The organism is Pectobacterium jejuense (assembly GCF_026800125.1).
GTDB classification, from domain to species: domain Bacteria; phylum Pseudomonadota; class Gammaproteobacteria; order Enterobacterales; family Enterobacteriaceae; genus Pectobacterium; species Pectobacterium jejuense.
This window is the reverse complement of sequence record NZ_JAPQKX010000014.1, coordinates 1-56,715: the sequence shown is the minus strand read 5'-3', so window position 1 is coordinate 56,715 and position 56,715 is coordinate 1. Positions and strand designations below refer to the sequence as shown.

Annotated in this window: 57 protein-coding genes (1 of these 57 only partly in view); 30 read left to right on the top strand and 27 right to left on the bottom strand. The window is 53.5% G+C overall.

What is annotated here, in order from left to right; all coding sequences use genetic code 11:
- Both panF and NXT09_RS20455 read right to left on the bottom strand, forming a co-directional pair.
- Positions 1 to 866 carry the 5' portion of a sodium/pantothenate symporter gene (gene panF / locus NXT09_RS20460; protein ID WP_095701272.1) on the bottom strand. The gene continues 586 nt to the left of window position 1, outside the view, so only the first 866 of its 1,452 coding nucleotides appear in the window; it begins with the start codon at positions 864 to 866; the stop codon falls past the left edge of the window.
- Positions 856 to 1,098 carry a YhdT family protein gene (locus tag NXT09_RS20455; RefSeq protein WP_039482401.1) on the bottom strand — a complete coding sequence of 81 codons (243 nt, stop codon included), beginning with the start codon at positions 1,096 to 1,098 and terminating at the stop codon, positions 856 to 858. The genes panF and NXT09_RS20455 overlap by 11 nt, the downstream gene beginning before the upstream one ends.
- Before the next feature lie 561 nt (positions 1,099 to 1,659).
- On the opposite strand from NXT09_RS20455, the gene NXT09_RS20450 reads away from it, so the two are divergent.
- From NXT09_RS20450 to NXT09_RS20420, 7 genes are all read left to right on the top strand, one after another.
- Positions 1,660 to 2,088: a TOBE domain-containing protein gene (locus NXT09_RS20450; protein ID WP_010681543.1), complete on the top strand. Its 429-nt coding sequence runs from the start codon at positions 1,660 to 1,662 to the stop codon at positions 2,086 to 2,088.
- A 374-nt stretch (positions 2,089 to 2,462) separates the two neighbouring features.
- A complete protein-coding gene (locus NXT09_RS20445) occupies positions 2,463 to 3,500 on the top strand; it encodes an ABC transporter substrate-binding protein (protein ID WP_268581000.1) in 1,038 nt (345 codons plus the stop codon).
- Positions 3,497 to 4,492 (top strand): FecCD family ABC transporter permease, encoded by a 996-nt coding sequence (locus NXT09_RS20440; protein WP_268580999.1) that lies wholly within the window; start codon positions 3,497 to 3,499, stop codon positions 4,490 to 4,492. Before NXT09_RS20445 ends, NXT09_RS20440 begins: the two co-directional genes overlap by 4 nt.
- Positions 4,489 to 5,247: an ABC transporter ATP-binding protein gene (locus tag NXT09_RS20435; protein WP_268580998.1), complete on the top strand. Its 759-nt coding sequence runs from the start codon at positions 4,489 to 4,491 to the stop codon at positions 5,245 to 5,247. The genes NXT09_RS20440 and NXT09_RS20435 overlap by 4 nt, the downstream gene beginning before the upstream one ends.
- A gap of 55 nt (positions 5,248 to 5,302) precedes the next feature.
- Positions 5,303 to 6,124, top strand: a complete 822-nt coding sequence (locus tag NXT09_RS20430; RefSeq protein ID WP_268580997.1) for a class I SAM-dependent methyltransferase — start codon at positions 5,303 to 5,305, stop codon at positions 6,122 to 6,124.
- A complete protein-coding gene (modD, locus tag NXT09_RS20425) occupies positions 6,121 to 6,969 on the top strand; it encodes a ModD protein (RefSeq protein ID WP_268580996.1) in 849 nt (282 codons plus the stop codon). Before NXT09_RS20430 ends, modD begins: the two co-directional genes overlap by 4 nt.
- A gap of 96 nt (positions 6,970 to 7,065) precedes the next feature.
- Complete coding sequence (locus NXT09_RS20420) at positions 7,066 to 9,057, top strand: TonB-dependent receptor plug domain-containing protein (RefSeq protein ID WP_240584309.1); 1,992 nt, start codon at positions 7,066 to 7,068, stop codon at positions 9,055 to 9,057.
- Between the two features lie 87 nt (positions 9,058 to 9,144).
- Here the strand turns inward: NXT09_RS20420 and accC are convergent, their stop codons facing one another.
- The 6 genes from accC to acuI form a co-directional block, all read right to left on the bottom strand.
- The gene (gene accC, locus NXT09_RS20415) at positions 9,145 to 10,488 is read right to left on the bottom strand and encodes an acetyl-CoA carboxylase biotin carboxylase subunit (RefSeq protein ID WP_014913833.1); all 1,344 of its coding nucleotides are present in this window, start codon (positions 10,486 to 10,488) and stop codon (positions 9,145 to 9,147) included.
- A gap of 11 nt (positions 10,489 to 10,499) precedes the next feature.
- Positions 10,500 to 10,967 (bottom strand): acetyl-CoA carboxylase biotin carboxyl carrier protein, encoded by a 468-nt coding sequence (accB, locus tag NXT09_RS20410; RefSeq protein ID WP_010681551.1) that lies wholly within the window; start codon positions 10,965 to 10,967, stop codon positions 10,500 to 10,502.
- 24 nt (positions 10,968 to 10,991) lie between these two features.
- Complete coding sequence (aroQ, locus tag NXT09_RS20405; RefSeq protein WP_205554240.1) at positions 10,992 to 11,444, bottom strand: type II 3-dehydroquinate dehydratase; 453 nt, start codon at positions 11,442 to 11,444, stop codon at positions 10,992 to 10,994.
- Positions 11,445 to 11,698: 254 nt separating this feature from the next.
- Positions 11,699 to 12,298, bottom strand: coding sequence for a protein-methionine-sulfoxide reductase heme-binding subunit MsrQ (msrQ, locus tag NXT09_RS20400; RefSeq protein ID WP_268580995.1), 600 nt, complete (start codon positions 12,296 to 12,298; stop codon positions 11,699 to 11,701).
- A 58-nt stretch (positions 12,299 to 12,356) separates the two neighbouring features.
- Positions 12,357 to 13,358, bottom strand: coding sequence for a protein-methionine-sulfoxide reductase catalytic subunit MsrP (msrP, locus tag NXT09_RS20395; RefSeq protein ID WP_268580994.1), 1,002 nt, complete (start codon positions 13,356 to 13,358; stop codon positions 12,357 to 12,359).
- Positions 13,359 to 13,528: 170 nt separating this feature from the next.
- A complete protein-coding gene (acuI, locus tag NXT09_RS20390) occupies positions 13,529 to 14,506 on the bottom strand; it encodes an acrylyl-CoA reductase (NADPH) (RefSeq protein WP_174869209.1) in 978 nt (325 codons plus the stop codon).
- A 290-nt stretch (positions 14,507 to 14,796) separates the two neighbouring features.
- On the opposite strand from acuI, the gene csrD reads away from it, so the two are divergent.
- From csrD to tldD, 8 genes are all read left to right on the top strand, one after another.
- On the top strand, positions 14,797 to 16,734 hold the full coding sequence (gene csrD / locus NXT09_RS20385) for an RNase E specificity factor CsrD (RefSeq protein ID WP_205554223.1): 1,938 nt from the start codon (positions 14,797 to 14,799) through the stop codon (positions 16,732 to 16,734).
- 316 nt (positions 16,735 to 17,050) lie between these two features.
- Complete coding sequence (mreB, locus tag NXT09_RS20380; protein ID WP_010300322.1) at positions 17,051 to 18,094, top strand: rod shape-determining protein MreB; 1,044 nt, start codon at positions 17,051 to 17,053, stop codon at positions 18,092 to 18,094.
- Between the two features lie 173 nt (positions 18,095 to 18,267).
- Complete coding sequence (gene mreC, locus NXT09_RS20375; RefSeq protein ID WP_268580993.1) at positions 18,268 to 19,251, top strand: rod shape-determining protein MreC; 984 nt, start codon at positions 18,268 to 18,270, stop codon at positions 19,249 to 19,251.
- Positions 19,248 to 19,736 carry a rod shape-determining protein MreD gene (gene mreD, locus NXT09_RS20370; protein WP_205554219.1) on the top strand — a complete coding sequence of 163 codons (489 nt, stop codon included), beginning with the start codon at positions 19,248 to 19,250 and terminating at the stop codon, positions 19,734 to 19,736. The genes mreC and mreD overlap by 4 nt, the downstream gene beginning before the upstream one ends.
- An 8-nt stretch (positions 19,737 to 19,744) precedes the next feature.
- A complete protein-coding gene (locus NXT09_RS20365) occupies positions 19,745 to 20,338 on the top strand; it encodes a Maf family protein (protein WP_240584312.1) in 594 nt (197 codons plus the stop codon).
- On the top strand, positions 20,328 to 21,797 hold the full coding sequence (gene rng, locus NXT09_RS20360) for a ribonuclease G (RefSeq protein WP_205554214.1): 1,470 nt from the start codon (positions 20,328 to 20,330) through the stop codon (positions 21,795 to 21,797). The genes NXT09_RS20365 and rng overlap by 11 nt, the downstream gene beginning before the upstream one ends.
- Positions 21,798 to 21,838: 41 nt before the next feature.
- Complete coding sequence (gene yhdP, locus NXT09_RS20355) at positions 21,839 to 25,669, top strand: AsmA2 domain-containing protein YhdP (protein WP_268580992.1); 3,831 nt, start codon at positions 21,839 to 21,841, stop codon at positions 25,667 to 25,669.
- Positions 25,670 to 25,725: 56 nt separating this feature from the next.
- Positions 25,726 to 27,171: a metalloprotease TldD gene (gene tldD / locus NXT09_RS20350; protein WP_268580991.1), complete on the top strand. Its 1,446-nt coding sequence runs from the start codon at positions 25,726 to 25,728 to the stop codon at positions 27,169 to 27,171.
- A gap of 76 nt (positions 27,172 to 27,247) precedes the next feature.
- Here the strand turns inward: tldD and NXT09_RS20345 are convergent, their stop codons facing one another.
- The 3 genes from NXT09_RS20345 to aaeR all read right to left on the bottom strand — a co-directional run bounded on the left by NXT09_RS20345 (position 27,248) and on the right by aaeR (position 29,234).
- Complete coding sequence (locus NXT09_RS20345; RefSeq protein WP_268580990.1) at positions 27,248 to 27,841, bottom strand: hypothetical protein; 594 nt, start codon at positions 27,839 to 27,841, stop codon at positions 27,248 to 27,250.
- 9 nt (positions 27,842 to 27,850) lie between these two features.
- Complete coding sequence (locus tag NXT09_RS20340; RefSeq protein WP_268580989.1) at positions 27,851 to 28,147, bottom strand: hypothetical protein; 297 nt, start codon at positions 28,145 to 28,147, stop codon at positions 27,851 to 27,853.
- A gap of 151 nt (positions 28,148 to 28,298) precedes the next feature.
- A complete protein-coding gene (gene aaeR / locus NXT09_RS20335; protein ID WP_102117075.1) occupies positions 28,299 to 29,234 on the bottom strand; it encodes an HTH-type transcriptional activator AaeR in 936 nt (311 codons plus the stop codon).
- Between the two features lie 332 nt (positions 29,235 to 29,566).
- Between aaeR and aaeX the strand changes: the two genes are divergently transcribed.
- From aaeX to NXT09_RS20315, 4 genes are all read left to right on the top strand, one after another.
- Positions 29,567 to 29,770, top strand: coding sequence for a p-hydroxybenzoic acid efflux pump operon protein AaeX (gene aaeX / locus NXT09_RS20330; RefSeq protein ID WP_005975424.1), 204 nt, complete (start codon positions 29,567 to 29,569; stop codon positions 29,768 to 29,770).
- A gap of 7 nt (positions 29,771 to 29,777) precedes the next feature.
- On the top strand, positions 29,778 to 30,743 hold the full coding sequence (gene aaeA, locus NXT09_RS20325) for a p-hydroxybenzoic acid efflux pump subunit AaeA (RefSeq protein WP_205554334.1): 966 nt from the start codon (positions 29,778 to 29,780) through the stop codon (positions 30,741 to 30,743).
- 11 nt (positions 30,744 to 30,754) lie between these two features.
- Positions 30,755 to 32,743 (top strand): p-hydroxybenzoic acid efflux pump subunit AaeB, encoded by a 1,989-nt coding sequence (gene aaeB, locus NXT09_RS20320; protein ID WP_268581012.1) that lies wholly within the window; start codon positions 30,755 to 30,757, stop codon positions 32,741 to 32,743.
- 139 nt (positions 32,744 to 32,882) lie between these two features.
- Complete coding sequence (locus NXT09_RS20315) at positions 32,883 to 34,337, top strand: NAD-dependent succinate-semialdehyde dehydrogenase (protein WP_268580988.1); 1,455 nt, start codon at positions 32,883 to 32,885, stop codon at positions 34,335 to 34,337.
- 109 nt (positions 34,338 to 34,446) lie between these two features.
- Here NXT09_RS20315 and yjgA read toward each other — a convergent pair whose 3' ends face one another.
- On the bottom strand, positions 34,447 to 34,998 hold the full coding sequence (gene yjgA, locus NXT09_RS20310; RefSeq protein ID WP_205554199.1) for a ribosome biogenesis factor YjgA: 552 nt from the start codon (positions 34,996 to 34,998) through the stop codon (positions 34,447 to 34,449).
- A 295-nt stretch (positions 34,999 to 35,293) separates the two neighbouring features.
- Between yjgA and pmbA the strand changes: the two genes are divergently transcribed.
- A complete protein-coding gene (gene pmbA / locus NXT09_RS20305; protein WP_268580987.1) occupies positions 35,294 to 36,634 on the top strand; it encodes a metalloprotease PmbA in 1,341 nt (446 codons plus the stop codon).
- 85 nt (positions 36,635 to 36,719) lie between these two features.
- Here the strand turns inward: pmbA and rnk are convergent, their stop codons facing one another.
- The 12 genes from rnk to NXT09_RS20245 form a co-directional block, all read right to left on the bottom strand.
- Positions 36,720 to 37,130, bottom strand: a complete 411-nt coding sequence (rnk, locus tag NXT09_RS20300; RefSeq protein ID WP_014913850.1) for a nucleoside diphosphate kinase regulator — start codon at positions 37,128 to 37,130, stop codon at positions 36,720 to 36,722.
- Positions 37,131 to 37,305: 175 nt separating this feature from the next.
- Positions 37,306 to 37,578: a PTS phosphocarrier protein NPr gene (gene npr / locus NXT09_RS20295; protein ID WP_010296626.1), complete on the bottom strand. Its 273-nt coding sequence runs from the start codon at positions 37,576 to 37,578 to the stop codon at positions 37,306 to 37,308.
- A gap of 31 nt (positions 37,579 to 37,609) precedes the next feature.
- Positions 37,610 to 38,467: an RNase adapter RapZ gene (rapZ, locus tag NXT09_RS20290; protein ID WP_010296630.1), complete on the bottom strand. Its 858-nt coding sequence runs from the start codon at positions 38,465 to 38,467 to the stop codon at positions 37,610 to 37,612.
- A gap of 159 nt (positions 38,468 to 38,626) precedes the next feature.
- Entirely contained in the window at positions 38,627 to 39,100 is a 474-nt protein-coding gene (ptsN, locus tag NXT09_RS20285; protein ID WP_039279069.1) for a PTS IIA-like nitrogen regulatory protein PtsN, read from the bottom strand.
- Positions 39,101 to 39,195: 95 nt separating this feature from the next.
- Complete coding sequence (gene hpf / locus NXT09_RS20280) at positions 39,196 to 39,483, bottom strand: ribosome hibernation promoting factor (protein ID WP_010296634.1); 288 nt, start codon at positions 39,481 to 39,483, stop codon at positions 39,196 to 39,198.
- Positions 39,484 to 39,506: 23 nt separating this feature from the next.
- The gene (gene rpoN, locus NXT09_RS20275) at positions 39,507 to 40,940 is read right to left on the bottom strand and encodes an RNA polymerase factor sigma-54 (protein WP_240584315.1); all 1,434 of its coding nucleotides are present in this window, start codon (positions 40,938 to 40,940) and stop codon (positions 39,507 to 39,509) included.
- Between the two features lie 49 nt (positions 40,941 to 40,989).
- On the bottom strand, positions 40,990 to 41,715 hold the full coding sequence (gene lptB / locus NXT09_RS20270; RefSeq protein WP_010296638.1) for an LPS export ABC transporter ATP-binding protein: 726 nt from the start codon (positions 41,713 to 41,715) through the stop codon (positions 40,990 to 40,992).
- A gap of 3 nt (positions 41,716 to 41,718) precedes the next feature.
- Positions 41,719 to 42,291, bottom strand: coding sequence for a lipopolysaccharide ABC transporter substrate-binding protein LptA (gene lptA / locus NXT09_RS20265; protein WP_039535302.1), 573 nt, complete (start codon positions 42,289 to 42,291; stop codon positions 41,719 to 41,721).
- Positions 42,272 to 42,838, bottom strand: coding sequence for an LPS export ABC transporter periplasmic protein LptC (gene lptC, locus NXT09_RS20260; RefSeq protein WP_075277779.1), 567 nt, complete (start codon positions 42,836 to 42,838; stop codon positions 42,272 to 42,274). Before lptC ends, lptA begins: the two co-directional genes overlap by 20 nt.
- Positions 42,835 to 43,401: a 3-deoxy-manno-octulosonate-8-phosphatase KdsC gene (gene kdsC, locus NXT09_RS20255; RefSeq protein WP_010296644.1), complete on the bottom strand. Its 567-nt coding sequence runs from the start codon at positions 43,399 to 43,401 to the stop codon at positions 42,835 to 42,837. Before kdsC ends, lptC begins: the two co-directional genes overlap by 4 nt.
- Before the next feature lie 19 nt (positions 43,402 to 43,420).
- The gene (gene kdsD / locus NXT09_RS20250; RefSeq protein WP_268580986.1) at positions 43,421 to 44,530 is read right to left on the bottom strand and encodes an arabinose-5-phosphate isomerase KdsD; all 1,110 of its coding nucleotides are present in this window, start codon (positions 44,528 to 44,530) and stop codon (positions 43,421 to 43,423) included.
- A 55-nt stretch (positions 44,531 to 44,585) separates the two neighbouring features.
- Entirely contained in the window at positions 44,586 to 45,551 is a 966-nt protein-coding gene (locus NXT09_RS20245) for a calcium/sodium antiporter (RefSeq protein WP_268580985.1), read from the bottom strand.
- 289 nt (positions 45,552 to 45,840) lie between these two features.
- On the opposite strand from NXT09_RS20245, the gene mlaF reads away from it, so the two are divergent.
- From mlaF to murA, 7 genes are all read left to right on the top strand, one after another.
- Positions 45,841 to 46,653, top strand: coding sequence for a phospholipid ABC transporter ATP-binding protein MlaF (gene mlaF / locus NXT09_RS20240; protein ID WP_039279090.1), 813 nt, complete (start codon positions 45,841 to 45,843; stop codon positions 46,651 to 46,653).
- A 7-nt stretch (positions 46,654 to 46,660) separates the two neighbouring features.
- Complete coding sequence (mlaE, locus tag NXT09_RS20235) at positions 46,661 to 47,443, top strand: lipid asymmetry maintenance ABC transporter permease subunit MlaE (protein ID WP_205554175.1); 783 nt, start codon at positions 46,661 to 46,663, stop codon at positions 47,441 to 47,443.
- A 4-nt stretch (positions 47,444 to 47,447) separates the two neighbouring features.
- Positions 47,448 to 48,014: an outer membrane lipid asymmetry maintenance protein MlaD gene (mlaD, locus tag NXT09_RS20230; RefSeq protein ID WP_268580984.1), complete on the top strand. Its 567-nt coding sequence runs from the start codon at positions 47,448 to 47,450 to the stop codon at positions 48,012 to 48,014.
- A gap of 12 nt (positions 48,015 to 48,026) precedes the next feature.
- A complete protein-coding gene (mlaC, locus tag NXT09_RS20225) occupies positions 48,027 to 48,656 on the top strand; it encodes a phospholipid-binding protein MlaC (RefSeq protein ID WP_205554170.1) in 630 nt (209 codons plus the stop codon).
- Positions 48,657 to 48,669: 13 nt separating this feature from the next.
- A complete protein-coding gene (gene mlaB, locus NXT09_RS20220) occupies positions 48,670 to 48,960 on the top strand; it encodes a lipid asymmetry maintenance protein MlaB (protein WP_268580983.1) in 291 nt (96 codons plus the stop codon).
- Positions 48,961 to 49,094: 134 nt separating this feature from the next.
- Entirely contained in the window at positions 49,095 to 49,349 is a 255-nt protein-coding gene (gene ibaG, locus NXT09_RS20215; RefSeq protein WP_010280170.1) for a BolA family iron metabolism protein IbaG, read from the top strand.
- 82 nt (positions 49,350 to 49,431) lie between these two features.
- Entirely contained in the window at positions 49,432 to 50,694 is a 1,263-nt protein-coding gene (murA, locus tag NXT09_RS20210) for a UDP-N-acetylglucosamine 1-carboxyvinyltransferase (protein ID WP_010296664.1), read from the top strand.
- A gap of 107 nt (positions 50,695 to 50,801) precedes the next feature.
- Here the strand turns inward: murA and degS are convergent, their stop codons facing one another.
- The 3 genes from degS to zapG form a co-directional block, all read right to left on the bottom strand.
- Entirely contained in the window at positions 50,802 to 51,899 is a 1,098-nt protein-coding gene (gene degS, locus NXT09_RS20205; RefSeq protein ID WP_205554166.1) for an outer membrane-stress sensor serine endopeptidase DegS, read from the bottom strand.
- Between the two features lie 137 nt (positions 51,900 to 52,036).
- Positions 52,037 to 53,407, bottom strand: a complete 1,371-nt coding sequence (gene degQ / locus NXT09_RS20200) for a serine endoprotease DegQ (RefSeq protein ID WP_039279103.1) — start codon at positions 53,405 to 53,407, stop codon at positions 52,037 to 52,039.
- A gap of 258 nt (positions 53,408 to 53,665) precedes the next feature.
- Positions 53,666 to 54,070 (bottom strand): Z-ring associated protein ZapG, encoded by a 405-nt coding sequence (gene zapG, locus NXT09_RS20195; protein ID WP_205549136.1) that lies wholly within the window; start codon positions 54,068 to 54,070, stop codon positions 53,666 to 53,668.
- Between the two features lie 221 nt (positions 54,071 to 54,291).
- Between zapG and zapE the strand changes: the two genes are divergently transcribed.
- The 3 genes from zapE to rpsI all read left to right on the top strand — a co-directional run bounded on the left by zapE (position 54,292) and on the right by rpsI (position 56,518).
- Positions 54,292 to 55,443, top strand: a complete 1,152-nt coding sequence (gene zapE, locus NXT09_RS20190) for a cell division protein ZapE (protein ID WP_268581011.1) — start codon at positions 54,292 to 54,294, stop codon at positions 55,441 to 55,443.
- 238 nt (positions 55,444 to 55,681) lie between these two features.
- Positions 55,682 to 56,110, top strand: a complete 429-nt coding sequence (gene rplM, locus NXT09_RS20185; RefSeq protein ID WP_005975488.1) for a 50S ribosomal protein L13 — start codon at positions 55,682 to 55,684, stop codon at positions 56,108 to 56,110.
- 15 nt (positions 56,111 to 56,125) lie between these two features.
- The gene (gene rpsI, locus NXT09_RS20180) at positions 56,126 to 56,518 is read left to right on the top strand and encodes a 30S ribosomal protein S9 (protein WP_010280182.1); all 393 of its coding nucleotides are present in this window, start codon (positions 56,126 to 56,128) and stop codon (positions 56,516 to 56,518) included.
- Positions 56,519 to 56,715: the final 197 nt, after the last annotated feature.

The following is a 56,715-nucleotide window of genomic DNA, read 5'->3' as shown; positions in this document are numbered from 1 at the left end:
AGATGCATGCCGAGCATCAGGATGCCGATGACGATCGTGCCGATGATAATCCCACGGTGCAGCGCCTTGCTGTCGCGATAAGAGATACAGCGCACGGCAGTGTTTGGCAGGCCGATGACGCCGAAGCAGACCAGCACCCAGAATGAAGCCATAAACGGCATCGACAGAATACCGTTGCTGCCCTGCGGCGACACCAGCATCGGGTCAATCTGTTGCAGCTTATCCACTGCGCTGTGCAGGCCGCCAGCAGCATAGATCACGCCGACCAGCAGGATGACGGTGCCGATCAGCATCACGATGCCCTGCATCGCATCATTGAGCACGCTGGCGCGGAAACCGCCAAACGTGGTGTACAGCGCAATAGTGACGCCGAAAATCAGCAGGCCGATGTCGTAAGGAATGTTCGCCGCAGTTTCCAGCAGGCGTGCGCCGCCGATGAACTGCACGGCCATGGCACCGATAAACGCGACCAGCAGGCTGATGCTGGCGAACCATACTAGCAGCGGGCTGTTGTAGCGGGCGTACAGCATGTCGTTCAGCGTGATGGCGTTGTAGCGCCGCGCCAAAATGGCGAATTTTTTCCCCAGAATCCCGAGTGATAGCAGCATGGTAGGAAGCTGGATCATCGAAAGCAGCACCCAGCCCAGCCCGTATTTATACGCTGCACCCGGCCCGCCGATAAAAGAGCTGGCGCTGACGTAAGTGCCGATCAGCGTCATCGCCAGGACAAACCCGCCCATTGAGCGGCCGCCGAGGAAATATTCGTTAAGAAAGTTACCCGCCTGACGGCGACGGTACGCGTAGACCGACAGCCCGAACACCAGCAGCAGATAGCCAATCAGCGGCAATAAAATTTCAATTTGCATCGTCACTCTCCAGTGAGATATCGCGGAAAATGACGCGCACCATCAGCCAGCACAGCAGCGTAAACACGAGCGGCAGCAGCAGGCAGGCCATCTCAAACCAGTGTGGAAGGCCGGTGATCCCTTGTGTGTTGTCTGGCAAATAGGCGGCAAGCACCCAGGCCAATAAATAAACCAGCGTCAGGCCAAAAGCCCAGCGGGCCTCTTTGTGCGCCTGAGGAAAGCGTGTATCCATGTTCTTCTCCACCGTAAATGGGAGCATCAACCCGTCATTTTAGGACATGGGTATTGTTATGAACGTCGTGATGACGAAAGCGGGAATTTTACGGCATGTAGGCCAATTGACTAGTAAGAATTACGCCATCAGCGTAAAAGCCAGTCGCGGGGGGGGACTCATCGCGTGGTGAAAAAACCCGCGTCGTTATGGGGGAAAAGGAGTTGTTGCGTGCCAGATTACCTTACCTGATTCGGTAACATCACCAGTAAATAACAGCGAAAATAGAATCTGTCCCGTCACAAAATAATACTAAATGAGTATCTTGGCTTATTGATCTTGAGGTAATTGGCGAATGATGGACGTCACATCGCATAATTTTCTCAGGAGAACGTTTACTATGAGGCTATTATTTATCGTCTGCTGTTCCAGCGAGGAATAGTTGCGATACGAAAGGAAAGTAATAATAGCGCCAACGATATTGGCGCTATTGTGCATCAGGTAATTATCGTGTCGCGACTTCCTGCTGCCTGGATTATTTAGTCGTTACTATTATGTTAAAGATGAACCAAAGGAGTCGTTATGTCAGTTTCAGCAAGAAATCAGCTTTCGGGTGTTGTGTCTTCCATTGTTGAGGGTGCGGTAAACAATGAAGTCGCATTGACCCTGGAAAGTGGGGATAAGTTAACGACGGTGATTACACGAGCCAGCTGTCAGTCTATGGACCTTGCCGTTGGCAAACCGGCCATTGCGCTGGTGAAAGCCCCTTGGGTCATTCTGGCATCCGCCGAATGTGGTTTGAATTTTTCTGCCCGCAATCAGTTTCACGGTAAGGTGAGTTCTGTCACGAAAGGTGCCGTCAACTCGACAGTACAACTGGTGACTGCCGGTGGGTTGACGCTGACCTCAACCGTTACCAATGAGAGTCTGGAAGAGATGAACATTGATGTGGGCAGCGAATTAATCGCTCTGGTTAAAGCATCCAGTATTATTCTGGCTACCCGGAAATAATTGCCGATTTCTTTAGCGAATTATACCGCTCCCAGCCGATAAACGACCGACCTATACGGGTTTATCGGCTTATTTTTTACCGAAGAATATTTCTTCCTTCGATGTATCCCCGCGTAAAACATCCCTTATTTCGCTGTTCAAATGACCCACATCAACTATCGCTGGAAATGTGATCTGGATGATTGACCCTGAATTTTGTGTGTGGATAATATCGATGTATAAAAATATATATAACGATGCTCGTCATACTCCAAATTGGATGTACGTTGGCTGCGTGTAGTCACCCGAATCACTTACCTGAGTAAGCTCATCGGGATGCCTTCGCTTGCCGCCTGCCTGAAATTTGGCGGATATTATTTAACTCTGGGATTATCATGGGAATTAACAGGCGTACTTTTTTGTCGTATCTGGCGGCACTGTCTGCTTTACCTCTTTTGCCTGCGTCCTTTGCTCATGCGTTTGATCGCATTGCCGGACGGTTTGGTCAGATTCCCAACCCTTCTGATATTCAGCGTGTTATTAGCGCGGGGCCGCCTGCGGATCTGCTGCTATTAGCCTTGGCACCAGAAAAGCTGCTTGGGTTTTCATCGTTTGATTTGTCGGGCGAATCGGGGGCGCTGTTTTCTGAAACCGTACGCCGATTGCCGCGTTTGGGACGCTTATCAGGCCGAGCCAGTACGTTATCGCTGGAAAAACTGCTGACGCTGAATCCAGACATCATCATTGACTGTGGAAGCGCCGATGAAACGTATCGCTCGCTGGCGCAGAGGACGTCACAGCAGACCGGTGTGCCTTACGTGCTGGTGGATGGTGGATTACTGGACACGCCTTCACAGCTCCGGCAGGTGGGGCAGTTACTGAATGTCGCGGCGCGAGCAGAGCAGCAGGCACAGTTTGCCGAGGCTATTTTGCAGCGTGCAAATGTTTACCGTACCAGTGCGCAAACCGAGAAACCGCGCTTCTATTTCGCTCGCGGGGCGATGGGGCTGGAAACCGGACTGCGTGGTTCTCTCCATACCGAAGCGGTGGAACTGCTGGGTTTTGAGAACGTCGCGACCGCAGGGGAATTAAAAACGCTGACTCAGGTGTCGATGGAGCACATTCTGCGGTGGAACCCAGAGCTTATCATCACGCAGGATGTGCAGAGCTATCAGCACATTATGCACTCGGAGCAATGGCAGGGCGTGCATGCGGTTGCACAGCAGCGCGTGATCCTGATGTCTGGCTTGCCGTTTGGCTGGCTGGATGCACCACCCGGCCTGAATCGGCTGCTGGGGCTGTGCCGCTTACAAAGCCATTTTGACCCTGCCGCCGCTCAGCAGCTCAAAAGCGATACCCGAACGTTTTTCCGCCTGTTTTACCATACCGATCTGAATGATGCGCAGCTTGAGCAACTGCTGAGAGTGGCATGAAAAGCCATACCATTACTCTAGTGCTGGGGGTTTTGCTGATCGGCAGTGCGCTGCTCGCGTTAGCGGTGGGGCACTATTCCCTCTCTGTGCATGAAATCCTGCAAATTATCGCTGCCCCGCAGGGAACGGCGTCGATCGAGCCACGTAAAGCGACGGTGTTCTGGAACATTCGCGTGCCGCGCATGCTGGCGGCGCTGCTGATTGGTGCTGGGTTAGCCGCCGCTGGCGCGGCTTATCAGGGCATGTTCCGTAATCCTCTGGTTTCTCCCGATATTCTTGGCGTCTCTGCCGGTGCTGGCGTAGGAGCGACGCTTGGGATTTTCCTTGGCTTACCGATGCTGTTTATTCAGCTTCTGGCGTTTGTCGGTGGGCTGGGGGCGGTGACGCTGGTCTGCCTGATTGCCCGTATGGCGAAACGACACGATCCCGTGTTGGCACTGGTGCTGGTGGGCATGGCGATCGGCGCATTAGGCGGCGCGGCAATCGCACTGATCAAGATCCTGGCCGATCCCTATACTCAGCTACCGTCTATTACTTTCTGGCTATTGGGTGGGCTCTCCGCCATTACCGTTCAGGACTTAAACGTTGCCGCGATACTGATTGTGATTGGACTGGCCCCGCTTATTTTACTGCGCTGGCGTATGAATCTGCTGAGCCTGCCGGATGAAGAAGCCCGCACGCTTGGAGTGAATATATTTTATACGCGGCTGTTATTCATTTTTGCGGCGACGTTAATTACCGCCAGTGCGGTGTCGATTGCGGGAATCATCGGGTGGATAGGGCTGGTGGTGCCGCACATCTGCCGTTTTATCGTCGGAGACAATTTCAATCGGCTATTGCCCGTTTCCATTGCCGTTGGGGCGCTGCTGCTGTTACTCACTGATACGCTGGCACGAACGATCGCTGCGATTGAACTGCCGCTCGGCATTCTGACGTCGTCCATCGGTGCGCCCTTCTTTCTGCTCCTGCTGTTGAGAGGGGAAAGAGCATGACGGGCAGCAGCATCGCTACGCTTCAGGCGGTTAGTGTCGGATATGGCCGCACCGTTGTGAACCGCGACATCTCGTTTTCACTGCCAGCCGGGCAGATTACCTGTTTGCTGGGCACTAATGGCAGCGGCAAAACCACCCTGATGCGTACCCTGTTGGGCTTGATTCCGGCCTTTTCCGGTCAGATACACATCGCTGAAAAACCCATCACCGCATGGTCTGCCAGAGCGCTCGCACAGGTCGCGGCCTATGTGCCTCAGGCGCATGACTCTCCCTTTGCCTTTCGCGTGTTGGATATGGTGCTGATGGGATGTCACCCCCGTTTGTCGCTCTTTTCTACGCCCGGAAAACGTGAGATCGCGAGTGCTGAAGCGGTGCTATCACAGCTCGGTATTTTGTCGCTGAGCCAGCGTTCATACGCGACGCTGAGCGGAGGAGAGCGGCAGCGCGTACTGATTGCCCGTGCGTTAGTACAGCAGCCTGCGCTGATGGTGATGGACGAACCGGCGGCCAGTCTGGATTTTGGCAACCAGATTCGATTATTGGCACACATCAAGCGGCTTAAAGAAAGCGGCATCGCGGTGCTGATGTCCACGCACCATCCTCAGCATGCACGAGCCGTGGCGGATAACGTGGTTTTGCTACACCCCGGCGCGGGGACGGAACAGGGAGCCCCGGATGCTCTGCTGACGCCAACGAGACTGGCGGCGCTGTACGGCGTACAAGAAGCGGATATTCACGCCCATTTCCGTACCTGATGCCCTGCGCGTGCAGGTAAACGGTATCGAATAAAAGAGAAGTCAGGAAGAGAATATGATTATCGACGAGATTGATTTTTCCACGCTTTATCAGGCGCATATGGCGCGGGCGGCCAGAACCGCCAAAACCCCGGAACACTGGGACAAGCGCGCAGAAAACATGGCAATAGAATGCGCGGGGCCACGCGATCCGTATCTGGATCGGTTCATCGCCAGCATGGATTTCTCGGGGGCGACAACGCTGCTGGACGTTGGATGTGGGCCGGGGTCGGTCTGCCTCAATGTGGCGTCGCGGCTTGAACAGGTTTACGGCATTGATTACAGCGAGGGCATGCTGGATGTGGCGCGTCGTCGGGCGGAGGCGATGGGGATAGCGAATGCGACATTTGCTCACCGTGCCTGGGAAGACGACTGGACGGATCTGCCCGACTGCGACATTGTGGTGGCATCGCGATCGACGCTGGTCATGGATCTGGCGGCCGCGCTCTACAAGCTGAATCAGAAAGCCCGCCTGCGGGTGTACACCACTCACACGGTTTCCCCTACGTTTGTCGATCCACGGATTTCGGCGGCAATCGGGCGAACGTCGACATCGTTACCGAACTATATCTATGCCGTGAACATCCTCTATCGCATGGGCATTCACGCCAACGTGAGCTTTATTCGCGGGCAGAATTGCCAAAGGCATGCCGAAACCTTCGAGCGTTTTGCGGAAGGCGTGGCCTGGTCATTAGGCAAGTTGAATGAGGAAGAAAAACAGCGCCTGAGAGCCTATTACGATGCGCATCAGGATGATGATATTCCGCTTGTTTCGCCGACGCGGGATTGGGCATTTGTCTACTGGGATGTGGTGCCACATGCGGAGTTCGCACGATGATTTATATCCCGGATGCGTACCTTGACCAGCTCTTACAGGAAGATATTCAGTACGGTGATGTCACCACGCGGGCGCTGGGAATAGGGCAAGGAGAAGGAGACATCACGTTTTTCCATCGTCAGGGCGGGTGTGTGAGCGGGATGCCGGTGGCGGAACGCCTGCTACAGCGGCTGGGGCTGCGGGTGACGTATTGCGTTCAGGAAGGGGAATGCGTGCCGCCCGGCGCTGCGATGCTTGCCGCAACGGGCAATGTCGCCGCGTTACATCAGGGATGGAAAGTTACGCAGAACGTGCTGGAGTGGTGCTGTGGCGTCAGCGAGTATCTGTATCAAATGAAGGCAATTTATACCCGTGAGGTGCCATCTGGGCAGATTGCCTGTACGCGCAAAATTATTCCGGGTACGAAGCTGCTTTCGATCTTAGCTGTGCTGGCCGGAGGCGGCATTGTGCACCGTCTGGGCTGTGCAGAAACGGTGCTGTTATTCACGAACCATCGTCGCTTTTTGTCGAATCAGGACGATTGGTCTGCCCATGTTGCCCAACTACGCCACGCGGCACCGGAGAAAGCCATCATCGTGGAAGTGGATAACCCTGATGAGGCGATGATGGCGCTCAGCGCCGGGCCCGATATTCTACAACTTGATAAGTTTACGCCTGAACAGGTGATCGCCACGCGGTCTTACGCTGCCCGCCATGCGTCCGCATGTAAGGTGTCTGCGGCGGGAGGAATCAACCTGCAAACGGTTCAACGCTATGCCGAAACCGGCGTTGCTCTGCTCGTCACCTCTGCGCCTTACCACGCGCCCTCTGCCGATATTCGTGTCGTTTTAACGCCAAAACGCTAACGCCATCATCCTGAACGCCCGGATGACGGGAAGTGGCGATATCTATCGTTATATAAATTTTTATACAGCAATGTGTTTTTTTAAGGGAACAATGTCATGCAAATAAAGAAGTTAAGTTGGTTGTTGTCCGCCAGTTTATTACCCGTCTCTTGCGTCTATGCCGCTTCTGGTGACGCGGTTGAGAATACGAAGGATAAAGACGTGATGACGGTGTGGAGCAGTCCGGTTGCGGCGACTAACGATATCGTGAATCAGGAGCAGATTAACCAGCTAAATCGACGCAATGTGGCGGAAGCGCTGAATATCGTGCCGGGCGTGACGTTACAAAAATCAGGCGGGCGCAGCGAACAACAGGTGAAAGTTCGCGGCTTTGATAGCCGACAGGTGCCGGTTTTCCTCGACGGCGTGCCGATTTATGTTCCCTATGACGGCAACCTGGATCTTGGCCGTTTTCAGGCTTCCGATCTGGCGGCGGTTGAGGTGTCTAAAGGGTATACCTCGCTGTTGCAAGGCCCGAATCAAATGGGAGGCGCAATTAACCTGACAACGCTGCGGCCGAAAAAAGAGCTGGAAGCGAACGTGCGCTTGAATCAGGGCTGGGCGCGCGGGCGTGACAATGCACATAACATGGATGCGTCGTTTGGCGGGAAAAGCGATCTGGGGTTCTTCCAGATTAGCGGCAGCCGTCAGAAGCAGCGCTTTACCGGGCTGCCTCACGGGGTTGATAACGCGACTGCCGGTAGCGAAGGTCAGCGGATGAATTCCGGCAACGATGATAAGCGCGGCATGCTGAAGGTCGGGTTTACGCCGCGGGAATCTGATGAATACACGTTTACCTACATCAATCAGGAAGGTGAGAAGAATACGCCACCTTATGCGGGCAATAGCGGTCAGTCAGGACGCTATTGGCAATGGCCGGACTACAACAAAGAAAGCTATTACTATCAGGGCACCACAAAGCTTAGTGACAGAATGACGCTAAAAAGCCGCTTCTATCACGATGAATTTGAAAATACCTTGCTGATGTATAAAACGCTGGCGGATTTCAAAAATAAGAGCGGTAACTATAGCCATTATGCGGATTTCAGTAACGGCGCGGGGCTGCAATTAGGGATTGATATGCGCGAACTGGATTTGCTGTCGTTCGCCGTACACTGGAAAGATGACGTGCATCGCGAGAAAGGGGCGATTAATGCGCCTTACGATCGCTATAAGGACCGAACCTGGTCGATGGCAAGCGAATACCAGTGGAATGTGTCCGATAAGCTGGACGCGGTGTTTGGCGTAAGCTACGACTGGCGTGACAGCAAGCAGGGCATGAAGCATGAGAAGAACGGCACGCTAACAAATTATGACCAAAATAATCAGGATGCATTCAACTGGCAGATGATGACGAAGTATCGCTTCGATAATCGCGATGAGCTGCAATTATCGCTGTCTGAACGCAGCCGTTTCCCGACGCTGAAAGAGCGTTACACCACTTCTAAGCCAGCCAAAAATCAGGATGCGCTGGTTAATCCGAACCTCAAACCCGAGCGTGCGCAAAACCTTGAGCTGAACTATCGCGGGGGCTTGACCGAGGGCTGGGGCTACGATGCCAGCGTGTACTACAACCGGGTATCGGATGCGATTCTGTCACATAACATTACGCCGAGTTTGATCCAAAACCGCAACAGCGGCCGGGTCGATTACTACGGCATAGATCTGGGTATTCACGGTGATGTCAAAGACTGGTTAACCGTCGGGGTTAACTATGGGTTGATTCATAGCGATGTGAAACGCAAAGAAATCGGCAACATTGTCGATCTGCCGAAGCATAAGGTGTTCGCCTGGGCAACGATCACGCCTGTCGAACCGGTCAGCATTACGGTGATGGAAGAAGCGCGTAGCTGGGGATTCAATAATTCGGATAATAACGATAAAACGCGCGGATTTGCGGTGACCAATGTGCGGGTGGATTATCGTCTGGGTGCCGGCTTTAGCGTGAATGCGTCGGTCAATAATCTGTTTGATTCGGCTTACGCTTATCAGGAAGGTTATGTTGAGGAAGGGCGTAATTATTGGTTAGGCGTTGCTTACCAGTATTAATCCCCGAGGGCATATATATCCTAAATAACAATACCCTAAATAACAAAGGCCAGCATAAGCTGGCCTTTTGACTCGATTGCGCAGTGTTTACTGCAAGCCGAGTTTCTTCTCCAAATAGTGGATGTTCGTGCCACCTCTCTGGAAGTTTTCGTCGCTCATGATCTTCATCTGAAGTTCGATGTTGGTTTTGATGCCATCGATAATCAGTTCAGCCAGTGCGTTCTTCATACGGGAAATCGCGATTTCGCGCGTTTCACCATAGGTGATCAGCTTGCCGATCATGGAATCGTAATACGGCGGTACGGTATAACCGGCGTAAATATGCGATTCCCAACGGACACCAAAGCCGCCCGGCGCGTGGAAACGCGTGATTTTACCTGGGCTTGGCAGGAACGTGTTCGGATCTTCCGCGTTGATACGGCATTCCACCGCATGGCCGCGAACCTTGACGTCTTTCTGCTTGATGGACAGTGGCATACCGGCAGCGATGCGCAGCTGCTCTTTGATCAGATCCACGCCGGTAATCATTTCGGTTACCGGATGTTCCACCTGAATACGGGTGTTCATTTCAATGAAGTAGAACTCACCGTTTTCGTACAGGAACTCAAACGTACCCGCACCACGATAGTTGATATCGATACAGGCTTTGGCACAGCGATCGCCGATATTGCGACGCAGCTCGTCCGTAATGCCCGGTGCTGGCGCTTCTTCCACCACTTTCTGGTGGCGACGCTGCATGGAGCAGTCACGCTCGGCCAGATAAACCGCGTGGCCCTGACCATCAGCCAGAATCTGAATTTCCACGTGACGTGGGTTTTCCAGATACTTTTCCATGTAGACCATGTCGTTGTTGAAAGCCGCTTTGGCTTCCGCACGGGTCATGTTGATGGATTGTTCCAGCTCTTTGTCGCTGCGCACGACGCGCATACCACGACCACCGCCGCCGCCAGAGGCTTTGATGATGACCGGATAGCCGATGCGTTTTGCATGAACACGGTTAGCGTCCATGTCGTCAGTCAGAGGGCCATCGGAGCCTGGTACGGTTGGAACACCCGCTTTTTTCATGGCGGTGATGGCAGACACTTTGTCACCCATCAGGCGAATGGTTTCTGCGCGTGGGCCGATGAAGATAAAGCCAGAGCGTTCAACCTGCTCGGCAAAATCCGCATTTTCGGACAGGAAGCCGTAACCAGGGTGAATCGCGACAGCACCCGTGATTTCCGCAGCGGAAATAATCGCAGGGATGTTCAGATAGCTTTTTGTTGACGGCGCCGGGCCGATACACACGGTTTCGTCCGCCAGCAATACGTGTTTCAAATCGCGATCCGCACTGGAGTGAACGGCGACGGTTTTGATGCCCAGTTCTTTACAGGCACGCAAAATACGCAGCGCAATCTCTCCGCGGTTAGCGATAACGATTTTATCTAGCATGATAAGCCTCGTTATTCGATGACAACCAGTGGCTCGTCAAATTCAACCGGCTGACCGCTTTCGACCAGGATGGCTTTAACCACGCCTGATTTGTCAGCTTCGATCTGGTTCATCATTTTCATGGCTTCGACGATGCACAGGGTATCGCCAACATTGACGTGCTGACCCACTTCCACAAACGCTTTAGCGTCCGGGCTTGGGGTGCGATAGAAGGTTCCAACCATTGGAGAACGAACGATGTGTCCACTGATGGCAGCCGGTGCTGCTGCAGCTTCCACTGGCGCTGGTGCAACGGCGGCTGCCAGTGCAGGCTGTGGCTGCATCATCGGCGTAGCGTAAGCCTGTTGCATCATCGGGTAGTTAACCGCTGCTGGGGCACGACTGATACGTACTGATTCTTCACCTTCAGAAATTTCCAGTTCGGCGATGCCGGACTCTTCAACCAGTTCGATCAGTTTTTTGATTTTACGAATATCCATGGATGTGGTTCCGTACTCTTTTGTTTAATTGGAAGTTGACAGGCGTTTTACCGCCGTCTGTAAAGCATACTGATAACCATCTGCCCCCAGGCCACATATCACGCCTACCGCAACATCAGAAAGGTAGGAATGATGACGAAAAGGCTCACGTGCGTGCACGTTGGACAGATGAATTTCGATAAACGGAATCGCGACCGCCAGCAGGGCATCACGCAGCGCAACGCTGGTGTGGGTGAATGCCGCCGGGTTAATCAGAATGAAGTCTGTGTTTCCTCTGGCCTGATGGATGGTATCGATCAGGACATGTTCCGCGTTGGATTGCAGATGGGAAAACTTCACGTTCAATGTCTGCGCCTGTGTTTCCAGTTCGCTGACAATGTCTGCTAGCGTCGTCTTACCGTATTTGTCGGGCTCTCGGGTTCCTAGCAGATTCAGGTTTGGACCGTTCAAGAGCAAAATGTGAAACTTTTCTGCCATTGTGCTGCTATCTCCCGCGATTGACCAAGATTGCCAAAACCGTGTCGCACAAAATAGCGCGAAGCTATTCGTTTGTCACCTTTCGTGACGCAAATTGTCCGGCCCGAGAAATTAAAGTCGTGCATTATAACCATATCGTGGCAATTCGCAGCTAAATACTGGTCTTATCTGCGGAGATATTCCTGCACCAGATGGCGAGAAAGCGTGAATCTTGCTGCGGCTCAAACCCGGCTTTTCCTGTGTTGCTGCGGCGTTTAGCGCCACCATTGGCGAAATTTCTTATAACGAAACAGCAGCAATATCAGCGCCGCGAGCGCATACAAAATAGGCTGCGGTGAGAGCGTTTTAACTGACCAAAGATAGTGGATAGGCGCAAGGATGGCGACTAAATAGACAAAATTATGCAGTTTTTGCCATTGCGATCCCAACTTGCGCATCATTATCTGTGGTGATGCCACCGCCAGCGCCAGCAAAATCAACCAGCTTATGACTCCCAACGTTAAATACGGTCGGGATACCAGCTCTTTACCCAGCAGCGCCAGATGATCCAGACCCAGCTCCAGCAGCGCATAGCTCACCAGATGCAACGTCGCCCAGAAAAAGCACCACAGCCCGAGGAGGCGTCGGCAGCGAATGAGCAGCGGCTGCTTGCCGTAGCGCGCTAATGGCGTAACCAGCAGCGTCGCCAGCAGCAATTTCAGCGCCATTCTGCCGGTAAAGTGCTGGATATCTTTGGCCGGATCGGCGCTGAACCACCCTTGGTCAACCGACAATATCAGCCACAGCAGCGGCAGAAAACCAGCCAGATGGAGTAGCACTTTTAACCGGGTAATGTGTTGTAGCGTCAGTCTCATGCTGATGTGGATTCCTATCCTGACAAGGTGTTATTGGCTAGATGTTTTGTGTTTTTAGCTAAAAATTATCGCGCAGATTCAAGCCGCGATACAGCGAAGCGACCTGTTCCGCATAGCCGTTGAACAACAGCGTGGGTTGACGCTCAACGTTAAGTAGCCCGCCGGAACCAATGACGCGCTCTGTTGCCTGTGACCAGCGCGGGTGATCCACATGCGGGTTAACGTTGGCATAGAAGCCATATTCGTCCGAGGCTGCCAGATTCCATGTGCAGGGAGGCTGTTCACGGGTGAGGCGGATATGCACGATAGATTTGATGTTCTTGAAGCCATATTTCCACGGTGTGACTAAGCGGATGGGGGCACCGTTCTGCGGCGGTAACGTCTTGCCGTAAACCCCGACAGCCAGCAATGCCAGAGGATTCATGGCTTCATCCAGCCGTAACCCTTCTACATAGGGATAGTCGAGACCACCGCCCATGAAGCGATCTTTTTGCCCCGGCATCTGTTCCGGGTCGTAAAGCGTCTGAAACGCCACGAAGCGGGCGTTGCTGGTGGGTTCGGCGTATTTAATCAGCTTGGCCAGCTCAAAGCCGACCCACGGAATCACCATTGACCACGCTTCGACGCAGCGGAAACGGTAGATCCGTTCTTCCAGCGGAAAGCGTTTGAGCAAATCGTCGATATCCAGCGTGAGGGGTTTGGCGACATCGCCGTCTATTTTGACGGTCCAGCCTTCGGTTTTTAACCCGCCGGCATTTGCTGCCGGATCGGCTTTGTCCAACCCAAATTCATAGAAGTTGTTATAACCCGTGACCTTATCTTCCGGCGTGAGCGGCAGATCGAGCTTCCAGTCGGCAGGTTGGCTAAACGTGAGCGGTTTACCCGGCGGTGCTTTGGGTTTATCACCGCCTTTAAACCAGGCCAACAGATCAGCCTGTGCAGAAAATGGCAGCGAAAGCGCCGCAGCGGAAATACCCAGCGCTTTTAAGACGCGCCGACGCTGATAGAAGAGGGATTCCGGGGTAACGTCGGCTTCCGTTAGCTTGCGATGTTTGTGCATGTGAACTCCCGCCAGTCATTATTATTGTTGACGCAAAGTGGCGTTTTTAATGCTTACCGTTCACTTAGTTATAGATGACTTGCGGTAAAAACCGCGACAGGAGAGATGAAATACTTTTTTGCAGGGTGTAACAGCCACCCGAAGGTGGCTGAGTGCGTCAACAAAAGACGTTAGCTGATTTTCACCAGCGTGCGGCCAGTGACTTTGTTTTCCAGCAGTGCGGCAGCGACAGCGGGGACGTCTTCCAACCCGATTTCCTGCGTCACCTGTTGATAGAACGACTCAGGCAGGATGGCAGCCAGACGCTCCCATGCTTGCTGACGGCGGGCCAGCGGTGCCATCACGGAATCCACGCCTTGCAGGCGAACATTGCGTAAAATAAATGGCATCACGGTAGTCGGCAGGGCAACACCGCCAGCCAGACCGCATGCGGCGACTGTCGCGTTGTAATCCATCTGTGCCAACAGCGTCGCCAACACGTTATCGCCGACAGTATCCACCGCGCCAGCCCAACGTTGTTTCTCCAGCGGGCGAGGGCTTCCGCTGAATTCGCTGCGGTCCAGCACCTGTTTGGCGCCCAGTTTTTTCAGGTAGTCGGTGTTGTCAGCACGGCCGCTGACGGCGGTCACCTGATAGCCTAGTTCTGCAAGCAGGGCGACTGCCGTGCTGCCGACACCGCCGCTGGCACCCGTCACAATAATGTCGCCGCTGTCCGGCGTAATACCACCGTCTTCCAGCGCCATCACGCACAGCATCGCGGTAAAGCCTGCCGTACCCAGAATCATAGCGTTACGCGCATCCAGCGATGCGGGCAGGGGAACCAGCCAATCGCTCTTCACGCGAGCCTGTTGCGCTAGTCCGCCCCAGTGGTTTTCACCCACGCCCCAACCGGTCAGGATGACAGGTTGGCCGACGGTAAACCGATCGCTGTCGCTGTGGCGCACGGTTCCAGCGAAGTCGATTCCAGGAACCATCGGGAAGTTACGAATAATTTTGCCTTTGCCGGTAATGGCAAGCGCATCTTTATAGTTAATGCCGGACCAGTTGATATCGACAGTTACATCCCCGGTGGGAAGCTGCTCTGCGTCAATCTCGCGAATCTGAGCGTGGGTCAGTCCGTCTGACTGTTCAAGAACTAAAGCCTGCATGGGCTATCTCCTGTAGCAGGATGGAAAATGGGGAAGTCATTAACGACTATATACCCGTCATACTTCAAGCTGCATGTGCGTTGGCTGCGTTCACTCACCCGAATCACTTACTTGAGTAAGCTCATCGGGCCTCCCTCGCTTGCCGCCTTCCTGCAACTCGAATTATTTAGGGTATAGTTATTACAGCTACCTTCGTTAGTATTGGTACTATGCGTTGTAGCTGGCCTATGCGAACTGATAAAAAACAACAAACTCGCAGAAATAACAATTATTTGGAATAGGACGCAGGGATGGGATTTACGACCAGGTTCTCGATACTCATAGTATTGCTGACGGTTCTCGCCATTTTTCTTATGCTTTTCAGTAGCATATTTAGCCTCTGTTATTATAGCCAGTTGCGAACCGAGCAACAGCTACGCGAGGTCACGGCCAGTATCGATCAGGCGCTATTAGTGCAATCGCCCGAAAATATTCAATATTGGCTGCCGGGAATGATGAAAACGGCAGGCATTGTGTCGTTGGATATTCAGGATAACGATTCGACCCTCTATTCAATACAGCTGCCCGAGGCCGGCTGGGAACGCACGCACCTCTATCATGAGGTCGAGTTTCCGTTGATGCATCATTTGAACATGACGATCGCCTTAAAATATGTCGACCCGCTGATCGGTTTACCGCGTTTCGTGGTGTCGACGCTATCGGTACTGCTGGCGGCGGGTCTGATGCTCCTCATGCTGTACTTCTCCATTCGCTGGCTGCGTCGGCAGGCTGCCGGACAGGAAGAGTTGGAAAAGCGCGCACAGCGTATTCTCAAGGGCGAGCGAGAATCGGTTATGCAGGGCTCGGTACGTGAATGGCCGGTTAAGACCAGCGGGGCGCTCGATCAACTGCTGTCTGACTTAGTGGAAGCACGTGAGGAACGCGGGCGGGTTGATACGTTAATTCGTGCTTTCGCCGCGCAGGATGCTGAAACCGGGCTGAGTAATCGTCTGTTTTTTGATAATCAATTGACCACACAGCTGGAAGATGGCGAAGAAGTGGGGACGCACGGCGTCGTCATGATGATTCGCGTGCCTGATTTTGAAACGTTGCAAGAAACGCACGGTTATACCAATGCGCTTCAGGAATACCGTTTCACGCTGGTCAATCTGCTATCGACGTTTGTCATGCGCTATCCCTCTGCGCTGCTGGCGCGTTATTTCAGCAGCGATTTCACCGTATTGCTCCCCCACAGCACGCTAAAGGAAGCCACTGCAATTGCCACGCAGCTGGTGAAGTCTATCGATATTCTCCCCGCCTGTCCGTTGATCGATCGCGAGGACGTTCTCCACATTGGTATTTGTGCCTATCGCGGCGGGCAAAGCGCCGAGCAGGTGATGGAAAGTGTGGAAGACGCGACGCGTAATGCGGTGTTGCAGGGCGGTAATAGTTGGTGCGTGTTTGACAGGCAGGTGCCTGAAAAAGGGCGTGGCAGCGTGAAATGGCGAACCCTGCTGGAACAGACGCTGGCACGCGGTGGCCCACGGCTGTATCAGAAACCTGCGGTGACAAAAGAGGGCGTGGTGCATCATCGCGAAATGATGAGCCGGATTTATGACGGAGAACAGGAACTGCTCGCGGCGGAGTATATGCCGCTGGTTCAACAGCTGGGGCTGGCAGCCAGCTACGATCGGCAGCTTGTGGCACGAATTATTGATCTGTCAGCGAGCTGGCCGGGAGAAACACTGGCTCTACCGGTAAGTGTGGACTCACTTTTGCAGAAACCTTTCCTGCGTTGGTTGAAAGACGTCTTACTGCAATGTCCGAAAACGCAGCGTCAGTGCATTTTATTTGAACTTGCAGAGGCAGATGTCTGTCAATATATCGGCCGCCTGCGCCCGGTTCTCAATTTGATCCTGGGATTAGGCTGTCGCCTGGCGGTTACGCAGGCGGGTTTGACGCTGGTCAGTACGACGTATATCAAGTCACTCCCCGTGGAGATCATCAAGCTTCATCCTGGTTTGGTCCGCAGCCTTGAGCGCCGCCCGGAAAATCAGCTGTTTGTACAAAGCCTGACCGAGGCCTGTAAAGGGACGCAAACGCGGGTGTTTGCCGCTGGCGTGCGAACCAAAGAGGAGTGGCGGATGCTGTTGGGCAAGGGCGTTTATGGTGGACAAGGCGATTTTTTTGCCGCATCAGTCCCCGTAACGGATGAGCTGAAAAAATATTCACCACGGCATCGTGTTTAATATAAACGTCCCGTTCAAATTGACGTAGAATGAGGCGGTTGTTAAATCGGTTAGTGTGTGCTTACGTTAGCGGCAATCCGATTAAATGTTAGATTTTATGTCCTGTGTTAGCGCAATTCTGTCGGGTGGACAGTGGTAAGATGCCTTGCCGCCTGAGGAGAAAGCATGTTGTGCCTTCTCCCTGACGCCGACGTGCGTAACGCAGACTCATTTTTCACCGAAGCAGAGCCTTTTCGTGCCTTGTCGCTGCTTCGTGTGGTTGGTAAAGTAGGCGGATTTATTTTTCGCCCCCAGCTTGCAGGATTATCCTTTAGTTATGTTTAAGAAATTTCGTGGCATGTTTTCCAACGACTTGTCCATCGACCTGGGTACCGCCAATACCCTGATTTATGTTAAAGGGCAGGGCATCATACTGAATGAACCCTCTGTGGTTGCGATTCGTCAGGATCGTGCCGGTTCTCAAAAGAGCGTGGCGGCAGTCGGCCATGACGCTAAGCAGATGCTGGGTAGAACGCCTGGGAATATCGTGGCGATTCGCCCGATGAAAGACGGTGTGATTGCCGATTTCCAGGTCACAGAAAAAATGTTGCAGCACTTCATCAAGCAAGTGCATAGCGACAGCTTTATGCGTCCGAGCCCGCGCGTGCTGGTCTGTGTTCCGGTCGGCGCAACGCAGGTTGAACGTCGTGCCATTCGCGAATCCGCGCTGGGTGCCGGTGCCCGTGAAGTGTTCCTCATCGAAGAACCGATGGCGGCTGCGATTGGTGCTGGCATGCCAGTATCCGAAGCGACCGGTTCCATGGTTGTAGATATCGGTGGTGGTACTACCGAAGTTGCAGTGATCTCGCTGAACGGCGTGGTGTACTCCTCTTCTGTACGTATTGGTGGTGACCGCTTTGATGAAGCGATCATCAACTACGTTCGTCGTAACTATGGTTCACTGATTGGTGAAGCGACGGCAGAACGTATCAAGCATGAAATCGGCTCCGCTTATCCGGGCGACGAAGTGCTAGAGATTGAAGTGCGCGGCCGTAACCTTGCTGAAGGTGTACCGCGTGGGTTCACGCTGAACTCCAACGAAATTCTGGAAGCGCTGCAAGAGCCGTTGACGGGTATCGTCAGCGCGGTCATGGCGGCGTTGGAACAGTGTCCACCGGAACTGGCCTCCGACATTTCCGAGCGCGGTATGGTGTTAACCGGCGGCGGTGCGCTGCTGCGTAACCTGGATCGTTTGCTGATGGAAGAAACCGGTATTCCGGTTGTGGTGGCTGAAGATCCGCTGACCTGTGTCGCCCGTGGCGGTGGCAAGGCGCTGGAAATGATCGACATGCACGGTGGCGATTTGTTCAGCGAGGAGTAATCCTGTCTGGAAAAGGGGGGACCGGATGGATGAACGCCTGCGTTTTTCATCTTTCGTGGTTACCCCTTTTTTATTTGCCTGAGCAATGAAATTCGCCCTACGGGGCACCGCTTTGTGACGTTAAAAATCGCCAGGTGCGATTTGAGGTTGCTGTCGAGGAATACGCAAATTTTATGAAGCCGCTTTTTAGCAGGGGGCCTTCCCTGCAATTACGACTTTTTCTTGCTGTCGTTACCGCGATTGTCGTGATCGTTGCGGACAGTCGGCTCGGTTCGTTCGTCAAAATCAGAACGTACATGGACACCACCGTCAGTCCATTCTATTTTCTGGCGAATGGGCCCCGTCAGGTTCTGGACAATATGTCTGCCTCACTGGCAACCCGTGAGCAATTAGGCCTTGAAAATACCGCGCTGCGTCAGGAACTGTTGATGAAAAACAGTGACCTGTTGCTGCTAGGCCAGTTCAAGCAGGAAAATGCGCGCTTACGTGAACTGCTCGGCTCGCCGCTGCGTCAGGATGAGCAGAAGATGGTGACACAGGTGATGTCCGCCGGAACCGACCCTTACAGCGATCAGGTGGTGATTGATAAAGGTCAGTCGAACGGCGTGTATGAAGGGCAACCGGTCATCAGCGATAAAGGCGTGGTGGGTCAGGTTGTAGCGGTTGGTCAGTTTACCAGCCGGGTTTTGTTGATTTGTGATGTTTCCCACGCGTTGCCGATTCAGGTGCTACGCAATGATATCCGCGTGATTGCCGCCGGCAATGGCTGCGCCGACGATCTGCAACTCGAACACTTGCCTAACAATACCGACATCCGAGTGGGTGACGTGCTGGTCACATCGGGTCTGGGCGGTCGTTTCCCCGAAGGGTATCCCGTTGGTGTGGTGTCATCGGTCAAGGCCGATACACAGCGAGCCTATACGATTATTCAGGCACGTCCGACTGCGGGGCTACAGCGCCTGCGCTATCTGCTCTTACTGTGGGGCGTGGAAAACAACTCCAATACGGCGCTGCCGCCAGCGGAAGTACATCGGGTTGCCAATGAGCGCCTGATGCAGATGATGCCACAGGTTTTACCGTCGCCTGACGACATGGGACCGCCGCTTCCTCCTGATACCGCTACGCCCACCGCCGAGCCGCAAAGAGGCCGCCAATGAACCGTTATCGCAGGCATGGCAACTGGATTATCTGGCTTTCTTTTCTGATCGCCATGGTTTTGCAGATTATGCCGTGGCCGGATGAAATCTACATGTTTCGCCCCTCCTGGCTGACGCTGTTTCTCATTTACTGGGTGATGGCATTGCCACATCGGGTGAATGTCGGCACAGGATTTATATTAGGTCTGATTATGGACCTGATTCTTGGGTCTACACTGGGAGTACGGGCGCTGGCGCTGAGCATTGTTGCTTATCTGGTCGCCTTTAAATTCCAGCTATTCCGAAATATGGCGTTATGGCAGCAGGCATTAATCGTCATGTTGTTGTCGCTGCTAATGGATCTCACGGTATTCTGGGCAGAATTTTTAGTTATTAATGTCTCTTTCCGACCGGAAACACTCTGGAATTGCGTCGTTGATGGCGTACTCTGGCCGTGGCTGTTCCTGCTGATGCGTAAAATTCGTCGTCAGTTTACTGTGCAATAAGGTGATTCATGACTCAGCTTTATCTGGCCTCCGCTTCTCCTCGCCGTCGCGAACTGCTCACGCAGCTCGATATTCCTTTTTCTGTACTGAATGTCGCGGTGGAAGAACAGCGGTTACCGGAGGAGGCGGCGGAAGTTTATGTTCGGCGTCTGGCGCATGAGAAAGCGGCTGCGGGTGTCGTGGCGGCCCCGTCTGATTTACCGGTTCTGGGTGCCGACACCATTGTGGTGCTGAACGGTCAGGTATTGGAAAAACCACAGGATGAAGCCCATGCGGCAGCGATGCTGAGTCAGCTATCCGGGAAACCACATCAGGTGATGACAGCCGTCGCGCTGGCAGATAAAGACGATGTATTGAGCTGTCTGGTGATAACCGATGTCGTCTTCCGTCCGCTCTCGCAGCAGGATATCGAACGGTATATCGCCAGCGGCGAACCGATGGATAAAGCCGGGGCTTACGGTATTCAGGGCAAAGGTGGATGCTTTGTCCGGTCGCTTAACGGGAGCTATTACGCGGTGGTTGGGTTGCCGCTGGTAGAAACCCATGAGCTATTCAGTAATTTTGCTGCGTTGCGGAGTGCAAGAGGAAAACATGACTGCTGAGTTACTGGTAAACGTTACACCGTCAGAAACGCGCGTTGCCTATATCGATGGCGGCATTCTGCAAGAAATTCATATTGAGCGTGATGCGAAGCGCGGCATTGTCGGTAACATTTATAAAGGCCGCGTGAGTCGCGTCCTGCCGGGCATGCAGGCGGCGTTTGTGGATATCGGTCTGGATAAAGCGGCATTCCTGCATGCGTCCGATATCATGCCGCACACCGAATGCGTTGCCGGTGACGAACAGAAGAATTTTCACGTCCGTGATATTGCCGAACTGGTGCGTCAGGGGCAGGATCTCATGGTGCAGGTGGTTAAAGATCCGCTGGGAACCAAAGGCGCACGTCTGACGACGGATATCACGCTGCCATCGCGCTATCTGGTGTTTATGCCGGGTGCATCGCATGTCGGCGTGTCACAGCGGATTGAGAGCGAAGCGGAACGCGAGCGCTTAAAGAAAACTGTCGCCGAGTATTGTGATGATGACGGTGGTTTCATCATTCGTACCGCTGCGGAAGGCGTCGGTGAAGAAGAGCTCTCGCAGGATGCGGCGTTCCTGAAGCGTCTGTGGGGCAAGGTGATGGAGCGCAAAAAGCGCAACCAGACCAAATGTAAGCTCTACGGTGAAGTGGCGCTCGCCCAGCGTATTTTGCGTGATTTTGCTGGTGCCGCGTTGGATCGCATTCGGATTGACTCCCGACTGACATATGAGGCGCTGCTGGAATTTACCGCCGAATATATCCCAGAGATGACCTGCAAACTTGAACACTATGCGGGTAAACAGCCGATTTTTGACCTGTTTGATGTGGAAAATGAGATCCAACGTTCACTGGACAGAAAGGTTGAACTGAAGTCTGGCGGCTATTTGATCATCGATCAAACCGAAGCGATGACGACCGTCGACATTAACACGGGGGCATTCGTCGGCCACCGCAATCTGGATGAAACCATTTTCAATACCAACACGGAAGCGACGCAGGCGATTGCACGACAGCTGCGTCTGCGTAACCTCGGCGGCATCATCATTATCGACTTCATCGATATGAATAATGAAGATCATCGTCGGCGGGTGCTGCATTCTCTGGAGCAGGCGCTGAGTAAAGATCGGGTCAAAACCAGTATTAGCGGCTTCTCTCAACTAGGATTAGTGGAGATGACGCGCAAACGCACGCGTGAGAGTATCGAACACGTGCTGTGTCATGAATGCCCGACCTGTAATGGTCGTGGCACGGTGAAGACGGTAGAAAGCGTCTGCTATGAAATCATGCGTGAAATCGTGCGTGTCCACCACGCTTATGACACCGATCGTTTCCTGGTCTATGCCTCACCGGCAGTCGGGGAAGCGCTGAGAAGTGAAGAATCGCACGCGTTAGCTGAGGTCGAAATTTTCGTCGGCAAACAGGTCAAAGTACAAATCGAACCCCTGTATAGCCAGGAGCAGTTTGACGTCGTCATGATGTAAATTCGTGCGCTCGTCGTCGGCGACGAAAGAAGGAGAAATTAGTGAGGCGACTGCCCGGAATACTCATCATCACGGGTGCCACTCTTGTCGTGATGGTAGCGCTGTTAGTCAGCGGCTTAAGACTGGTGCTGCCACAGCTCGATCACTTCCGGCCACAGCTGGTGGCCTGGGCGCAGTCTGCTGCCGGTGTTCCGTTAGAAATCGGCTCGATGACGGGGCGCTGGGAGTCCTTTGGCCCCACGCTGGAAATTGAAAAGCTTCGCACGTCCCTGCCGGAATCGGACTGGCAGGTTGAACGCATTACGCTGGCGCTGGATGTGTGGCAGTCGCTGCTACACGGGCGCTGGCAGTTTCGCGATCTCACGTTTCACCAATTAAAACTGGATATTAATAGCCAATTTACCGGGCAGCAGCAGGATAGCAAACTGATGGAATCAGGAAAGGTCAGCGATCTTTTCCTGCGCCAGTTTGACCACTTTGACCTGCGTGACAGCCAGATTACCTTTCTTACCCCTTCCGGTTCCCGCGCGGAGCTGAGCATCCCGCAACTGACCTGGCTGAATTCCGAGAAACGTCACCGGGCGGAAGGCTTGATCAGCCTGTCGAGTTTTAATGGTCAGCACGGCGTCGTGCAGATGCGCATGGACCTGCACGACGATCAGGGGCTGCTCAGCAACGGCACGTTCTACCTGCAAGCTGACAATATCGATATGAAGCCTTGGCTCAGCCGCTGGATGAAAAACACGACCGGGCTGGAAAGTGCCGACTTTAGTCTGGCAGCCTGGTTGAACGTCCGTGACGGCGACATCCACAGCGGTGATGTGTTCCTCAATCACGGAACGGCAGGCTGGGGTGAAGGCAGCGATGCGCATCGCCTGAATGTGGATGACATGACGCTGCACATTGGCCGTCAGGAAAATGGCTGGCAGGTGGATGTGCCTGAATTGAATGTGGCAACGGATGGCGTCGCCTGGCCGAAAGGTCGGCTCTCCGCGCTCTGGCTGCCAAAAAATGAACACATGCTAGGGCCCGATCGGCAGGAAGAGCTGCGCGTTCGAGCCAGCAACGTAGCATTGGAGCGGGTAAGCACGCTGCTTCCGCTGCTGTCCGGCACGACGCCAGAATTGAAAGCGCGCTGGGATGAGCTGCAACCGACGGGCACGCTGAATACCGTTGCCGTCGATATCCCTCTGCAACAGCCGGAGCGAAGCCGTTTTCAGGCCAACTGGCAGGATGTGAGCTGGAAACAGTGGAAATTACTGCCGGGGGTCGATCATTTCTCTGGCTCTGCCCGCGGTAGCGTAGAGCGTGGTCAAGTCAGCGTCGCGTTAAAGCAGAGCACGCTGCCCTATGTTGATATGTTCCGCGCGCCGCTGGAAATCAAGCAGGCTAGCGGCACGATTGACTGGCGTAATGACGCACAGGGTCTGGCGCTCTGGAGTCATGGACTGGACGTGCAGGCCAAATCGCTATGGGCTAACGGTGATTTCCGCTATGAACAGCCCGCTAAACAGGAACCGAAGCTGGATATTCTGGCGGGTATTCGGCTGACCGATGCGGCGGATGCCTGGCGCTATTATCCTGAACTGTTTATGGGCACCGAGCTGGTGGACTATCTGAGTGGTGCGCTGAAAGGCGGCCATGTCGATAACGCCACGCTGATCTTTGCCGGTAACCCGCAGCATTTCCCGTATACGCACAACGAAGGCCAGTTTGAAGTCTGGGTGCCGGTTAAAGAGGCCACCTTCGAATTTCAGCCGGGTTGGCCTGCGCTGACGCCGCTGGATATCAATCTGGACTTTGCCAACAACGGTCTGTGGATGTTTGCGCCGCAAGTCTGGCTGGGCAAGGTGGAAGGCAAAAACATTAGCGCGGTCATTCCCGATTATGAAAAAGAGATGCTGCTCGTCGATGGCGAACTGGACGGTCCGGGGCCTGAAGTGGGGAACTATTTTCATCAGACGCCGCTGAAATCCTCGCTGGGTACGGCGCTGGATGAGCTGAAAATTGGCGGGCCAGTGAAAGGCACACTGCATCTGGATATCCCGCTTGCCGGTGACGACGTCCGCGCCAGTGGTGATATCGCGCTGAACAATAACAGCCTCTACATCAAGCCGCTGGATACCACAATTAAGAATCTGACCGGTAAGTTCCGCTATGAAAACGGCAACTTACGCAGTGACACACTTCAAGCGAACTGGATGAATCAGCCGATGGCGGTCAATTTCACGACGGAAGAGCAAGCGAAGGCTTTTCTGGTGAATGTTGGCTTGCAGGGCGACTGGCAGCCTGCGCTCTTGCCCGGTTTACCGGCATCGGCCAGCAAAGCCCTGTCTGGTACGGCTGGCTGGAAGAGTACTGTGGCCGTCAACCTGCCGCATTCCGGTAAAACAACGTATGCTGTTGATGTGCAAGCTGATTTAAATAAAGTAAGTAGTCGCTTACCTAACCCGCTAAGTAAACCCGCTGGCGAGAGCCTGCCGCTGGAGGTAAAAGCTAGCGGTGACCTGAACGGTTTCGCGATGCAGGGACGGCTGGGTAAGGATAACCACTTCAATAGTCAATGGCTGCTGAAAGGCGACACCGTGACGCTGGCGCGAGCAAGCTGGCAGAACGGGGCAACGGCGGCTCCTGCATTACCAGAAGATTCCTCGCTGGTGCTCGATCTTCCGCCGCTGGATGCTGAAAGCTGGCTGGGACTCCTGCCTTCGCTGCGTGCCTCGACATCAGCGGAAGGAAAAAAAGCGCACAGTACGCTTCGTTTCCCAGAAGCGGTGACGCTGCGGACGCCTGAGCTGCAACTGCTGGGGCAGCAGTGGCACGATCTGGAAGTCACGCGTAAAAATACGCTTGCTGGCAGTGAAGTGCAGGCAAAAGGACGCGAAATTGACGGAACGGTTGAGATACCCAATCGCGGCATGTGGCGCAGCGACATCAATTATCTCTACTACAATCCTCAGTGGAAAGGGAATGAAGCGACCAATCCGGTGGCATTAGCAGAGAAAAAATCACCGCTTAATGATCCGAGCATCAGCTTTGAAGACTGGCCGTCGCTGGCGGTTAACTGTCGCCAGTGCTGGATTATCGGGCAGAATATGGGACGTATTCAGGGGACGCTGCTGCCAGAAAAGGAAAAATTAACGCTGGCAGACGGTATGATTGATACGGGCAAAGCCCGCCTGACGGTAAACGGTTCCTGGCAGGAAAACGCGGAAGGCGTGCGGACGGCGCTAAAAGGCCGCCTGACGGGGGATAGCCTGGAGCAGAACGCTAACTGGTTTGGCGTTGATTCACCGCTGAAAGCCGGTTCTTTCGATGTGGACTACGATCTGTACTGGCGTGGTACGCCTTGGGCGCCGGATATTGCCAGCCTGAGCGGAATATTGCACACGCGTATCGGCAAAGGTGAAATTGCTGAGGTCGGCACGGGTCAGGCCGGCCAATTGCTGCGTTTATTGAGCTTTGATGCGCTGATGCGTAAGCTGCGGTTCGATTTTAGCGATACGTTTGGTCGCGGATTTTACTTTGACTCGATTCGCAACACGGCATGGATTAAAGACGGCGTGTTGCATACTGATGATATGTTGGTCGACGGGCTGGAGGCCGATATCGCGATAAAAGGCGATCTCGATCTCGCTAAGCGACAGGTCAATATGGAAGCGGTTATCGCTCCGGAAATTTCCGCGACGGTGGGGGTGGCGACCGCATTTGCCGTTAACCCGGTTGTCGGGGCCGCGGTGTTTGCTGCCAGTAAAGTGTTGGCACCGCTATGGAACAAGATTTCGCTGATTCGCTACCAGATTTCCGGTAGCCTCGATCAGCCAAAGATTCAGGAAGTGCTGCGTGAGCCGAACAAGAAGAAAGGCGAATAATGCCGTTGGGGCAGCGCAGCGTACTCAGCCGATTATCTGATAAAGAGTGAAAAACTATGAGCCTTTCGTTTGTCAGTGAGCAGTTACTCACCGCCAATAAATTGAATCTTGACGATCTTGCCGCTGTGCTGGGGTCGCTTAATGAGCGTCGACTGGACTATGCCGATCTCTATTTCCAGTCCAGCTACCATGAGTCGTGGGTACTAGAAGATCGCATCATTAAAGACGGTTCTTACAATATCGATCAGGGTGTGGGTATCCGTGCGATTGACGGTGAAAAGACCGGGTTTGCTTATGCCGATCAGATCACGCTGAACGCATTGCATCAGAGCGCGCAGGCTGCACGCAGCATTGTGCGGGAACAAGGCACAGGGACTGCGCACACGTTGGGAGCGGTGTCGCATCATGCGCTTTATCCAACGTTGAACCCTCTGGATAGCCTGACGCGTGAGGACAAAATTGCGCTGTTGCAGCGTGCCGATACGGTCGCGCGTGCCGCAGATGCGCGCGTGCAAGAAGTGTCAGCCAGCCTGACCGGCGTGTATGAGCTGGTGCTGGTAGCGGCGACGGACGGTACGCTGGCGGCGGATGTGCGCCCGCTGGTTCGTCTGTCGATCAGCGTGCTGGTTGAATCTGAGGGTAAACGTGAACGCGGTTCGAGCGGCGGCGGCATGCGTGGCGGCTATGACTATTTCTGGGAAGTGGCTGACGGCGAAGCGCGCGTTGACGCCTGGGCGAAAGAAGCCGTGCGGATGGCGCTAGTTAACCTGTCGGCGGTGGCCGCTCCTGCCGGGCCAATGCCTGTGGTGTTGGGTGCTGGCTGGCCGGGCGTACTGCTGCATGAAGCAGTTGGTCATGGTCTGGAAGGTGATTTTAACCGTCGTGGTACATCAGTATTCAGCGGGCAGATGGGGAAACTCGTTGCGTCAGAGCTGTGTACGGTGGTGGACGACGGCACGCTGGCCGGGCGTCGCGGCTCGCTCTCGATGGACGATGAAGGCGTTCCAGGGCAATATAATGTCCTGATCGAAAACGGTATTCTGAAAGGCTACATGCAGGACAAGCTGAATGCTCGTCTGATGGGCGTTGCGCCGACGGGTAACGGTCGCCGCGAATCTTATGCGCATCTGCCGATGCCGCGTATGACGAACACCTACATGCTGGCCGGTAAATCCACGCCGGAAGAGATTATCTCCAGCGTCGAATACGGCCTGTATGCGCCAAACTTTGGCGGCGGTCAGGTCGATATCACCTCTGGCAAGTTCGTCTTCTCGACATCCGAAGCATACCTGATCGAAAAAGGTCGAATTACTACGCCAGTCAAAGGTGCCACGCTGATTGGCTCCGGCATTGAAGCGATGCAGCAGATCTCGATGGTCGGCAACGATCTGGCGCTGGATAAAGGCGTCGGCGTGTGCGGCAAAGAAGGGCAAAGCCTGCCTGTCGGCGTGGGTCAGCCTACGCTGAAGCTGGAAAGTCTGACCGTCGGCGGCACCGCATAATTCGTTTTGTACCCCCCGAGTTTCCTTTAAAACCGTGCTTTATTAGCACGGTTTTTTTATGTAGCGGAGTACACAATCAGGACACAGCGGCAATAATCGATTTGAGCTGCTTGATGTGTATTTCATCCCGCTGTACCAAAACGTCTTCCTTAATCTTGAGAACAATGCCTTTTAACAGGTCTGTTGTGCTGGAGATGTTTGTCGTGGTTTTTAGTACATCAATGTCTGTCGCGACATGTCGACCTTTAAGCGAAAGACGTTTCTCGGATTTTCCTTTTGCCAAATCACTTTGTAGAAAACGCGGGATATCTTTTGCCGCTGCGTGGTCAGCCGCCAGTGTGTGCAGATAATATTTCATCAGCGTGGGAATAAAATCGGGCTCCCCACCTAATTCGCAACTTGCCAGATTCAGGATGTCTATCATGTGTGCGGGCACTCTACTTTCCAACGCTTTACGTTGCACATCCAGCGCTTTCTTAATCAAGGGGGTAGACTGATGGGGGATGATGGCAACATTTCCGCAGCGTTCGCAAACGCCAACCAAAACCTGTCTCACCACGCCGCTATTATCGCTAAACGGGACGTCTTTAAGCTGAAACGTCGCGGTTTCAAGTGACTGGCATGTGTTACAGAGAGCGGCCTGTGTATCGCCGACTTTGAAAATTCTCATGTTATCGCCTCAATGGTGGACGCTAATAAAGACACAATCCGGCTTGGTGAAATACCATTTGATATACCACGGTATTCCCCGATGGCGGCAACGGATGATATGAACATCAATATGCGCTGCAAAATGATGGGGTGAAGAGGAGTAAGATGGCCCGGCAGATTGATAAATAATATCAATGAGTTCTGCTATTGATATTTGTCCGGTTGCCAGCAAATTCTTCGTGCTGATATTCCCTCTGGCCTCATGCAGAACATTACCTGACTGCAAACAGACAATAAGCTGCTTTTTGGCATCCTTGAATCCCATCTCTCACCTATATTGTACGAATTTATTCGTACGTTAGCCATGTGATTTTACTTTCCTGAACGAAGGAAAGAGGTATAACGCACGGATGGCGGGATCGGGATGTGTTTTGTATGAAAGAGGGAAACGCCTCGCATTTTCCTCTTTGCAAAACCTACTTTTTTTCCTCGCTATGATTCTGCCGATAGCCCTGATATGTCAGGGCGACGTTTTTGAAGTATTCCGTCATGTAGTTAATGCAGACTTGTACTTTTAGCGGCAGGTTGTCTTTTCGGGTGTAGAGCGCGTAGACCGGGCGCGGATCGGAGTGGTAGCGGTTAAATAGAATCTCGATTTCACCACGGTTAATTTCGTCGACAACCCACATGAGCGGCACGTACGCGATACCCGCGCCGGCCTTAAGCCAGCGTACCAGCGTTTGTGGATCGTTAGTGACAAAGCGTCCCTGTGGCGTGACGCGGGTCGAAATGCCTTCCGGGGCAATCAGCTCGAATTCGCTGTCGGGACGTACGCTGTATTCCAGCCAGGAAAAATTCACCATATCTGCTGGTTTATCCGGCGTGCCGTGCTGCGCCAGATAGCTTTTTGCGGCACAGACCACCATGGGCATCGAGCCTAAGCGTTTCGAGAACAGGCTGGAATCCTGTAGCGCGCCGACGCGGATAACGATATCCAGCCCGTCAGCAATCAGATCGGGAGCGGGAATTCCGGTGACCAGATTGACGGACAAACCGGGATATTCCTTCAGCATGGCGGCAGTCATGGTGGACAACACATTCTGCGCCATAGTGGAAGAACTGCCGATGCGCAGCGTGCCGATCGGCGTGTTGTTGAAGGCGTAAAGCTGCTCATGGACCTCATGCGCCTCATGCAGCATGCGGCGACAGCCGTGGTAATAGATTTTCCCCGCTTCCGTCAAACCAATGCTGCGCGTACTGCGATTAAGCAGCTTAATCTGTAGCTCATCTTCAAGCTTGGTAACGGTCTGGCTGACGGCGGATACGCTCATCTGTAACTGACGGGCTGCAGCGGTAAAAGAACCAAATTCCACCACGCGGGCAAACACCGACATACTCTTTAGTCTTTCCATTATTCACTCTGGCTTAAAAGTGATTTAGATCACGCTATGTAGATAAGGTGATAATAAGCATCCATAATATAGCCTATCCGATGGTTCTGGGCAGAACAGAGCCATTCAATGATTGTGTTTATTTACCCAATTAGAGTAATACGCTGATTTCCCATCGTTAGTCAGCCCCTGCTGACATCGCTATTCATCAGTTTAACGCTATCCCATCCGTTGGCTGCTCGCCTGCGGGATGAGGCTCTGTTGTCGGTGCTTAAAGGCCGCCAGACGACATAATTTACCACCCGGTAGCGCACCTGCTCGTTACCGCTCTCTAATAGAAAAAGGAAAAGAGGATGAGTTCACTCCCGGTTATGGTGCTGTTCGGGCTGTCATTTCCCCCCGTATTTTTTGTCTTGCTGGTATCGCTGACCCTGTTTTTTGTCGTGAATCGCCTGCTGCAACCGACGGGGATCTATGACTTCGTCTGGCATCCTGCGTTGTTTAACAGCGCGCTGTTCTGCTGTCTGTTCTATTTACTGTTCCGTTACGGTCTGTGAGGTGTCTGTGAAAGCTTTCTTTTTACCCTTGTTTAGACAGCAGGCCGTGCTGATCAAAAAACTGAGCCGCGTGGTCATTACGCTGGTGATTGTGCTGTGTGCGATTGTGGCGATTTTCCGGGTCTGGGCGTTCTATACCGAATCACCCTGGACGCGTGATGCCAAATTTACGGCGGATGTCGTGGCGATTGCGCCGGACGTCAGCGGGTTATTGAGCGATGTTCGCGTTACGGACAATCAACTGGTGAACAAAGGTGACGTGCTGTTTGTTATCGACCAGCCGCGCTACCATCAGGCGGTGGCGCAGGCGGAAGCCGATGTTGCCTACTATCAGGCTCTGGTGACGGAAAAACGTCGGGAATCAGGACGCCGGGCGCGACTGGGTATCAATGCGATGTCACAGGAAAATATCGATCAGTCCAGTAATGCATTGGAAACCGCCACGCACCAGCTTGCTAAAGCGCAGGCGGTATTGTCACTGGCGCAACTGGAGCTGGAACGCACCGTGGTACGTGCCCCTGCCGACGGCTGGGTGACCAACCTGCATGTGCAGAGCGGTGAGTTTATCGAGCGCGGTAACACGGCGGTGGCGCTGGTGAAGAAGGACTCGTTCTACCTGCTAGCGTACATGGAAGAGACCAAGCTTGAAGGCGTGCGTCGTGGCTACCGGGTGGAGATTACGCCGCTGGGTAGCGAAAAGATCTTTTATGGCACGGTCGATAGTGTGGCGGCTGGGGTGAATAACAACAGTAACAGCGCGAACAGTAAAGGCCTGGCCAACGTGGATTCCAATCTGGAATGGGTACGTCTGGCGCAACGTGTGCCGGTAAAAATTCGCCTCGATCGCCAAATGGGCGACCTCTACCCGGCTGGCACTACGGCTACCGTAGTGATCACGGGTGAGCAGGTCAACAATGATAAAGCGCCATCGCCGCTCATCCGTCTCCTTTATCGCCTGCGTGAGTTTGGCTAAGTGAGGCGATGATGAAAACTCCGTCGCTAACAGGCGCTATGTTCTTTACAACGCCGCAGTTTGCGCGCCTTCGCTTCGCTTTCAAACTGAGCTTCGCGATTGTGCTGTCCCTGTTTCTGGGCTTCCATCTCCAGTTGGAAACACCGCGCTGGTCGGTGCTGACGGCGGCGATTGTCGCCGCGGGTCCGGCCTTTGCTGCGGGCGGTGAGCCATTCTCTGGCGCCATTCGCCATCGTGGCATGCTACGCGTTGTCGGCACCTTTATCGGTTGTATCGGCGCACTTGTCATCATCATCGCTACCGTTCGTGCACCGGTTGTGATGTTGATGCTGTGCTGTATTTGGGCAGGCTTATGCACCTGGGTTTCCTCGCTGGTTAAAGTCGAAAACGCCTATGTGTTCGGGCTAGCGGGCTATACCGCGCTGATTATTATTGTGTCGACGCAGGGAACACCGCTGCTGACGCCGCAGTTTGCCGTGGAACGCTGTAGCGAGATTGTGTTGGGCATCGTCTGTGCGATTCTGGCGGATTTGCTGTTCTCACCACGCTCGATCAAGCAGGATGTTGACCGCAGTATCGGTGAACTCTTGGTGGATCAGTATCGGTTACTGCAACTCTGCATGAGCGGGGCGGAGAAAGACGCAATAGACAAGGCATGGCACGCACTGGTGCGCAAAACAACCGCGCTAAACGGCATGCACAGCAGCCTGATGTTGGAGTCCTCGCGCTGGCAGAACAGCAATCGCCGTTTAACGTCGCTGCATACGCAATCGCTCACGATGATTACACAGGCGTGTGAAACCTACCTGATTTTGCAGGACGCCCCGACTCCCGTAAAAAGCGGCCTGAAACAGCTGTTGGATCAGCCTGTTGAGTCGTTTCGCGACGTGCATTGCCGTGTGAAAACATTGCGCCAGCTGATTGCGGCGGACAGCCGTGACGTGCCGCCGATGCTGAGCAGTTGGGTCGGAGCGGCGACGCGCTACCTGCTGTTGGCGAAGGGCGTGCAGACCAACGGACGTATCAATACGATTGAAGCTGACGTGCTGAACAGTGAAGTGGAAATTAAAGTGCCATCGGCTGAAACCCATCACGCCATGATTAATGGCTTACGCACTGGCGTAGCGACGGCGTTGGGTTGTCTGTTCTGGCTGAGCACTGGCTGGACTTCTGGCAGCGTGTGTATGGTGATGATTGCGGTGGTGACGTCGCTTGCCATGCGGTTGCCGAACCCGCAGATGATGGCGAAGGATTTTCTTTTCGGGACGATCTACGCGCTGCCGCTGGGGGCGCTGATGTTCATGTTTATCATGCCGTCAACGCAGCAAAGTATGCTGCTGCTGTGCCTGAGTCTGGGGACAATGGCCTTCTTCCTCGGCCTTGAAGTACAAAAACGTCGACTCGGCTCACTGGGTGCACTGGCCAGTACGATCAATATTCTGGTGTTAGATAACCCGATGACGTTCAACGTCAGTCAGTTTCTGGACAGCGCGATCGGCCAGATCATCGGCTGTTTTCTGGCGTTGATGGTGATCCTGTTGATCCGGGATAACACCAAGGCACACACGGGGAGAACGCTGCTGAACCGCTTTGTGTATGGCGCGGTCTCAGCACTGACGACCAACACGGCGCGTCGCAAGGAAAACCACCTGCCAGCGCTGTATCAACAGCTGTTCCTGCTGCTGAGCCGCTTCCCTGACGATATCGCCAAGTATCGTCTCGCACTGTGGCTAATCATCATGCACCAGCGTCTGAGGACGCTGGATATTCCGCAAAACGCGGCGCTGTCTGCCTTTCATCGCCAAATTCGTGCAACGGCGGAGCAGGTGATTTCGGCCCGACGCGATAGCACGCGCAGCCGCTATTTCACGCAGCTGTTGGACGAGCTTGAACGCTACCAGCAGATGCTGACAGAACAGCAGCTACCGCCGAGCGTAACAGCGCCTGTCGGGCGATTGACCGGGATCCTGCGTGACTATCAGCATGCGCTGAGCAACTAATCTCAGTGGGCGAGGTGGAGCGGTAACTCTGACGATTAATCCGAGAGTACCGCAGCCTCCGCCCATCACTTCTATACTGAATTATCTATAGCTTCCCTCATAACGTCATGGAATATGACCCTTTTCAGGAGGTAATACGATGTCAGGACAAAATCTGCAGAATCATGAACTGTTTAAAACGGGCTACTTTGCTGCGGGGAAATGGCAGCAGAGCGGCGCGACCTTCGAGGTCGTGAATCCGGCGACGGGCGAGTCGATTGCCAGCGTGGCGAAAGCGGGAAAGAAAGAGACGCAGGCGGCGATTGACGCCGCCTATGCCGCCTTTCCTGCCTGGAAGCGTAAAACCGCGAAGGAGCGTTCTGAAATTCTGTACCGCTGGTACGAACTGATTCTGGAAAATAAACGCTATCTGGCGGAGTTGATGACCGCCGAGCAGGGCAAGCCCGTGCAGGAAGCCGAAGGTGAAGTCGTCTATGCGGCGAATTTCATTCAGTGGTTTGCTGAGCAGGGCAAGCGGGCGAACGGTGAGATTATTCCGCCGGCTAAGCCCGGATCGAAGATTTACGCCACGCGTGAACCCGTTGGGGTCGTTGTCGCCATTACACCGTGGAATTTCCCGCTGGCGATGCTGACGCGTAAGCTGGGGCCGGCGCTGGCCGCGGGATGTACCGGCGTCATCAAACCTGCGAACAACACGCCGCTGTCTGCGTTTGCCCTGTTGGCGCTGGCGCAGCAGGCGGGTGTGCCGGATGGCGTACTCAACGGCGTGGCAGGCGATACGCAGGCGATCAGCGATACCGTCATGGCGAGCGATAAAGTGCGCAAAATTTCCTTCACCGGCTCGACAGAAGTGGGGAAAACGCTGGTGCGCAACGCGGCAGATACCATGAAGAAAGTGTCGATGGAACTGGGCGGCAACGCGCCTTATATCGTGTTTGATGACGCGGATATTCAGGCCGCAGTGAAAGGCGCGATAGCTAACCGTTTCCGTAATGCGGGTCAGGTTTGTGTCAGCGCCAACCGGTTTTATATTCAGGATGGCGTCTACGATGAGTTTGTCTCTCTGCTCGCGGAAGAAGTGAAGAAGCTGAAGGTCGGTAACGGTATGGATGACGGCGTTGTACTCGGTCCGCTGATTGACGATGCTGCCGTTGAGAAAGTAGAAAAGCACGTCAATGACGCGGTGGAAAAGGGAGGTAAGGCGCTGGTCGGTGGTAAACGGCACAAGCTGGGCCACAGCTTCTTTGAGCCGACGGTGATTGTTGATGCCAACGAAGCGATGCTGCTGGCGCAGGAAGAAACGTTTGGTCCGGTTGCTCCCTGTTTCCGTTTCAAAACGGAAGAAGAGGTGATTCAGCGCGCCAACAATACGCCGTTTGGTCTGGCCGCCTACTTCTACAGCCAGAATTTGCAGCGTGTGTTCCGCGTGGCAGAAGCGCTGGAGAGCGGCATGGTTGGTATTAACGAATGCGCGGTTTCAACCGAATTAGCCCCCTTCGGCGGTGTGAAAGAGTCAGGATTAGGCCGCGAAGGCTCGGTTCTGGGGCTGGACGAGTTTCTGGAAGTGAAAACCTGGCATTTGGGCGGGTTGTGATCTGAAGGGATGTTGCGATCGGAACTGATCGAATCCGATTGAATACCGATAAGACAGTATAGGTAATACGTGGGATGAATGAGGCATGCTCCTCATCCCACGATCGCCGTTAGTCTTTGGTCTCAGCCAGTTCGCGCAGATACTGGAAGATCTGGCGGGCGGATTTCGGCGGTTTATTCGTCGCTTTCTCTTTCTGCGCATTACGCACCAGAGAACGTAACTGCTGACGGTCAGCGTGAGGATACAGCGCCAGAATATCGGGGACTACGTCGTCACCCTCTTCAATCAGACGGTCGCGCAGCTGTTCCAGCTTGTGGAATAACGCCACCTGCTGATTATGACGGTTGTTCAGCTTATCCAGCGCGGTTTGGATCGGCTCTGGATCGCGGGCGCGCAGCATTTTACCAATCAGCTGTAGCTGGCGGCGGCGGCCTTCTTTCTTGATCCGCTGCGCCAGTTCCACCGCCGCACGCAGATCGTCGTCCAACGGGATCTTCTCCAGGGCGTTTTTACCCAGATCGACCAGTTCCGCGCCGAGATCTTTCAGCGCTTCGGCATCGCGCTTTATTTCACTTTTGCTGACCCAGATAATTTCATCATCTTCGTCGTCTTCTTGGTTATCTGGGACGTCATTCAGCCAGTCTTCGTACTTTTGCTTCATGGTTGGCTCCTAAAAAGTGTCCAGGAGCAATTCGTAACGCTACGCGTAGCGGCTCCGGGATGGTGAACAGCGTGCCCACCAGAAAAAAGAGGCTGATACTAACAGGTTTGGGCTTTGTGCGAAATTGTCCGTAGATCCTGTTAGACTAGAAAGCATTATGCTACACCATTTTATGCTCCTCATACTTCACGTTACCTGCGTGTTGGCTGCGCGAAGTATAGAGAGTATACGCCCCTTTCGTGCTCGTTGCGGGGATGATGATGGTGAGCTTTCTTCCACTCATTATGGCAGAACAATGACGATAACTACTCAGGTTGCAGAGCAGCGTAAAGCGCTGGAGCTCGCGGTTGCTCAGGCGCTGGAACTGGCGCGTGCCGGTTCTGATGCGGCAGAAGTCGCGGTGTCAAAAACGACGGGCATTAGCGTCAGTACCCGTTATGGTGATGTTGAAAATGTTGAATTCAACAGCGATGGTGCGTTGGGTATTACGGTTTATCACCAACAGCGTAAAGGCAGCGCATCGTCTACCGATCTCAGCCCGGATGCGATAGCCCGTACCGTACAGGCCGCGCTGGATATTGCTCGTTATACCTCTGTAGATCCTTTTGCTGGCCCGGCGGATCGCGATCTTCTGGCGTTTGACGCGCCGGATCTGGATCTGTTCCATCCGACCGAGCTGGATGCGGATCGCGGCATTGAATTAGCCGCTCGCGCAGAGCAGGCCGCCTTACAGGCTGATAAGCGCATCACCAACACCGAAGGCGGCAGTTTTAACAGCCACTACGGCGTTAAGGTATTCGGCAATAGCCACGGTCTGCTGAAAAGCTACTGCTCTAGCCGTCACTCCATGTCCAGCTGTGTGATTGCCGAAGTAAATGGCGATATGGAGCGGGACTATGCCTACACCGTCGGCCGTGCGCTGGATGACTTGCGCAGCCCGGAATGGGTAGGCGAAGAGTGTGCACGCCGCACGTTATCCCGCCTGTCCCCGCGTAAACTGTCCACCATGCAGGCACCGGTGATGTTTTCTGCGGAAGTGGCGACGGGCCTGTTTGGCCATTTGGTTGGCGCCATCAGCGGGGGCAGCGTTTATCGTAAATCCACTTTCCTGCTGGATAAGCTGGGTCAGCAGATTCTGCCGGAGTGGCTGACGATTGAGGAACAGCCGCATCTGCTGAGAGGGCTGGCCTCTACACCGTTCGACAGCGAAGGCGTGCGGACGCAGGCGCGTGACATTGTGAAGGCAGGCGTGTTGCAGACCTGGCTCATGACAAGCTACTCCGCGCGTAAGTTGGGAATGCAGAGCACCGGCCATGCGGGTGGCATTCATAACTGGCGGATTGCCGGACAGGGTCTGGATTTCAACGGTATGTTGAAACAGATGGGCAAAGGCCTGCTGGTGACCGAATTGATGGGGCAGGGTGTGAGCGGTGTGACGGGGGATTATTCCCGTGGAGCATCCGGCTTCTGGGTCGAAAACGGCGAAATTCAGTATCCGGTTAGCGAGATTACCATCGCGGGTAACCTGAAAGACATGCTGCGTAATATTGTGACGGTGGGGAACGATATCGAAACCCGAAGCAATATCCAGTGTGGTTCCGTGTTGCTGCCAGAGATGAAGATCGCAGGGGAATAAGCCTGCTCTTTGTGAATAACCGTCGCCGTCGGCAGTGTCCGACGGCTGTTACTCTATGCCGATAGTGGGCATCATACTCGCTAATTTAGCGGTGGTACTCGCCTGCGGCTTCTGGCTGATAGAGTAGTTCTAGTACTTCAATTCGCGTTTCTTCACCGTTTGGCAACTGCCAGGTGATCGAATTTCCCACATGCATTCCCAATAGTGCCGCGCCCAGCGGAGCCATCACCGACAGCGGTTCCTGACTGTCCTTCACCGCGGCCGGATAAACCAGCGTGCGGATGTGCTCTTCGTTGGTATTCAGATCGCGGAAACGCACCCGACTATTCATGGTGACGACATGTGAGGGAATTGATGCCGAAGGCAGAATGTCCGCCCGATCCAGCTCCTCATTTAACGCCTGTGCGATATCGCTGTCCGCAAAGGCGGGCTGCTCCAATAACATATCCAGACGTTCTGCATCCAATTCACTGATTGTCAGGTTAGGTTTCGTCATACTCCTCTCCAGTTGGTATTTTCAGATGATATAAAAATAACCCCCCGCACCCAAAGGAGCAGGGGGTATAAGAAAATATTATGATTTATAGAGGTAGATAGTAGGAGGTTCGGGGAGGAAAGTGAAGCGATCCTTGTCACGAAGGCTGGCAGATACCCGTCATACAAGGAAATCGCTAGTCTTCGTCGAACCCGGCTTCGAACAGCCCGATGACGGCGGCAAGCGCCTGTTCTTCATCCGGACCCGTCGCTTCTACCTCGATGAGCCGCCCTTTGGCCGAGTCCAGCATTAGCATAGCAATCACGCTGCTGGCTTCGGCTTCGGTGCCGCTGTCATTACGCAGGATCACTTCTGCATCAAAGCTCTGCACCAGCTCGAACAGCTTCATGGCTGGGCGAGCGTGCATGCCCAGCTTGTTTTTGATTTCAACCGTTTGCCGGACTGTCATAGGTTACCTGGTTGTACTGGTTTGCCGACGATTACGAGGGTTTACGTTTTTCCAGCGTACGGTGGCGCGACTGCACGTTCTTACCGCGTGAGCGGAAGTAGTCAGCCAGCTGTTCGGCGACGTAGACGGAGCGGTGTTTACCGCCGGTACAGCCAATGGCGACGGTCAGGTAGCTGCGGTTATTGGTTTCCAGCATCGGCAGCCACAGTTCCAGATAGCTGCGGGTCTGGTAGATGAAGTTGTGAACTTCGGTGTGCCTGTCGAGGAAGGATGCAACGGGCTTATCCAGACCGGTCATCGGGCGCAGTTTCGGATCCCAATGCGGGTTAGGTAGGAAGCGCACGTCAAAGACGTAATCCGCATCGATAGGGATACCGTGCTTGAAGCCGAACGATTCGAACACCATCGTGAGCTCGCGTTCTCGCTTGCCGAGCAGTCGGGTACGCAGCATTTCGGCCAGTTCATGTACCGACATCTCTGAGGTGTCGATAATCAGGTCGGCGCGTGAACGCAGCGGCTCCAGCAGGTCGCTTTCTTCATCAATGGCGCTTTCCAGTGACAGATTCTTGCTGGAGAGCGGGTGAAGGCGACGGGTGTCACTGTAGCGACGAATCAGCGTATTGCGATCGGCATCCAGAAACAGCAGTTGAGGCGAGAAGCTGGGTGGCAGTTGCTCCATGGCATGCTCGAAGATCTCTGGTGATTCCGGCATATTGCGCACGTCAATGCTGACTGCTGCGGAAATGTTACGTGCCGCAAGCGTATTAGCCAGTTCTGGCAGTAGAACCACTGGCAGGTTATCTACGCAGTAGAACCCCATATCTTCCAGTGCGCGCAGGGCGACAGATTTTCCTGAACCTGAGCGACCACTGACAATCATCAGCACCATCTGACGACTCCCCTCTGGCAATGTGATGGCGAATTTTCATTGCCACTGTTTTTATAAAGTGATGTATAGCTAAAAAAATGACGGCTTAGCGCATGGATTGCAAGCATTCTCTGAATCCCAGCAAATCGCCCGTCATCGTGAACATGACTACCATCCGGCTTAACCGGCTTCCGTCATAATCTGGTACAGCTCTTCATCGCTTTGCGCCGCACGCAGGCGTCGGCAAACCGTTTTATCTGCCAGCCGCTTGGCAACAAGCGACAGGGTATGCAAATGGGTTTTACATTGTTCCGCTGGAACCAGCAAGGCAAAAAGCAGATCAACGGCCTGATTATCAATGGCATCGAAAGCGATCGGCTGCTCTAACTGGATGAAAACACCGATGGCACCCAGCGCATTATCGTCTTCCAGCTTACCGTGAGGAATGGCAATGCCGCCGCCGATTCCCGTGCTGCCCATCCGCTCCCGGGTCAGGATGGCATCAAAGATAATCTGCGAAGGAATGTTAAGCTGCCTGGCGGCCAGCTCACTGATAATTTCCAATGCCCGTTTCTTACTCTGGCAGTGGACGGTGCTTCGGGTGCACTCAGGACGTAATACGGTGCTGAGCTGCAATACGGGATCGTGGTTCATTTTATTTTCACTTAACGACGCTTTCACTTCTGGTGATTCCGACCCACCCGATGGATGGGCCGAGTTTGTCCTTTGCCAAACGGCAAAGGAGAAAATTAGTGCTGCTTGAGTTTATCTTTATGCTTATTGAGCTGTCTCGCCAGCTTATCAATCAATAAATCTATCGCGGCGTACATATCTGCCGCCTCTGAGGTTGCATGCAGCTCGCCGCCATTAACGTGGAGCGTGGCCTCGGCAATTTGCTGAACTTTTTCCACTCTCAATACCACATTGACCTGATTAATCCGGTCAAAATACTGCTCTAATTTGGCAAACTTGCCATTCACAAAATCACGCAGTGGTTCAGTGATATCGATGTGGTGTCCGGTAATGTTGAGCTGCATAGTGTCTTCCTTCTCTGTTGAGATCAAACCAGTTGTTTACGCTGATTCGATGGTGGGATAGATAAAGACTCTCGGTATTTTGCCACGGTTCGACGCGCCACGATGATGCCCTGATCGGAGAGCAGTGCCGTAAGCTTGCTATCGCTCAGTGGCTTCACGGGGTTTTCCGCTGCAATAAGCTTCTTCACCAACGCGCGGATTGCCGTTGACGAGGCTTCTCCGCCGCTATCGGTATTAACGTGGCTGGAGAAGAAATATTTTAGCTCAAAAATGCCGCGTGGGCTGTGCAGGAACTTCTGTGTCGTCACGCGTGAGATGGTGGATTCATGCATATCCACCGCTTGAGCGATGTCTGCCAGTACCATGGGCTTCATGAATTCTTCGCCCTGCTCGAAGAAATCCTGCTGCTGCTCGACGATGCAGCGGGTGACCTTCAGCAGCGTGTCATTGCGACTTTCCAGGCTTTTGATGAGCCAGCGCGCTTCTTGCAGATTGCTACGAATAAACTGCCCGTCGCTGTCGTTGCGCGCGCTGTTACCCAGCGCCGCATACTGCTGGTTAATCTGCAACCGGGGAACGCTGTCGGTGTTCAGTTCGACGGCCCAGATCCCTTGAACTTTACGTACCAGCACGTCAGGAATTACGTATTCGGATTCACCGGTGTTGATCGACTGTCCCGGACGGGGATCGAGCGATTGGATCAGCGCCAGCGCTTCTTTCAGCACGTCTTCTTTCAGGCGCGTGATGCGGATCAGGCTGCGGAAATCATGATTGGCTAACAGATCGAGATGATCGCTGACGATCAGACGCGCTTCGGCTAAGCGTGGCGTGTCGTCGACAAACTGGGAAAGCTGCACCAGCAGACAATCACGCAGATCGCGAGCGGCGACGCCAACGGGATCGAAGCGCTGCACGCGTTTGAGTACGGCTTCAACTTCTTCCAGCGTCACGTCGTCGTCACCGATGCTGTCAAGAATGTCCTGCAGCGGTACGGTCAGGTAGCCGGTGTTGTCCACTGCATCGACGATAGAGGTCGCGATAGCCGCGTCGGTATCGGAAAACGGCGTTAGCTCAACCTGCCACATCAGGTAATCCTGAAGCGTTTGCGTGGTTTCGCCTTGGTAAATCGGCAGTTCTTCATCGCGATAGTCGGTGCCAGTGCCCGACGGCGTGCCTGCGGAGTAGATTTCATCCCAGGTCGCATCGAGTGGCAATTCTTCCGGCATGTCTCTTTGTTCGAGGGCTTCACCGGTATCCAGTGAGTCGCTGTCTGCCTTTTCAAATGACTCGATTTCGTCGTGCTGATCCGTTTGTTCGAGCAACGGATTGCTTTCCAGCGCCAGTTGAATTTCCTGTTGCAATTCAAGCGTGGACAGTTGCAACAGGCGGATCGCCTGTTGGAGCTGTGGAGTCATGGCCAGTTGCTGGCTAAGCCTGAGTTGCAAACCTTGCTTCATAAATCGCGCTAACGTCCCATAAGTACTGCAAAGATAAAATATTACCCTATCAGAGTCGGAAGCCTTCGCCCAGATAGACGCGTTTCACCTGTTCATCGGCCAGAATGTCGGTCGGTGAACCGTGGGCGATCAGGTTACCCTGACTCACGATGTAGGCTCGTTCACAGACATCAAGCGTTTCGCGGACGTTATGATCGGTAATCAACACGCCAAGCCCGCTGTCACGCAGATGCTCAATGATTTTTTTAATATCCAGTACGGAGATCGGGTCTACGCCCGCAAACGGTTCATCCAGCAGGATGAACTTCGGATTCGCTGCCAGCGCACGCGCAATCTCTACGCGGCGTCTTTCTCCACCGGACAGCGATTGTCCCAGACTATCGCGCAAATGAATAATATGGAATTCTTCCATTAGCTCATTGGCACGATCTTCCTGCTGTTCGGTCGTCAGATCTTTACGGATCTGTAACACCGCCATCAGATTGTCATACACGCTTAAGCGGCGGAAGATAGAGGCTTCCTGCGGCAGATAGCCGATACCGCGCAGCGCACGTTCGTGCAAAGGAAGCAGGCTGATGTCGTCATCGTCAATGACGATTCGTCCTTCATCACGCGGAACAATACCCACGACCATGTAGAACGTTGTTGTTTTGCCAGCACCGTTCGGCCCAAGCAGGCCGACGATCTCGCCGGAATTCACGGTGAGACTGACGTTTTCCACGACCTTACGGCCTTTGTACGCCTTGGCTAGATTTTCTGCGGTTAATGTTGCCATAACTTATTCAGTGACCCGTGGTTGCGGTTGCTGAGAACGAGAAGGCTGGCTCTTGTTCTCTTTCTCCTGAAGCTGAGAAGGGACCAACACCGTCGTCACGCGTTTTCCTTTGTCGCTGGTCGCTTCCATCTGTTGCTGTTTCACCAGATAGGTGATGCGATCGCCTTTGACATTGCTGTCCTGCTGTTCCAGATAGGCATTGCCCGTTAGCACCAGAAAGTCTTTGGCCAGCTCGTAGCGGATTTTCTGCGCGTGACCTTTCACCGGTTTGCCGTTGTCCTGCATCTGGTAGAACGTCACGGGGTTGCCGTAACCTTCCACCACTTCACTGCCTTGCGTGCCTTGTGGACGCGTCACGACGACCTTGTCGGCTTTTACTTCAATCGTGCCTTGCTTCACGACAACATTACCGGTGAACGTTACCGTGTTGCCCTGCATGTCCAGAGATTGCTGTGCTGAATCAATGTGAATAGGTTGATTGCTATCGCCGGTCACGGCAAAAGCGGAAACGCTGACGGCGAACAGCGAGCTGGCGATCAGGGTGTTACGCATCAGATTATTGGTTTTGGATTTCATAAGAGGTTTTTACCTTTTCGATCAACTCGGCCGTTTTGTTACGCAGATTCCCGCGCATTTTCATTCCGCTTGACGTGAAGCTGGCGCCGTACAGGGTGACTTCATCATCGGAAGAGACGTCCTGCGTGACCAGATTCACCTGGGCATTATTCGTTGTGATGCGCTGAAGCTGTGCGTCTTTCGTCAGGCTATTCACCTCAACGTTGCCGTACAGATAGAGCATCTTGTCTTTTGTCAGCTTGGCGCGATCGGCGCGTACTGACCAGGTTGCCGTGCCTTGTTCATTGAACAGCGTGGCAACAGGCTTGGTAAACCAGCTCAACTGCTCGTCGTTGAAATATTCCGCTTTTTCCGAAATCAGTCTGTAGCTCAGCTTACCCGCAGGGCTGTATACCTGCGTGTTCGTCTTTTCGCTGGTATAAACCGGCACGGCGGGGTCGTTCGCATCCGGTGCCGCTACCGTGTCGTCATCCGCAATATTCCAGCCGATGAGGATAAGCACTAACAGGGCCAGGAAGGCGGTGAGCCAACGCTTGGTTTTACTCATATTGACAACCCTTTGGCATGCTCCAGCTTGTCCTGCGAGAACAGAATCAAATCACACAGCTCACGTACTGCGCCACGACCTCCCGCAATGCGGGTGACATAATCTGCGCGTGGTAACAGCAGCGGGTGGGCGTCTGCCACGGCAACGCTCAGCCCGACCTGTGCCATCACTGGCCAGTCGATCATATCGTCGCCGATATACGCCACCTGATTTGCCGTTACTGACAGTTTATCCAACAGATCGTTGAAGGCCAAAACCTTATCCGATTGCCCCTGATAAAGATGGTTAATGCCCAGCGTCTTACACCGATCTTCCAGCAGTTTTGCTGAACGCCCGGTAATGATGGCAACCTCAATATCGGACGTCAGCAAGCAGCGAATACCATAGCCGTCGCGGACGTTAAAGGCTTTCAGTTCTTCGCCGTGATTACCCATATAAATCAGACCATCGGACATCACGCCGTCAACGTCGCAAATTAACAGGCGAACCTCACGGGCTTTATCCAGTACCTGTTGATCGACAGGCCCATAGCAGGTATCGGTTTGCGCCCTGACCTCACTCATTCATTATTATCCTTTCTTTTTAAACCACGCCAGCCCGCAGCATATCGTGCATATGGACGATCCCGACCAGACGATCGTTTTCTGCCACCAGCACGGAGGTGATGTGGCGCGACTGCATCAGGTTAAGTGCATCCACCGCCAGCGTTTGCGGTGCGACCCGGATGCCGCCCGCGGTCATCACATCAGCAATGCGCGCGCTGTTCAAGTCAATATTCATGTCGAAGATGCGGCGCAGGTCACCATCGGTAAAGATGCCCTGAATTTTCATATCTGCCTCGCAGATTACCGTCATACCCAGATTTTTGCGCGTAATTTCCACCAGTGCATCACGCAGCGAGGCATCGTGTGGGACATGGGGAATCTCATCACCCGAATGCATGATATCGCTGACGCGCAGTAAAAGTTTGCGGCCGAGTGCGCCACCGGGGTGAGAAAGCGCGAAATCTTCGGCAGTAAAGCCGCGCGCCTGTAACAACGCCACGGCCAGCGCGTCGCCCATGACCAACGTTGCGGTGGTGCTGGTGGTGGGGGCCAGACCGAGCGGGCAGGCTTCCTGCGGGACGTGAACGCACAGGTGAATATCCGCCGCCTTACCCATCGTGCTTTCTGGTGCGCTGGTCATGCAGATCAGGAACACTTTCTGGCGTTTCAGCACGGGAATCAGCGACAGAATTTCATGGGATTCGCCAGAGTTGGAAATGGCGATCACGATATCGTGGGGCGTCACCATGCCGAGGTCACCGTGGCTGGCTTCGCCTGGATGAACAAAAAAAGCAGGCGTACCGGTGCTGGCGAAGGTCGCGGCAATCTTACAGCCGATGTGGCCGGATTTGCCCATTCCCATCACCACCACTTTGCCCTGGCAATCGAATATCTTTTTGCAGGCGAGGGTAAAGTTGTCATCAATGTACTGGTCTAATTGCGCAAGCCCATCGCGCTCGATACTCAGTACCTGCTTGCCCGCTTGCTGGAAATCGAAATCTGCTGGTAGTTCATGAGCCTTTTGTCGCGTGTGATCGGCTTGTGGTGCGTGATCGGATAGTGGTGCGTGATCGGCTTGTGGTGCATGATCGGATAGTGCACGGTCAGACTGCTGTTTTAGATGAGCATCTTGTTCAAACTGTGACATACCAATAGTCCTGATTATGATGAAAAACAGAGCGTCTTATGAAAAACAAAACTGCTTATGAAAAGCAAAATAGAGCTGTCAGATAGGCGATAAACGCGCAGCATAATAATGTGCCTGCGCTCTGTCCTATACGGCGTTTTTTGCTGAGGCACAGTGCGGTTAATAACACGCTCGCCGCCAGCATGACCCAATAGTCGCGCTGAAAAGCCAGAGGGTTCAGTGCGCCCGGCGAGAGCAGAGCAGGTACGCCCAGAACAATCGCAATATTAAAAATGTTCGAGCCAATCAGGTTGCCCAACGCAATATCATCTTCTTTCTTCAGCGTCCCGACGATGGCGGTAGCAAGCTCAGGCAGGCTGGTGCCAATCGCCAATATGGTCAGCCCGATAGTCAACTCACTGACATCGAAGTAGCGTGCAATGACGGTGGCGTTATCCACCACCATACGGGCGGCCATGGGTAAAATAATCATACCGAGAATCAACCACAGCACGGCGACCATCTGGCTGCTGTCATCCTGCGGGAGCTCCGCCAACTGCTCGCGCGTCAGGCTATCGCCGCCTTCCCGCTGCGCCCGTTGTGCCATGCGAAGTATCAACACCAGACACAGAATGGCGGCAAAGAGCAGCATTATGCCGTCGGTGCGGCTCAGGTAGCTATCATGCAGTAAAACGCCACACAATAAAGTGACGGACAACATGAGCGGCAATTCCCGGCGCAGGATGGCCGAATGTACCGTTAGCGGGCGAATGAGAGCCGCGCTGCCGAGAATGAGTAAGATATTGGCGATATTAGAGCCGATAACATTACCGACGGCCATATCGTTCTGATCGTTTAAGGCGGCGGTAACGGAAACAATCAGCTCGGGTAGCGAGGTGCCGAAGCCGACAATGGTGATGCCGATGACGAAAGGAGGTAAGCCAAGAGAACGCGCAAGCACGGCGGCGCCATAGACAAGACGATCGGCACCGTAAACCAGTAGTAGCAAACCAACGAACAAGAGTAGTGTTGCAAAAAGCATGCAGCGTCCTTTAATAGGATATAATCACCGGCTTGTTGTCGAATAAGTCAGTATTTCTGGACGATTTTCGCACAAAAAGCATTTTCTGTGATGAGTGCTAATTCTGACGGTGCTTGGCGAAAAAGTAAAACCTGTCGCGATAAGTAAAACCCAGTAACGGTTTGTGCCGCCATTTTGGACAAGAACTGACGGTAAGTTTTTGTAAAACTCGCACCTTGATGAAAGCCAGCCGTTAGGCTGGAGTGAAAGACCTCTTTATGAGCGTACTGATGGGTAAGGAATGGAAATAATGAACCATGAGGCAACTAATCTGGTCGAGATCCGTGGTCTTAGCTTTCGGCGCGGAGAGCGAGAGATTTTTACGGACATCACGCTGAATGTGCCTAAAGGCAAGGTTACCGCGATCATGGGGCCTTCCGGTATCGGTAAAACCACGCTTTTACGCCTGATTGGCGGACAGCTACCGCCTGACAGCGGCGAAATCTGGTTTGATGGCGAGAATATCCCGACGTTGTCGCGCAGTGAGTTGTACAACGCGCGCAAGAAAATGAGCATGTTGTTTCAGTCCGGTGCGTTATTCACCGATTTGAATGTGTTTGATAATGTCGCCTGGCCGCTGCGTGAACACACTAAACTGCCGGAAGAACTGTTGCGTAGCATCGTCATGATGAAGCTGGAAGCGGTGGGGCTACGCGGCGCGGCGAAACTGATGCCCGCGGAGCTTTCCGGCGGCATGGCGCGGCGCGCGGCGTTGGCGAGAGCCATCGCGCTTGACCCGCAGCTGATTATGTTTGATGAGCCTTTTGTCGGGCAAGACCCGATTACGCTCGGGACACTGGTGAAGCTTATCGACGAGTTGAATCATGCATTGGGCGTGACCTGCATTGTGGTTTCTCACGATGTGCCGGAGGTGATGAGCATTGCCGATTACGCGTATATCGTGGCCGATAAGCGGGTGATTGGGGAAGGGACCGCGGATCAACTGAGGGCAAACAATGACCCGCAGGTGCGTCAGTTCCTGGATGGTATCGCCGACGGGCCAGTGCCTTTCCGTTTTCCGGCGGGCGACTATAAAACGTCGCTGCTAGGTTCAGGGGGTTAACGCAGTCATGTTATTACGGACGTTGGCGTCGTTAGGGCGTCAGGGAATCTCCACCAGTGCCGCGTTTGGGCGCGCCGGGCTGATGCTGTTTAATGCATTGGTGGGTAAACCCGAATTCAGAAAACAGTGGCCGCTGTTGGTGAAACAGCTTTACAGCGTTGGTGTGCAGTCGCTGCTTATCATCATGGTTTCCGGCCTGTTTATCGGCATGGTGCTGGGTTTGCAGGGCTATATCATCCTGACGACTTACAGCGCCGAGGCCAGCCTGGGCATGATGGTGGCGCTGTCGCTGCTGCGTGAACTCGGTCCGGTGGTGACAGCATTGCTGTTCGCGGGTCGTGCGGGTTCCGCGCTGACAGCGGAAATTGGCCTGATGAAGGCGACAGAACAGCTCTCCAGCATGGAGATGATGGCGGTCGATCCGCTGCGCCGCGTTGTCGCGCCGCGCTTCTGGGCGGGATTAATCAGTATGCCGCTGCTGGCGGTGATCTTTGTCGCGGTGGGCATTTGGGGCGGCGCGCTGGTCGGTGTGGACTGGAAAGGCATCGACAGCGGGTTCTTCTGGTCTGCGATGCAGGGCGCGGTTGACTGGCGTCAGGATGTCTTGAACTGCGTGATTAAAAGTATCGTATTTGCGATTACCGTGACCTGGATTGCACTGTTTAACGGCTATGACGCGATCCCGACGTCTGAAGGGATCAGCCGTGCAACGACCCGAACCGTCGTGCACTCGTCGTTAGCGGTACTGGGATTGGATTTTGTGCTGACAGCACTGATGTTTGGGAACTGAGTCGATGCAAACAAAGAAAACTGAAGTCTGGGTTGGTGTGTTTATGTTGATCGCGCTGGCTGCCATCCTCTTTTTATGTCTGAAAGTCGCCGATCTTAAATCGATTGGTAGCGAGCCGACGTATCGTCTGTATGCGACGTTTGACAACATTGGCGGGTTGAAAGCGCGTTCTCCGATCAGAATTGGCGGCGTGGTTGTTGGCCGCGTAGCGGATATTTCGCTGGACGAGAAAACGTACCTGCCGCGTGTGGCGATGGATATCCAGCAGCGCTACGATCATATTCCTGATACCAGCTCTCTGGCCATTCGCACCTCCGGCTTGCTGGGCGAACAGTATTTGTCGCTGAACATTGGGTTTGAAGATGAGGAAATGGGCACCGCGATCCTGAAAGACGGCGGTGTGATTCAGGACACCAAGTCAGCGATGGTGCTTGAAGATCTCATCGGTCAATTCCTATATAAGAGCGGTAGCAATAGCGAAGATAATGCCGGTCAATCAGGTACGGAGCCGGGTGCCAATTCTGCGGCAACCCCTGAACACAACAACGAACCTGTTCCTTCACATCCATAAGAGGATATCTGCATGTTTAAACGTTTACTGATGGTGGCTTTACTGGTGGTCGCGCCATTAGCCAACGCGGCGGATCAAACGAATCCCTATCGTTTAATGAATGAAGCGGCGGAAAAAACTTTTGATCGTTTAAAGAACGAACAACCAAATATCAAACAAAACCCTGATTATTTGCGTACCGTCGTACGTGAAGAGCTGCTGCCGTATGTTCAGGTGAGATACGCCGGTGCGCTGGTTCTGGGTCGTTACTACAAAGATGCGACACCGGCACAGCGTGATGCCTACTTCAAAGCGTTTGAAGCCTATCTGGAGCAGGCTTACGGCCAGGCGCTAGCGATGTATAACGGGCAGACCTACCAGATCGCCCCTGAGAAACCGCTGGGAGATGCCGATATCGTTTCTATTCGCGTCACCATCATTGATAACGGCGGCCGTCCTCCGGTACGTCTGGATTTCCAATGGCGTAAGAACAGTAAAACCGGTAACTGGCAGGCGTACGACATGATTGCCGAAGGCGTCAGTATGATCACCACCAAGCAGAACGAGTGGGCGGCAATATTGCGTCAGAACGGCGTGGATGGCCTGACTAAACAGCTGGAATCCTCGGCGAAGCAGACCATCACGTTGGATCAGAAAAAGTAATTTGGGTACGAACATGGTGAACGCATTGAACTGGCAGGCGCAGGACTCCACGCTGGCGTTAACGGGCGAGCTGGATCGTGAAACGCTGTTACCGTTCTGGCAGCAGCGTGAATCGTTGCTGGCGGGTAAAACCACGCTGGATGTGTCTGGATTAAACCGCGTTGATTCTGCGGGGTTAGCATTGCTGATGCACGTTTATCAGCAACCGTCTTCAGGCGGAGAGATAACGATTGTCGGTGCCAGCGATCGGCTAAAAACGCTCATTGCGCTCTATAACCTGAATGAAATCATTCCTGTGTCTTAAACGGTAACGCGGGTTACCGGATTCGCCCCTTTAGGCATCGTCTGAAGGGGCGTATTCTTTGTTTAAGATAGCGTCATATTCATCTAAGATACCTCCCTGTAAATCATCTCCCCCTGACATAGAAATCGAGAGCGATGGAAAATAACGAAATTAAAGACGTGCTGATGAACGCATTGGCACTGGAAGAAGCCCATGTTTCTGGTGATGGCAGCCATTTTCAGGTCATCGTAGTGGGCGGACTTTTTGCTGGAATGAGCCGAGTAAAAAAACAGCAGGCTGTTTATGCGCCGCTGATGGAGTACATCGCGGATAACCGTATTCATGCGCTGTCAATCAAGGCTTATACGCCGGAAGAGTGGCAACGCGACCGTAAACTGAACGGCTTCTAAGTCTTATTCCCCCGCGAGTGGGAATAAACGGCCGGTATCAGTGTGACGACATATTGAATTAAGACATCGAGATACAAAGACTATGGATAAATTTCGTGTTCAGGGCCCAACCCGCTTAGCGGGGGAAGTGACCATTTCTGGCGCCAAGAATGCTGCGTTGCCCATCCTGTTCGCTGCGCTACTCGCAGAAGAACCGGTAGAAATTCAGAACGTACCGAAACTGCGTGATATTGATACCACCATGAAGCTGCTTGGTCAGCTGGGTGCGCGCGTTGAGCGTAACGGTTCCGTCCATGTGGATGCCAGCGATGTAAACGTGTTTTGTGCGCCGTACGATCTGGTGAAAACCATGCGCGCCTCTATTTGGGCTTTAGGGCCGCTGGTGGCGCGTTTTGGTCAAGGTCAGGTCTCGCTGCCTGGCGGCTGTGCGATTGGCGCGCGCCCGGTAGATTTGCACATTTACGGCCTTGAGCAGCTCGGTGCGCAGATCGTACTGGAAGAAGGCTATGTCAAAGCAACGGTTGATGGCCGCCTGAAAGGTGCGCACATCGTGATGGATAAAGTGAGCGTGGGCGCCACGGTCACCATCATGAGTGCGGCGACGCTGGCGGAAGGCACCACGATTATTGAGAACGCCGCGCGTGAACCCGAGATTGTCGATACGGCAAACTTCCTGAATACGCTGGGTGCGAAAATCAGCGGTGCAGGCACGGATAAAATCACCATTGAAGGCGTTGCGCGTCTGGGCGGCGGTGTCTACCGCGTGGTGCCTGACCGTATTGAAACCGGGACCTTCCTGGTCGCGGCTGCGGTATCTCGTGGTCAGATTATGTGTCGCAATACTCGTCCTGATACGCTGGATGCGGTATTGGCGAAGCTGCGCGAAGCGGGCGCGGAGATCGAAATCGGCGAAGACTGGATCAGTCTGGATATGCACGGTAAGCGTCCAAAAGCCGTTACCGTTCGCACGTCGCCACATCCAGGATTCCCGACCGATATGCAGGCGCAGTTCAGCCTGCTGAATCTGGTTGCGGAAGGGACGGGCGTGATTACCGAAACCATCTTCGAAAACCGTTTCATGCACGTGCCTGAGCTTATCCGTATGGGTGCACAGGCGGAAATTGAGAGCAACACGGTGATTTGCCACGGCGTTGATAAGCTGTCCGGTGCGCAGGTGATGGCGACCGACTTACGTGCGTCAGCCAGTCTGGTATTAGCCGGTTGTATCGCGGAAGGTGTGACGATAGTCGATCGTATTTATCACATCGATCGCGGCTATGACCGCATCGAAGATAAGCTGCGTGCGTTAGGTGCGAACATCGAGCGCGTGAAAGAGCACGAGTAAGCGTTTTAGCTAGTTTATCTTCACAATTAGGTTTGTCAGCCGGGTGGGTTCCCACCCGGTTTCTTGTTTACCTTCCGATGTGACTTTATCAACGACCTTGTATGCCGTTATTGGGTAGGGAATTCCTGAATTGTCATTTGCAGCGTGACTTGATTTTTATCACGCACAATCGTGACCGGAATGACAGTGCCGGGGCGTATTTCCGAAACCTGTTCCATGGTTTCAATAATCGAGCGTGCAGGCTTATTGTTCACGCTAACGATGACATCTTCGACACGAATACCCGCTTTATCCGCTGGTCCACCTGGGTCGATAGTCTGAACGAGAATCCCGCTTAATCTATCCTGCGCATCACGGTTGCTGGTTGACGTGCTGTTCTCAATATTTTCGATCTGTACGCCGTTAACGCCAATATAGCCACGCACCACGCGACCATCACGGATGAGTTTGCCCATCACTTTGGTCGCCAGCGCGACGGGAATGGCGAAGCTAATGCCTTCCGGCGTTTCACCGTTGCTGCTTTTATCAAACGAGAGAGTATTAATACCGACCAATTCACCGAGCGTATTGACCAGCGCACCGCCGGAATTTCCGTGGTTGATGGACGCATCGGTTTGCAGCAAGTTTTGGCGTCCTACCTGACTTCTTTGCTGACCATAAGCGCTGAGGCTGACGCGGCCAGTGGCGCTGATAACGCCCTGAGTGACGGTTTGCCCCAGATTATAAGGGTTGCCGATCGCCATCACGACATCGCCAACGTGCGGTATACGGTCTGGATTTATCGAAATAACGGGCAGGTTGATGCCATCAATTTGTAATACAGCCAGGTCTGTCAGGCTATCGGAACCGATCACGCGGGCTTCGTACAGTCTGCCGTCTGACAGCTCTATCTGGATTTGTTGCACGTTATTAATCACATGCTTGTTGGTTAAAATATACCCTTTTTCATTCATGATGACGCCGGAGCCGAGAGGATGAATGGCGACTTCGCTAGGTTTCCCCTCTTTGGCAACCCGGTTATAAACGTTCACCACAGCAGGCGCCGCATGGCTGACTCCCTGATGGTAGCTTATGGGCGAACCATCAGTATTTTTGTCATTGCCTTTCAGAAACGACGTGCCAGACCCAACAAAGGGCAGTACGGCCAGAATAATACCGGCGACGAGGGCACCAAAGAGCGCTGAACGTAATAACTTAGCAAGCATGGCCGTGATTTACTGTGGAAAAAGGGAGATAAGGGGAGGATATCACGAGAAGTTCGGACACCGCATGGCTCGGTGTCCGATTTTTTAACATTAGCGATGTTCTTGCCAGTTAAGTTGCCGAAAAAGACGGCAAGCGATTAACGTAGCAGCAGATAAATCGTTTCTTCGCCCCGGACGATATTCAAGGCCAGAACGGAAGGCTTCGCTTCCAGCAGTTTGCGCAGTTGCGTGATGTTTTCAATACGCTCGCGGTTCACGCCGATGATGACATCGCCTTTTTGCAGACCGACCTGCGCTGCAGGTGTGTCCTTAGCAACGTTATCGATCTGTACGCCTTTGCTGCCGTCTTTCAGTTGGCCATTAGTCAGAGAAGCCCCCTGCAATGACGGTGAAAGCGTTTCAGCGCTGGTTGATGCCGATGAGCTGTTGTCCAACACGACGGAAACTTCCTGCGGTTTACCATCACGCAGCAGGCCGATTTTCACGGTCTTGCCCGGCGCGGTGGTGCCGACTTTGGCCCGCAGTTCTGCAAAGCTGCTGATTGGTTTACCATCCAACGTCGTCAACACGTCACCCGCCTTGATACCGGCTTTGGATGCGGCAGATTTCGGTAAGACTTCGCTGACGAAGGCGCCGCGCTGCGCGTCGACGTTGAAGGCTTTCGCCATTTCCGACGTCATCTCGCTGCCTTTAATACCCAGCAGCCCGCGCTTCACTTCGCCAAATTCAACCAGCTGCTGAGCCAGATTCTGGGCCATGTTGCTAGGGATAGCGAAGCCGATACCGATGTTTCCACCGCCCGGCGCCAGGATCGCGGTATTGATACCGATCAGTTCGCCGTTAAGGTTAACCAGCGCACCGCCGGAGTTACCGCGGTTGATGGACGCATCGGTCTGGATGAAGTTTTCTAACCCTTCAAGATTCAGGCCACTACGTCCCAGCGCGGAGATAATACCGGACGTCGCCGTCTGACCAAGGCCGAACGGGTTACCCACGGCAACGGCAAAATCACCGACGCGCAGTTGATCGGAATCGGCCATTTTTACAGAGACCAGATTCTTGGCGTCATTCAGCTGTAGCAGGGCGATATCGGTCTGCTCATCACGCCCAATCAATTTCGCCTCATACTCACGTCCGTCATTAAGCTGGACGCGAATCTTGTCGGCGTTGTTGATCACGTGATTGTTGGTGAGCACGTAACCTTTTGCGGCGTCAATAATGACGCCAGAACCCAGTCCTTCAAACGGGCGAGAATTTTGTTTGTCCGTCGGGAAGTTAGGGCCAAAGAAGAACTTGAATTCTTCCGGTACGCGCTGACGCTGTACCTGTGTACCTTCAACATGCACGCTGACGACGGCTGGCAAAACTTTCTCCAGCATCGGGGCCAGACTTGGCGTCTGTTGACCTTGAACCACGGCAGGCAGCGCAGCATTTGCAGCGGGAAGCGTGGACAGGGTCAAACCTATACTCATTGCCAGTGCACTAAATAGTAATGATGTTTTTTTCATTGTTATTAACTCTCTCACGGCCTGCGGATGAATAAAACGATGATATATAAACTTAAAGACACGGTGAAGAGTCAGACTGGCGATCAATGTGTAAAGTTCACTGCTGTTTCGTCAGCAGATTGTAACTATCGCTTTTTTAATGCGTGATCGGGCGATGACAGCCTGCGGTACGCGTCTTAAACGTACAAGCGTTTTAAGCGTAGAACAAGAGAGTGGAAAGCGTGAGACAGAAAGCCTCACGCTTAGGGGGAAACTGAATTACTTGCGAATCGGGTGTTCGCCACGCAGCAGGCCTGATGCACCGTCGGAATAATCGCGCGGCGGCATGTTCACCGGAGCCTGATCGTTATCCGCTTCTGATTCGGTCAGACGATATTTAAACGGATTATCCTGACCGGGAACGTTAGGTAACAGGTTATTGGAGCTTTTCGCCATGTGTTGATAAAGCTGACGATAATCATCCGCCATGTTATCCAACAGCTCCGCACTGCGGGCGAAGTGACCCACCAATTCCTGACGATAATCTTCCAGTTCGGTTTTGCTTTTCTCCAGCTCATTCTGCAATACCTGCTGTTGCCGCAGCTTACGGTTACCAAAGCGCATGGCTACAGCACCAATAATAATACCGACAACTAAACCTATCAGCGCATACTCCCAAGTCATAATAGCTCCTATTTTGACGTCGTTGTCCCGTAGGGTTTTTCACTTAATAATAGTCACTATAACCGTTAACCTTGCCTGAGTGGAATCCTGATGCTCAATGACAGAAAGGAATGTTGACCTACCGCAGACATCAAGGTTGTTAACTGCGACGATTACGGCTTAAATCGACGACAACACACAGCAAAACACGACTAACTTTTTTCTCAGGGATTGCGATGGCTATGGTTATTCCACAGACAACACAACAGCAAACAACACCCTTAGCGCTTTATCAGCAGGCGCTTTCCGCTGGTGAATATCAGCCGGACGAGGTGCAACGGCAAACCGTTGTGCGCCTGGAGGCGATACATCAGGCGTTATGTGAACGCGCTGCTGATGGCGCTGCGGGGACATCCGAACGCGTGGGGAAATGGCGTAGCTGGCTGGGGCGGCGTAATAAACGTGAATCTGCGCCAGTTCAGGGGCTGTACATGTGGGGCGGCGTCGGGCGCGGTAAAACCTGGCTGATGGATATGTTTTTCCACAGCTTGCCCGCCGAACGCAAGATGCGCCTGCATTTTCATCGTTTTATGCTGCGTGTGCATGAAGAACTGAACCAGTTTCAAGGGCAGGAAAATCCGCTGGAGAAAGTGGCCGACGGTTTTAAAGCCGAAACGGATGTGCTGTGTTTCGATGAATTCTTCGTCTCTGACATTACCGATGCGATGCTGCTGGCTGAGCTGCTGCGAGCGCTGTTTGCTCGTGGTATTGCGCTGGTGGCGACGTCGAATATTCCGCCAGACGATCTCTACCGTAATGGACTGCAACGCGCGCGTTTTCTGCCTGCGATTGGGCTGATTAAGCAGTATTGCGAAGTGCGTAATGTCGATGCGGGTATCGATTATCGTCTGCGTACGCTGACGCAGGCACACCTTTATCTCTCGCCGCTGAATGAAGAGACGGATGCGGCGATGCAGCAGATGTTTACCCGCCTGACGGGGAAAACGTGGCAGACGCCGGGGCCGGTGCTGGAGATCAATCATCGTCCGTTATCGACACTTGGCGTGAGTGACGGTGTATTGGCGGTCGATTTCCACACGCTGTGTACCGAAGCGCGTAGCCAGAATGATTACATCGCACTGTCGCGCCTCTACCACACGATGCTGTTGCACAATGTGACGGTGATGGAAACGAAGGAAGAAAACACCGCTCGCCGTTTTCTGGCACTGGTGGACGAGTGCTACGATCGCCGTATCAAATTGATTATTTCTGCGCAGGCGTCGATGTTTGAGATCTATCAGGGAGATCACCTGAAATTTGAATACCAGCGCTGTTTATCCCGTTTGCAGGAAATGCAAAGCGAAGAGTACTTACGGCAGCCGCATTTGGCGTAACGCAGGCTGCGGTTTTTTAGTCATTTGCGTGTGAAAAAAGGTCGATCTTTGAGAATGACTTCTCTATAATCTTGCGACCCCACGTTACAACAAAGTTTTTTTTCCCAAAAACTTTATAGTGCCGGCAATGGCTATTCGAAGGGGTAGGTTTGCTGGACTTGATGGTCGTGTGAGCCTCAACTGTTTTCGAGCGTTTGGGTGTTCACCAACGTGTAACTAATTATTGGGTAAGCTTTTAATGAAAACTTTTACAGCTAAACCAGAGACCGTAAAACGCGACTGGTACGTTGTTGATGCGAACGGTAAAACTTTAGGCCGTCTCGCTACTGAACTGGCTCGTCGTCTGCGCGGCAAGCATAAAGCGGAATACACTCCGCACGTTGATACGGGTGATTACATCATCGTTCTGAACGCTGACAAAGTTGCTGTAACTGGCAACAAGCGTACTGACAAGATTTATTATCATCACACCGGTCACATCGGTGGTATTAAACAAGCGACCTTTGAAGAGATGATTGCCCGCCGTCCTGAGCGTGTGATTGAAATCGCGGTTAAAGGCATGCTGCCGAAGGGCCCGTTGGGTCGTGCTATGTTCCGTAAACTGAAAGTTTACGCGGGCACCGAGCACAATCACGCGGCACAGCAACCGCAAGTTCTGGACATTTAATCGGGATTATAGGCAATGGCTGAAAATCAATACTACGGCACTGGTCGCCGCAAAAGCTCCGCCGCTCGCGTGTTCATCAAACCGGGCAACGGTAACATCGTTATCAACCAGCGTAGTCTGGAACAGTACTTCGGTCGCGAAACTGCCCGCATGGTAGTTCGTCAGCCGCTTGAACTGGTCGACATGGTTGGTAAATTTGATCTGTACATCACCGTTAAAGGTGGTGGTATCTCTGGTCAGGCTGGTGCGATCCGTCACGGTATCACCCGCGCTCTGATGGAGTATGATGAGTCTCTGCGTAGCGAACTGCGTAAAGCTGGTTTCGTTACTCGTGATGCTCGTCAGGTTGAACGTAAGAAAGTCGGTCTGCGTAAAGCACGTCGTCGTCCTCAGTTCTCCAAGCGTTAATTTCTTGCTGCTTTGCAGCGAAATCAATGCAAAAAACCCGGTGCTGGTCACCGGGTTTTTTTATGTCTCAGTGCTTGAGGCTACCAATGCAAAAGACCACCTATTGAGGTGGTCTTTTGCATTGTCAGCTTTAAACCACCTCCTCGGGAGGTGGTGATTGTTCCTGTGAGGCTATAGCCTGAAGAAAGCCCATGCCA

Bases quoted from the DNA above. Each gene is read 5' to 3' on its own strand.
- NXT09_RS20455 (WP_039482401.1), bottom strand. From the start codon at position 1,098: ATGGATACACGCTTTCCTCAGGCGCACAAAGAGGCCCGCTGGGCTTTT.
- NXT09_RS20450 (WP_010681543.1), top strand. From the start codon at position 1,660: ATGTCAGTTTCAGCAAGAAATCAGCTTTCGGGTGTTGTGTCTTCCATT.
- NXT09_RS20445 (WP_268581000.1), top strand. From the start codon at position 2,463: ATGGGAATTAACAGGCGTACTTTTTTGTCGTATCTGGCGGCACTGTCT.
- NXT09_RS20440 (WP_268580999.1), top strand. From the start codon at position 3,497: ATGAAAAGCCATACCATTACTCTAGTGCTGGGGGTTTTGCTGATCGGC.
- NXT09_RS20435 (WP_268580998.1), top strand. From the start codon at position 4,489: ATGACGGGCAGCAGCATCGCTACGCTTCAGGCGGTTAGTGTCGGATAT.
- NXT09_RS20430 (WP_268580997.1), top strand. From the start codon at position 5,303: ATGATTATCGACGAGATTGATTTTTCCACGCTTTATCAGGCGCATATG.
- modD (WP_268580996.1), top strand. From the start codon at position 6,121: ATGATTTATATCCCGGATGCGTACCTTGACCAGCTCTTACAGGAAGAT.
- NXT09_RS20420 (WP_240584309.1), top strand. From the start codon at position 7,066: ATGCAAATAAAGAAGTTAAGTTGGTTGTTGTCCGCCAGTTTATTACCC.
- accC (WP_014913833.1), bottom strand. From the start codon at position 10,488: ATGCTAGATAAAATCGTTATCGCTAACCGCGGAGAGATTGCGCTGCGT.
- accB (WP_010681551.1), bottom strand. From the start codon at position 10,967: ATGGATATTCGTAAAATCAAAAAACTGATCGAACTGGTTGAAGAGTCC.
- aroQ (WP_205554240.1), bottom strand. From the start codon at position 11,444: ATGGCAGAAAAGTTTCACATTTTGCTCTTGAACGGTCCAAACCTGAAT.
- msrQ (WP_268580995.1), bottom strand. From the start codon at position 12,298: ATGAGACTGACGCTACAACACATTACCCGGTTAAAAGTGCTACTCCAT.
- msrP (WP_268580994.1), bottom strand. From the start codon at position 13,358: ATGCACAAACATCGCAAGCTAACGGAAGCCGACGTTACCCCGGAATCC.
- acuI (WP_174869209.1), bottom strand. From the start codon at position 14,506: ATGCAGGCTTTAGTTCTTGAACAGTCAGACGGACTGACCCACGCTCAG.
- csrD (WP_205554223.1), top strand. From the start codon at position 14,797: ATGGGATTTACGACCAGGTTCTCGATACTCATAGTATTGCTGACGGTT.
- mreB (WP_010300322.1), top strand. From the start codon at position 17,051: ATGTTTAAGAAATTTCGTGGCATGTTTTCCAACGACTTGTCCATCGAC.
- mreC (WP_268580993.1), top strand. From the start codon at position 18,268: ATGAAGCCGCTTTTTAGCAGGGGGCCTTCCCTGCAATTACGACTTTTT.
- mreD (WP_205554219.1), top strand. From the start codon at position 19,248: ATGAACCGTTATCGCAGGCATGGCAACTGGATTATCTGGCTTTCTTTT.
- NXT09_RS20365 (WP_240584312.1), top strand. From the start codon at position 19,745: ATGACTCAGCTTTATCTGGCCTCCGCTTCTCCTCGCCGTCGCGAACTG.
- rng (WP_205554214.1), top strand. From the start codon at position 20,328: ATGACTGCTGAGTTACTGGTAAACGTTACACCGTCAGAAACGCGCGTT.
- tldD (WP_268580991.1), top strand. From the start codon at position 25,726: ATGAGCCTTTCGTTTGTCAGTGAGCAGTTACTCACCGCCAATAAATTG.
- NXT09_RS20345 (WP_268580990.1), bottom strand. From the start codon at position 27,841: ATGAGAATTTTCAAAGTCGGCGATACACAGGCCGCTCTCTGTAACACA.
- NXT09_RS20340 (WP_268580989.1), bottom strand. From the start codon at position 28,147: ATGGGATTCAAGGATGCCAAAAAGCAGCTTATTGTCTGTTTGCAGTCA.
- aaeR (WP_102117075.1), bottom strand. From the start codon at position 29,234: ATGGAAAGACTAAAGAGTATGTCGGTGTTTGCCCGCGTGGTGGAATTT.
- aaeX (WP_005975424.1), top strand. From the start codon at position 29,567: ATGAGTTCACTCCCGGTTATGGTGCTGTTCGGGCTGTCATTTCCCCCC.
- aaeB (WP_268581012.1), top strand. From the start codon at position 30,755: ATGAAAACTCCGTCGCTAACAGGCGCTATGTTCTTTACAACGCCGCAG.
- NXT09_RS20315 (WP_268580988.1), top strand. From the start codon at position 32,883: ATGTCAGGACAAAATCTGCAGAATCATGAACTGTTTAAAACGGGCTAC.
- yjgA (WP_205554199.1), bottom strand. From the start codon at position 34,998: ATGAAGCAAAAGTACGAAGACTGGCTGAATGACGTCCCAGATAACCAA.
- pmbA (WP_268580987.1), top strand. From the start codon at position 35,294: ATGACGATAACTACTCAGGTTGCAGAGCAGCGTAAAGCGCTGGAGCTC.
- rnk (WP_014913850.1), bottom strand. From the start codon at position 37,130: ATGACGAAACCTAACCTGACAATCAGTGAATTGGATGCAGAACGTCTG.
- npr (WP_010296626.1), bottom strand. From the start codon at position 37,578: ATGACAGTCCGGCAAACGGTTGAAATCAAAAACAAGCTGGGCATGCAC.
- rapZ (WP_010296630.1), bottom strand. From the start codon at position 38,467: ATGGTGCTGATGATTGTCAGTGGTCGCTCAGGTTCAGGAAAATCTGTC.
- ptsN (WP_039279069.1), bottom strand. From the start codon at position 39,100: ATGAACCACGATCCCGTATTGCAGCTCAGCACCGTATTACGTCCTGAG.
- hpf (WP_010296634.1), bottom strand. From the start codon at position 39,483: ATGCAGCTCAACATTACCGGACACCACATCGATATCACTGAACCACTG.
- rpoN (WP_240584315.1), bottom strand. From the start codon at position 40,940: ATGAAGCAAGGTTTGCAACTCAGGCTTAGCCAGCAACTGGCCATGACT.
- lptB (WP_010296638.1), bottom strand. From the start codon at position 41,715: ATGGCAACATTAACCGCAGAAAATCTAGCCAAGGCGTACAAAGGCCGT.
- lptA (WP_039535302.1), bottom strand. From the start codon at position 42,291: ATGAAATCCAAAACCAATAATCTGATGCGTAACACCCTGATCGCCAGC.
- lptC (WP_075277779.1), bottom strand. From the start codon at position 42,838: ATGAGTAAAACCAAGCGTTGGCTCACCGCCTTCCTGGCCCTGTTAGTG.
- kdsC (WP_010296644.1), bottom strand. From the start codon at position 43,401: ATGAGTGAGGTCAGGGCGCAAACCGATACCTGCTATGGGCCTGTCGAT.
- kdsD (WP_268580986.1), bottom strand. From the start codon at position 44,530: ATGTCACAGTTTGAACAAGATGCTCATCTAAAACAGCAGTCTGACCGT.
- NXT09_RS20245 (WP_268580985.1), bottom strand. From the start codon at position 45,551: ATGCTTTTTGCAACACTACTCTTGTTCGTTGGTTTGCTACTACTGGTT.
- mlaF (WP_039279090.1), top strand. From the start codon at position 45,841: ATGAACCATGAGGCAACTAATCTGGTCGAGATCCGTGGTCTTAGCTTT.
- mlaE (WP_205554175.1), top strand. From the start codon at position 46,661: ATGTTATTACGGACGTTGGCGTCGTTAGGGCGTCAGGGAATCTCCACC.
- mlaD (WP_268580984.1), top strand. From the start codon at position 47,448: ATGCAAACAAAGAAAACTGAAGTCTGGGTTGGTGTGTTTATGTTGATC.
- mlaC (WP_205554170.1), top strand. From the start codon at position 48,027: ATGTTTAAACGTTTACTGATGGTGGCTTTACTGGTGGTCGCGCCATTA.
- mlaB (WP_268580983.1), top strand. From the start codon at position 48,670: ATGGTGAACGCATTGAACTGGCAGGCGCAGGACTCCACGCTGGCGTTA.
- ibaG (WP_010280170.1), top strand. From the start codon at position 49,095: ATGGAAAATAACGAAATTAAAGACGTGCTGATGAACGCATTGGCACTG.
- murA (WP_010296664.1), top strand. From the start codon at position 49,432: ATGGATAAATTTCGTGTTCAGGGCCCAACCCGCTTAGCGGGGGAAGTG.
- degS (WP_205554166.1), bottom strand. From the start codon at position 51,899: ATGCTTGCTAAGTTATTACGTTCAGCGCTCTTTGGTGCCCTCGTCGCC.
- degQ (WP_039279103.1), bottom strand. From the start codon at position 53,407: ATGAAAAAAACATCATTACTATTTAGTGCACTGGCAATGAGTATAGGT.
- zapG (WP_205549136.1), bottom strand. From the start codon at position 54,070: ATGACTTGGGAGTATGCGCTGATAGGTTTAGTTGTCGGTATTATTATT.
- zapE (WP_268581011.1), top strand. From the start codon at position 54,292: ATGGTTATTCCACAGACAACACAACAGCAAACAACACCCTTAGCGCTT.
- rplM (WP_005975488.1), top strand. From the start codon at position 55,682: ATGAAAACTTTTACAGCTAAACCAGAGACCGTAAAACGCGACTGGTAC.
- rpsI (WP_010280182.1), top strand. From the start codon at position 56,126: ATGGCTGAAAATCAATACTACGGCACTGGTCGCCGCAAAAGCTCCGCC.